Origin of the sequence: Faecalicatena faecalis (assembly GCF_012524165.2) — a bacterium.
GTDB classification, from domain to species: Bacteria; Bacillota; Clostridia; order Lachnospirales; family Lachnospiraceae; genus Faecalicatena_A; species Faecalicatena_A faecalis.
Map to the genome: position 1 here is coordinate 1 of NZ_JABACJ020000028.1, position 57,671 is coordinate 57,671.

The following is a 57,671-nucleotide window of genomic DNA, read 5'->3' on the forward strand; positions in this document are numbered from 1 at the left end:
CCAAGCAAGGTGATAGGAAATGGATGTTTAAAGATTCTTTGTGTGTAGTTTTGAAGGTACATCAGATAGATGGAATGAGAGGACGATACCGATTGGTATCGTTTTTTTGTGCGTAGAGCAGTGCATCAGCAGGGGATGAAAAAAGAAAAGCTGCAGAATATGACAAGAAGGCTGATGGGATTATAAGCTATCTTGAGAGTATTCTGAAAATGGTAATCATAAGAGGGCTGCCATCTTTGTTTCTTTAGGTAAAATGCACAAATTTTAAGGGGATATCTTGTGTATTTGTCTGAAAGTTACAAACGAAAGTTAAAAAGTGGTTGACGAAAGTTAAAGTGATGCTATAATAAAATCATAGTTTACTTAACACGTGTAAACTAATTTTTTATCCCGGGTGGTTAACACGTGTTAACTAGAGATACGTATCAGGCAGTAAAACAAAAAAATGGAGGAAAAGATTATGAAAAAAAGAGGTTTGTGGAAACGCATTTCTGCCTGCGGGCTTGTTATAGCAATGTGCGCTTCAATGTTAGCTGGATGCGGCGGTTCTTCTGATACTAAGAAGGAAGCGAAAAAAACGAAGGATGGAAAGACGGAATTAGTCATGTGGACATTTATGAGCAAGGAGAATTCCTATGGGAAGGCTTTCTATGATGCAGTAGACGCCTTCTCAGATGGCTCGAAGGAGTATACGGTGAAGATTGAGCAGATTCCGTTTTCACAGTTGGTTAGTAAGATTACAGTTGCGGCACAGAGCAAGAGTTTACCAGATATTATTCAGGTGGATGGATGTGATCATGCTTCCTTTTCTGCAATGGGAATATTCGCAGATTTGACAGAGAAAGTTGATTCTGAGATGAAGGACTTAGAATTTTATTCAGGTCCGTTGGAATCCTGCAAGTATGATGATAAGTTATATGGACTTCCATTGAATGCGAACAACCTGGTTCTTGTTTACAATGTAGACATGCTAAAGGCGGCTGGCTTTGAGAATCCTCCTGCTACATGGGATGAATTGAAAGAGTATGCCAAGGCTCTGACAAGTGACAGTACATATGGCTTCGCGATCAATGCAATTGATGATGAGGGTTCTACTTATTCCTTTATGCCATTCTTGTATGAGACTGGTGCTGATTGGAATACACTTGACAAGGGCGCTGCAAAGGCATTGGGGTTGTATCAGGATCTGGCGAATAACGGTTCTATGAGTAAGGAAGCTTTTGGATGGGGACAGAATGATGCTTATGGACAGTTCGTTGCAAAGCGTGCTGCAATGTACATTGATGGCAACTGGAGACTTCCTGAGTTAGAGAAGGATGCAGATTTCGAGTATGCGTTTGCACCAATCCCGGCTTATGAGGGCACAAGTGCGACCTGTATTGGCGGTGAGAATCTGGCAATTGTCAATAATGAGAACTTCGAGGGCTCCTGGGAATGTGTAAAGAGCCTGTTTACAGAAGAGACGATGAACGATTACTGCAAGAAATCTGGTATGATTCCGACTGTTAAGACATTTGCTATGGCAGATGAATACTTTACAGATGATCCGGTCATGAAGGTATTCGTTGAGAACATGGAAGTGGCTAAGACAAGAGGACCATCTCCAATTTGGCCGCAGATTTCACAGGTACTGCGTGACATGATTCAGCAGGTCGGCACGGGTGTGAGTGCAGATGATGCAGCAGCCGACGGAATCAAGGCAATGCAGGAGTATGTGGACAAGGAATAGAGAAGAAGATCCGTATTAGGCCTGGTCTTATATAAGGTCAGGAATAGATACAAATATTATAAGAACAGGTGCATCCTATGGACGCACCTGTTTTAAAAAGGCGGTGCTTTATGAAAGGAACAAAAAGAAAACACAGGAGATTATCGAATGAAACTGTCGGCTACCTATATGTTCTGCCGGCGGTAATATTCATCGTCGCATTTGTGGTATACCCAATCGCTTACAACATTCTGATCAGTATGCAGAAATACGACATTTCCACATTTCAGAGTGGAGTCAAAGAATTTATTGGACTCTCCAATTACCAGTCCATATTTGCAGATAAGCTGTTTATAAAGTCAGTCAGTAATACCTTTATTTTCACTATAGTATGCATTATCTTCCAGTTGGGAATTGGATTTTTACTGGCGCTTTTCTTCCATAAGGAATTCCCGGGAGCCAATGTCACAAGCGGTCTGACTCTGATTGCGTGGGTGATGCCGATGCTTGTCATTGGTATTATCTGGAAATGGCTGTGGGCAAGCGATTCTGGCGCAATTAATTACTTCCTTTCGGCATTGAACCTGATCAAGGAACCAATCCCCTGGCTGAGTGATCCGAAGTATGCAATGATTGCGGTGACAGCGACAAATATCTGGGTCGGTATTCCGTTCAATATGCTTCTTGTTATTACGGGAATGACGACCATTTCCGATGACGTGTACGAGGCAGCTACGATTGACGGGGCTTCTAAGATGCAGAGTCTTCGTTATATCACCCTTCCACTGCTCAAGCCGACCATGGTCAGTGCGGTCACAATCGGCTTCATCTATACCTTTAAGGCATATGATTTGATCGTCGGAATGACACAGGGTGGACCAAACCATGCAACAGAAATGATTTCGACGCTGATTTATCAGGAGAACTTTACGACCTTTGATTTTGGCAAGGGCAGTGCGATGGCGAACATTTATTTCCTGATTATCTTTGTGGTGGCAATTTTCTATTCGAAATTAGTCATGAAGGAGGAAGCATAATATGAGTAAATATCAGATCAAGCAGGTCAAGAAGTATGCCTGTACCGTGATTGCGGTCTTGTTTACAGTAGTTTATCTGTTTCCTCTTTACTGGATGGTCATCACCTCTTTTAAGACAAAGGAAGAGATATTCAGTGCTGTGCCGACATTTTGGCCGGCAAAATTTTCACTGGAGGCTTATATCACACAGTTCACAGTACATGATGGGATTTCCATGTTCTCCTATCTGAAAAACAGTCTGATCATTGCAGTAGGAGCCACTTTGATATCTACAGTCCTTGCGACATTTGCGGCTTATGGACTGGCACGTTATGCAATGAAGAAAAAACAACTTTTAATTTTAATTCTGACGGTGACCCAGATGCTGCCGATGGTTATGTTCTTAGCTCCGATGCTTCAGACATTTAACAAATTAGGCATTACTGGTACATACGCTTCCGTTATTTTGTTCGATGCCTTGTTCTCGATTCCGATGTCCATCATTATCCTGCGGCCATACTTTACGTCCGTGCCGAAGGAGCTGGAGGAGGCGGCTATCGTGGATGGGTGCAACCGCTTCAACTGTTTCTATAAAGTCATTCTGCCAAATGCATATCCGGGAATCTTCGCATGTGCATCCTTTGCATTCATGGCAGCATGGGGTGACTTGATGGCTTCCATGACATTTTTATCAGATGGAGACAAGCTGCCGATGACCGTTATGATGTACAAATCCATGGGACGCTATGGAGTGAATTGGAACAGCCTGATGGCTACAGCGACCATGGTCATCATACCAATCATTGTATTGTTCCTGATTATGAGAAAATCACTTGTATCAGGCCTGACAAGTGGTTCTGTGAAAGGCTAAACTGTAAAACTTGGGGGAAAGATCTATGACAAAAACAGCAGAAATGATTATTGAGGAGGACATCAGGAAGGTCTATCTTGGCAACCTCAATACCGTGGAGTTTGACCTAAGGCTGCCCTTGGTCGGGGAAAATGGTTCGAAGATCACATGGGTATCCGACAATGAACTTTTTTTAAGACCTGATGGAAGTGTGACGAGGCCGTGGAACGGGATTGGTGACAGGAAGGTCCATCTTCATGCGTGTTTCGAATATGGCGGATTGTCCAAAGAGAAGATATATGAGGTTCACATACTGGAGGAACCCAGGAAAGAGAAAATCGTGGAAGCGCTGCCTTTAAAGAGGACAGTAAGAAAAGATAAGCTTGCGCTGCTTCCAGGAGCAGTAGTACTGCGCGCAGATAACGGACATTTCTTTTCCAGACAGGTTACCTGGGAAGGGGGAAATGAGCAGGTGTTCGGCCAATGTGGGAACTTTTGTCTGACGGGAACCGTGAAGGATGAACCGATTTTGGCGAAGCTGGAAGTGGAAGTGAGAGAGGACTTTGAGACGGAGAAAATGGATACGGCACCTCTTGCTCATCCGATGGATTCCGGGGAGACTGCTCTTTTACCGAACAGTGTGTTTTACCGGGCCATGGAAAATGCAGTTGCCTACTTTCAGAATATCGATGATGACCAGATGTTGTATAATTTCCGAAAGGCAGCGGGGCTCGATACCTTGGGGGCGCCACAGATGGCGGGATGGGATTCGCCAGAGTGTCTGCTTCGGGGACATACTACAGGGCATTATCTGTCTGCACTTGCCTTATGTTATCGAGAGACAAAGAATGAGGAAATCTACAGAAAGCTCTGTTATCTGGTGATGGAACTTGCAAAGTGCCAGGAGATGTTCTCAAAAAAAGAAGGGTTTCAGGAAGGGTATATTGGAGGGTATTCGGAAGAACAGTTCGACCTTTTAGAACAGGGGGAGCGTTATCCTAATATCTGGGCGCCTTATTATACCCTGCATAAATTGCTGGCCGGACTTCTGGACGCATACTGTCAGGCAGAGGTAAAAGAGGCCCTGGAGGTGGCAAAGAAGGCGGGGATGTGGGTATATCGCAGGCTGAGCCGTCTGAATAAGGTCCAGTGCGAGAAGATGTGGGATACCTATATTGCCGGGGAGTATGGCGGTATGAATGAATCCTTTGCCAAGCTGTACGAGCTGACTGGAGAGAAAGCATTTCTTGTGACTGCAAAGATGTTCGACAATGACAGGCTGTTCGTGCCTATGCAGGAGAAATATGATGTTTTGGAAGGGATGCATGCGAACCAGCATATTCCACAGATTGTCGGATGTATGGAAATGTTCCGGGCGACTGGGGAAAAACAGTATTACGATACAGCAGCGTATTTCTGGGAAGCAGTGACAGACAGTCACATTTTTGCCAATGGAGGGACCGGAGATAATGAAATGTTCTTTGAGCCGGACAATGCGGCGGGCCACCTGACTACAGAGACAGCAGAATTCTGTGCGTCCTATAATATGCTGAAGCTGACCAAGGAGCTGTTCAAATATCATCCCGATGTCCGTTATATGGACTATTATGAGCGTGCGATGTTCAATCATATCGTGGCAGGCGGCGATAAGGAGCCGACTGGAGACATCACTTATTTCTACCCGCTTGCTCCGGGATCTAGGAAGGACCCGAAATTTGTGAATGCCTGCTGTCATGGGACCGGAATGGAGAGCCAGATGAAGTATTCGGAAAGCATCTATTTTCATACAGCAGATACACTTTATGTCAACCTGTTCTTGAATGCAGAGACCACGTGGGAGGAAAAAGGTGTGAAGGTGATCCAGCAGCTTGAGGAAAATCCTGGAGGTATCCATCTGCATTTTGCGGGAGAAGGAGAATTCTTGCTGAAGATACGGTGTCCATACTGGTGCGACGGGCAGTACAGTGTTGTGGAAAATGGAAGAAACGCACTTGCAAAATGCGGCGCGGACGGATATATTAATATTCAGAGGACAAGAGCGACAGAGGATATCCATATTCGGTTTCACTGCCGCCTTCGAATAGAAACGACAGCAGACAGCCCTGACACGGCAGTATTGGCCTATGGACCGTATATTTTGGCGGCATTATCTGATCAGGAGACATTTCTTAAATTTAAGATACAGGAGATGGAACCGGAAAAGGAGATGAAGGCAGCGCTTATTGACAGGGAGAGACTGGCCTTCCAGACAGAAGAAGGGGGCCGGCTTACTTGGGTACCACTCCCGGAAATCGGGAATGAGAAACATCATGTCTACTGGAAAATGAAATAATATAAAGCAGGTATGATAGATGGGAAATAATGAAAAAAGAAGAATGACACTGAATCAGCTGGCAAAGGAGCTTCATGTCTCAAGGACCACATTATATAATATACTTCATGAAAAAGGGGCCTATTCCGAAGAGACAAAAAAACGGGTCTATCAGGCGTTGGAAGAATATAACTTTCGTATGAATAATCATGCCCGCAATCTTGCGATGAACCAAGAATATAAGATTGCATTTGTGGGATTTTATTCCACACGTTTTGGATATTTCTTTGATGAGATCCAGGCTGGAGTGGAGCGGGCAATCGAAACTTATGAGGATGACGGCCTCCATCTGATTACCCGGTATTCCGACAGAGAGGAGCCAAAAAGGCAGGTTCAGGATTTAATTGAATTAGAAGAGCTGGGAATCGAGAATTTCATTATTTTCTGCTATCATTATGAGGAGGTCTCCTCACAGATCGAGCATTTGATCGAGACAGGCAGGAATGTGATCCTGTTCTCCAGGCGGATTCCAGGACTTCATCCTCTGTGCAGTGTGGGATGTAATGACTACCAGAGCGGCAGACTGATGCAGGAACTTTTAGAAAAGTTCTCCAAAGAGGGAAGCCGCGTGCAGATTCTGGTCAGTGAGCATAACCATCGGGATAAGCTGGTCGTGGGCGAGCGTCTGAAAGGATTTTATGATGCAATGGAGAAGAGCCGGAAGAAGTTCGAGCTTTTAGAGCCTGCCTGGACCTCACCTGTCCCGGATGTGGAGAGGAGTGAGATACGCAGTGTACTTAAGGATAGAAAACCGGATGTGATTCTGGATTTCGTGTGTAACCTGCAGGATGCGGCGGAATGTCTCAAGGAATACGGGAAGGGGGAGACGGTTCTGTTAGGGTACGATATTTACCCGGAGGTGGTCCCCTTTATCAAGGACTCTACGATTGATGCGGTGATTTATCAGGACCTGCCCTTACAGAGCTTTCGGGCTGTGGAGCTGATGTTCGAGTATGTCTGTTATGGAAAAAAAACAGAGAAGGAAGATTATTATATGCCGCTGAATGTGGTATTTGCAGCGAACTGTGAATATTTTGAGAGTTTATGAAGACTCATGGATGAAAGAGGTATCGGATGGAATATCGAATCGATCAGGACCGGATTGAATGGTCCCATTGTGGTGAATATGTGTGTGTAGAAGCCTGTGGCAGAGACAGTGTCCGGGTCAGGGCTTCTTTTAAGGCTCCTGTTGACAGGAGCCTTCATTATAATCTAAAGCCGGAGGATGGAGAAGGCACCAGAGCGTTCCTGGAAGGAAAGATGGCAGTACTAGAGTGTGGCGGGACACGGGCAGAAATCAATGAATTCGGTCAGATTACATTTTTTTATGAAGGAAAACAGATTCTAAAGGAAGCGTGGATCGATGAGACGTGCGGTATGCCGCCTTATCAGAAGGCGCGGGAGTATCAGGGGATCGGCGGGCTAAGCTGTCAGATCCGGGCGTATTTCTATGCCAATCAGACAGAGCATATTTATGGGATGGGACAGGAGAATCGGGACTGCCTGGATTTGAAGGGGTGTACAGTAGACCTCTGTCAGAAGAATACGAAGTGTACGATTCCCTTTTACATTTCTACGCTGGGTTATGGATTCCTATGGAATCATCCAGGGGTGGGCAGAGCAGAATTTGCGAAGAATCGTTTTTTATGGGAAGCTTCGATGTCACGTCAACTGGACTATGTGGTGATTGGAGGAGGAACTCCGGCACGGATCATGGAGCGCTATACATCGCTGACAGGGCGGTGTCCCCAGTACCCGGATTGGATTTTTGGGCTGTGGCAGAGCAAGCTTCGGTACAAGACCCAGGAGGAGGTGCTTGAGATTGCTCGGGAGCATCGAAAAAGAAAGATTCCACTTTCCGTACTTGTGGTGGATTACTTTCATTGGCCCTTCCAGGGAGACTTAAGGTTCGATGAGAAATATTTCCCGGAACCTTGGAAGATGAAGGAGGAGCTGGAAAAAGACGGAATTCATCTGATGGTGTCAGTCTGGCCTACGGTGGATATGCGGAGTGAGAATTATAGGATGCTCAGGGATAAGGGCTGTCTGATTACAGCGGAGCACGGACCAGATATATTCTTTCTCTGCAGGGGAGCCTTGACTTATTTGGATATGACTGAGCCGAAAGCGGGAAGAATGCTGTTCGAGAAACTCAAAGAGAATTATGTGCGGCATGGAATTACATCCTTTTGGCTGGATGAGGCGGAACCGGAAATTTATCCTTATGCCTATGAGAATATGCGCCTTGCAAAGGGGAATGGGCTGGAGGTTTCCTGCTATTATCCGTTTGCCTATAACCAGAGTGTAGAGGCTGGCCTGTTAAGGGAAGGAATTTGGGAGACGAAAGCGGGACAGGAATCCGATGGAATTATCTTAGTCAGGAGCGGGTGGATTGGTTCGCAGAGTCTTCGGTCTGTCATCTGGTCAGGAGATGTGCCGTCTACGTTTGACAGTTTTCGCAGACAATTGATGGCGGGACTTCACATGTCTATGTGCGGAATCGTACTCTGGACTACTGATATAGGCGGTTTTTATGGCGGAGACGCCGAGGATGAGGAATTCCGGGAGCTGATGATACGGTGGTTCCAATTCGGAGTATTCTGTCCGATCTTGAGAATGCATGGATATCGCAGGCCTTATGAGGAGGCAGGCAGTATGGAAGACATGTCAGGAGAATGCAACAGCGGAGGCGGGAACGAACTGTGGAGCTTTGGCGAAGAGGCTTATCAGATTATGCGCAAATACCTGTCTGTCAGGGAAAGGCTGATCCCTTATATCAAGGAACAAATTCAAATTGCCCGTGAGACAGGCACACCGCTGATGCGGCCGCTTGTATATGATTTCCCAGAGGATGACCGGGTATATGATATGGGAGATGAGTATCTGTTCGGCAGCCAGATCCTGGCAGCACCTGTGATGGAATATGGGGCACGCAGTCGTAAGGTATATCTGCCGGGAGATGGTATTGGCTGGGTGAATGGGAATACCGGAGAGAAAGCTGCAGGGGGGACAGAGATTACGGTAGATGCGCCGCTCGATCGTATGCCGGTGTTTTATCGGGAGTAATATCAAAGGGGGCAGACCCTTATGCAAGCCATTTACAGAATATTCTGGAAATGAAGAGCATAAGGGTCTGCCCCCTTTGTAAATGTATGTTTATATTTGACATTATCGAGTATCGATATTATAATAAAAATAGAAATATCGATACTCGATAATATGGATGGGAGGAGGGAGTCTCATGAAGAATAGAAAACGGATTTTAAAGCAGTTCCATTATTGGGAATGTGATACCTTTGCGGAATATTTACACAATATGTCAGCCAGAGGATGGCATTTTAAAGGGTGGAAGCTTGGTCTGATTTTTGAAAAAGGGGAGCCAGAAGACATTGAATATGCTGTGGAAGTATTTCCGAAGGGGAGCGAAATGGACACAAGACCGGAGCCGGAAGCACAAGAATATGCGGAATATTGTGGGGCAGCGGGCTGGAAGCTGGTAGATGGACGGCGTAAGTTCTGTGTATTCAGGAAAGAACGGAGGGATGCAGTCCCGATTGTCACTCCAGAGGAACGTCTATATAATATAAAAAGGGCCGGGCGAGTACAATGGTTTTGGGAATTTGCCGGAATCGGATTTGTTACGGGAATGATTTGGTTTCAATTTTTAACATTGAATTTCGAACGGTGGATTTTTTTCGATTTGATGCTGCTGTTACTTGTGGGAAGCTTGCTGGGCTGTCTTGAAAAATTAACGGAAGGGATTGCTATGCTTATCACAGCTCATTACAAGAGAAAGGAGCTGTTGGAGGGAAGGATACCATTTTATGGAGGAAAGGGGCAGGTCATCATACGATATCTAAAAAATTATATGTGGGTTGTGGAAATAGGTGCATATTCTCTGATTGCAGGTACGTATCTTCTAATAGCAGGGATGAGAGGTTCTGCCTATCTCCTTCTGGTGCCTGTATCGGCCGGATTGGTCATGCTGCTTTTTATGGCGGTGCTGGAAATATGGAGACCATCCAGAGCAAACAATTGGGCAGTACAGATGCTCGCAGCATTAGGGATTACAATCGTACTCATTCCCGTTATTATCGTAGTTGTGATGACCTCTGGAGGAGAGAAGCCTGTTTTGTCGAAGGCGGATATCCCTTTGACCCAGGCTGACTATAAAGAGGTTTCCGGGCAGATCGTCCATACAGATGAGGGACATTTGGAAGGAATCTTAGGTTCCATGAGGTATTTTCAGGTCGAGTATGGAGAAAGCGCAGATTCAAAGGAAGAAGAGGAGAACACTGACACCTTGTGGTACTATGTTTTTCAGACAGAGCATCCATGGATCTTGAACAAGGTCTGGCAGCGGTATGAAAAAAATGCTTATCAACCAAGGGACTGTACAGCTAAGTGGGAGGCCGTATCTGCTTTTGAAGGCGGTATGGCGGGTGGTCTATATACTGTACGTTTTCAAGATAAACTATTGTATATGTATTCGGATGAGTCATTGGATGTAGAGCAGATCCAGATTATAAAGAATAAGCTTCAACTATAATGGCAGGCAGAAGGTGATCATGTATGGCAAGAGAACAATTTCAAACATTAACAGAACCCATGTATTATATTCTGATGGCTTTGATGAAGGAATGCTGTGGTGTTGACATCATGGACCGGGTGGAAGAAATATCCGGGGGCAGGGTCAGAGTAGGACCAGGGACGCTCTACGCAATGCTCTCTAAATTCGAGAAGAATCAGATTATCCGTCTGACCCAGGAGGAGGGCCGCAGAAAATCCTATATCATTACTGATGAGGGGATAGAGATGTTAAAAAAAGAGTATGAACGGCTCAGGACTATGGTGGAGGATGGCAAGACCTTCCTGATGGAGGATGAATTATAAGCATATCCATAAAATTAGAAGATTCTGGAAATGAAGAGCAAAAGGGCCTGACCCCTTTGTTAAATCGACATATCTTTCCGATATTCATTCGGGGTCAGATGCACAATCCGCTTGAAGTTATAAATTAAATTTTTAGCATCTGTAAAACCGCTGTTGGCCGCAATATCATCCAGGCAGTCCTGAGTTGATATGAGCAGTTCTTTGGCTTTATTGATTCGTAGATTGATCAAATATTCATAAGGTGTTAATCCAGTCTGTTTCTTAAATGTCCGAAGAAAATGGTATTGGGACAGAAAGACGGAGTTGGAGATATCCGTAATACCTATCTTTTCGGTCAGGTGTTCTGACATATAATCTATCGCATTGTTGAGTTTTTCCGTAATTAACGGAGAATCCTGCAGTGCGTTTTTTCTTTTTTCCAGAATCAAATGAGTCATCAGACTGATGATCCATTCTGATATCATCAAATTTTTATCCAGATTATATTCACTGGAAGAGGAAGTGATTTTCCTGATCAGGTCTGCTTCCTGACTATCCGGGGCAATTTCATGGAAATACAGGTCGTTCCGATTATATAGGTTGTAATAAATGTGGGCAGCAGTTCCATTGTAATGGAACCATCGGAAATCCCATGGCTCGGCGGAATGGGTCTCATAATGATGGGAAGCGTTGCATTGTATGATGGCGATGGTGTTGGCTGACAAAAGGTAAGTCTTATTATTATAAGTCAGACTGCCACAGCCGCTCAGGGTGTGAAAAAGAAGAAAACGGTTGGAATTTTTACGTCCAGTGTAATAATCCTTATTTGCAATAAAATGCCCCCATTCCAACAGATAAAAGGGCAGGCTCATAGTATAAGATGTTGGGGTCGCAGTCTTCCATTGAGATTTGGGTCCAACGTCTATATTCATTTTTTCAAACATATAACCTCCTTATGAATAGCTAGACAGCAGTTAATTTGAGAGCAATATATCGGAATTTGTGGGCAATAAGTTGTCTTGTTTTTGTGCTTTCATAAGTATATCATAAAAGTAAGAAAAAGAGAATAATACAAGATTATTTTAAAAAAATAGTATTAAATCGCGCGAAAAATTAGTTAATAGTAAGGAGGAAAGAAATAATCGAAGTATTATGAAAAAGAAACGATGTGAACTGAAGTATTAAATGAACATGGAGGAAAAGGTAAAAAGCAGGAAAATCAGGGATATGTGTGACAAAAAAATAGGAGCAATAAATGTTAAGAAATAGTGAGATGAAATCGTAGGAGGAAAAGGAATGAAAAAGGTAATAGCAGTTATATTAGCATTTGTTATGAGTTTAGGTCTTTTTGCATGTACAACAAAGGCTCCGGTCAGTGATGACAGTAAGAAGGAAGAAACGAAAGATGAGAAGGAAGGGAAATTCCGCATAGCCGCTTCCTTTATGTCACTGAATAATCCATTTTGGATTGCAGAGAATGATGTTCTCAAGCAGGAAATCGAAAAGCGCGGAGGCGAACTGGTTACATATGATGCGCAGTTAAATTTGGAAAAACAGATTTCCCAGATTGAAGATGCAGTAGCATCGGGGGTAGATGCAGTGATTGTCAGTCCGAATGACTGGAAAGGAATCAAACCAGCGTTGGAAGCATGCCAGGCAAAAAAGGTTCCGGTTGTTGTAATTGATACCAAGGTCTTTGACGGAGATTTAGTTGCAACTCAGGTGGTATCCGATAATGTGTTGGGAGGCAAGCTGTGTGCAGAGGCACTGGTAGCGGCTCTGGGCGAAAAAGGAAATGTAGCGATTATTGATTTATCTACGAATATGGCAGTTCAGGACAGAATGGAAGGCTTTATGGGAGTCATTGAGCAGTATCCAGATATCAAGATCGTAGCACAGCAGGATGGAGATGGTTCTGTAGAGGCAGCGCTTCCGATCATGGAGAATATGATTCAGGCAAATGAAGAAATCAATGGTGTCTTCGGGACAAATGATCCTGCAGCGATTGGTGCTATCGCAGCATTAGACAGCGCAAATAAATTGGATGATGTATTTGTAGTGGGAATCGACGGTGCAAAAGATGCATGTGAATTAATCAAGGAAGGAAAACTCCTTGGAACATCAGCACAGTATCCGAGTCTTCTTGCCACAGAGGTTGTAAATCAGGTCTATAAAATCCTGGAAGGCAATGAGCCGGATGATGACATTATCTATGTAGAAGAAAAATGGATTGATAAAGAAAATGTGGAAGATTATCAGAAGACAAATGCGTATTAATCCGTAACCACGGGAGCAGTCGGTTCTACTGACTGCTCTCATGTTCGAAAAGAGGCATACGAGGGAGGTGCGTAGAATGTCTGAGAACTTACTGCTTGCAATGGAAGGGATTACAAAGACTTTTCCGGGTGTGAAAGCATTGAACAATGTAAAGCTTGAGGTAATGCCGGGCGAGGTGCATGCACTGCTGGGAGAAAACGGGGCAGGGAAGTCCACACTGATTAAGATTTTAGCAGGAATCTACACAAAAGATGCTGGGGAAATCAAAATTAATGGGGAAATAGTAGAAATTTCTTCCGTGAACGATGCAAAGGCGAAGGGAATCAGCGTAATCCACCAGGAGATTTCACTTGTTCCAAAGCTGAGTGTTGCCAATAATATACTCCTGGGAACAGAGGGAAAGGAAGTATTTATCAACAATAAAAAGCGCCGGGAAATTGCGCAGAAGACAATTAAGGAGCTGGGATTCGATATTGATGTGGATGCCATGGTAGATACTTTGAGCATTGCCCAGCAGCAGATCGTGGAGATTGTACGTGCATTGGCAACTGAGGAAGTGAAGCTGATCGTGATGGATGAGCCCACGGCCTCAATATCCGAAAAAGACGTGGATAAACTATTTGCTACCATCAGACGGCTCAAGAAAAAGGGAATTGGAATTATTTATATTTCACATAGGATGGAGGAAATTACACAGATTGCAGACAGGCTGACTGTTCTTCGGGACGGATGCTATATTGGAACACGCAATATCGATGAAATTAGTATGCAGGATATCGTGGAGATGATGGTGGGACGCCAGGTAGAAGAAATGTACCACTATAATATAAATGCGATTGGAGAGACCGTCCTGAAAATGAAGGATGTCTCAAGCCAGTATGTGCATCATGTAGACTTTGAGTTGAAAAAGGGAGAAGTTCACGGTCTGTATGGATTGATTGGTGCAGGAAGGACTGAGCTGGTACGAGTTCTTTTTGGATTGGACTCTTATCAGGGAGAAATCGAGATCCAGGGAAAAGAAGTAAAGATACGAAACGCCGGTGATGCAATGGAACACGGAATTGCTCTGGTGCCGGAGGACCGTAAAAAGGAAGGTCTTTTTTTAGAAAATACGATCTATTTCAATTCCGTTATCACCATTTTAAAGGAGTTCATGAGCCGATTTCGGATTAAAAATTCAAAAGCACGTGAGACCACTGAGCAGTACAAAAAGATGTTAAAGATTAAGTATACGGACAGCCAGCAGCTTGTAGGAACATTAAGCGGCGGAAACCAGCAGAAGGTCGTACTATCAAAATGGCTGGCAGCAAAACCGGATATTTTAATTTTGGATGAGCCTACCAGGGGAATCGACATTGGGGCAAAGTCAGAGATTTATGATCTGATCTTTCAACTTGTAAAAGAAAATGTGAGCATTATTTTAATATCTTCCGAACTGCCGGAAATCCTGAATCTCTGTACAAGAGTTTCCGTCATGAGGGAAGGCAGGATTGCCGGGCATGTGGAGCGGAAAGACTTCAACCAGAAAGAGATATTTAAATATGCGATGAAATAATAGAAAAAGCGGGGATAAAAGATGAATAAAGTAGTAAAACTGAAAGACAGTCTTTCAAAATTTGTTATGGTAATCGCATTCATTGCTATCATAATCATATTTTCGCTTCTTTCAGACAGATTCTTTACATTTGACAACTTCTTCAATGTTCTTAGACAGGTATCTACGAACGGTATCATTGCCCTGGGCATGACGCTTGTGATTATCTGCGGAGGAATAGATCTGTCTGTTGGTTCTGTGATGGCATTTGCTGGAACACTTTGCTGCGGCTTGATCGAAGATGGTATGCATTTTACGCTGGCAATTCTGATTACGCTTGCCTGTGCGGTTGTTTTTGGACTATTTAACGGATTTTTTGTGGCAAAGGTAAATATGCCGCCCTTCATTGTAACATTGGCGACCATGCAGATGATAAGAGGGTGTGCTTATATATACAGCCAGGGGTCTCCCATCCGTGCCATTGATGAAAATTTCAATATGTTAGGGAACGGATATATCGGGGTCGTACCGGTTCCGGTCATCCTATTTTTGGTAGTGACACTGATGATATATCTGATTCTACATAGGTCAAAAATGGGAGTTTATATTTATGCGGTGGGCGGTAATAAAAGCTGTGCTATATATTCAGGAATCAATGCGAAAAAGGTAGAAATCAGTGTTTTTGTCATCAGTGCAATGTGTGCGGCCCTAAGCGGAATCATTTTAGCATCCCGGATGTACTCTGGACAGCCTACATCCGGGCAGGGGGCGGAGATGGACGCAATTGCGGCAGCCGTTTTAGGCGGGACGAGTTTTTCCGGCGGCTCTGGAAAAGTATCAGGAACAGTGCTTGGTATTCTAATTATAGGCGTCATGAATAATGGACTAAATATCCTGAATGTGGCTTCCTACTATCAGTTGGTATTAAAGGGCATCATTATATTGCTTGCAATATATGTGGACATGATTAAGAAAAAATAACAGGAGGATTTACGATGGAACAGAATACAAAATTAAAACCGACTCATCAAGCGAAGGTGGGAATCTACACAGTTGGTTTAAAAGCATACTGGCCGCAGTTCGAAGGCCTCAGAGAGCGGATTATAGAATATGTGGGATTTATTGCTAAGAAACTTGAACCTTATGCTGAAATTTATAATTATGGTCTGGTAGACTGCTCGGATGAAGGGCATAAAGCTGGAGAATGGTTTAAAAAACAGGATGTGGATCTGGTGTTCTGTCATGCGGGGACCTATGTTTCCTCAGATGCAGTACTACCAGTCCATCAGATCTGCAAGGCACCTGTGATCGTACTGAATCTGCAGCCTACAACGCAGGTAAATTATGCTAAGACCTCTACCGGGGAATGGCTGGCACACTGTGGTGCATGTCCGGTTCCAGAGATGTCCAATGCATTTGAACGCGCAGGTATCCCATTCAGGGTGATCAGCGGGCTTTTGGGACTTGATTATACACCTGCCATATCTGTAACAAATGAGAATACAGCACATCGTCCAGAAGCAGTCAGAGCATATAAGGAAATGAAAGAATGGTGTCTGGCAGCAGGGGTGAAGCGAACCTTAAGAAACTCACGTTTCGGATTCCTCGGCAGTAATTTTCACGGTATGCTGGATATGTATAGTGATTACACAATGCTTCAGGCACAGACAGGAATCCATGTCGAAATCATCGAGATGTGTGATTTGAACGAGCGGGTACAGAAGGTGACAGAGGAGGAAATCGAAAAGAAACTGGTTGAAATTAAGGATATGTTCCAGATCAGTGGAGATTCCCAGGCTGATCCTATAGCGAAGAAGCCAACAGATGAGCAGCTCAGATGGTCCAGTCATATTGCGGTCGGTCAGGAAAAAATGGTCAAAGATTATAATCTGGATGCACTTGTCTACTATTATCATAGTGTTCCCGGCAATCCGTACCAGGATATTCAGGGAGGATTTATTGTCGGACATTCTCTTTTGACTGCCAACGGAATACCGTGTGCCGGAGAAGGGGACATTAAAACAGGAATTGCTATGAAGATCTGTGATACGTTAAATACAGGTGGAAGCTACTGTGAGATTGTAACCGCTGATTACGAAGACGGAACGATTCTGCTTGGGCATGATGGTCCTTTCCATATCAAGATTTCAAATGGTAAGCCGATCTTAAGAGGTATGGGGCTGTATCATGGGAAGCAGGGAACGGGTGTTTCAGTAGAAGCTAAGGTCATGTCAGGGCCGGTCACAATGCTCGGATTAACACAGACAGGTGCAGGAAAATTGAAAATGATTATAAGTGAGGGTATTTCCACAGATGCAGAGATTATGCAGGTCGGGAATACACAGACCCATGTTAAATTCCCGGTCGATATTGACACCTACTTTACAAATTGGTTCCAGCATGCGCCGACGCATCACTGTGCAATGAGTATCGGCCATAATGCAGAATTATTCGTGAAAGTAGCACAGATGATGGATTGTGATTATGTGGTATTGTAAGGGGACTCCAATGAAATAAAAATCAAGCAGTTTCGAAAGGAGATGGCAGTATGAACAAGGAAAAGCCGGTAGTAGGTTTTATGGCAGTCGGACTAGAGCCATATTGGGGGCAGTTTGCAGGAATGAGAGAGAAGTGCGAGCACCATCATGAGATCATGAAGGGGAAATTTGCTCCGGAGCTGGTCCAGATAGAGGACGCAGGTATCATTGATTCAGAGGAACTGGCAAGGAAGGCAGGAGAAAACTTTGCAGAAAAAAGAGTCGATATTGTATTCTGCCAAATGCTCACGTATGCCGCATCTGTTTACATTGCACCTGTCGTGCGTAATTTAGATGTTCCAGTAATCCTTTTGAATGTGCAGTATAAGAAGAGTCTGGATTATGAGAATGTAAAGGGAATCGGAGACTGGCTTGGAGAGGGAATTACCTGCGCAGGCATTCCAGAGGCAACGGCCGTTCTCAAAAAGCTTGGCAGGAAATATGCGATTATTACGGGACATATGGAGGGCGATCAGACGGTAGAGAAAGAGATGAATCTGTGGTGCAGCGCCGTTCGTATCAAAAAAATCTTATCCACAAAAAACCTGGGACTTTTTGGGCGCTCTTACGCAGGAATGATGGATCTGTGTGTCGATGAGACAGAGATTTTCAAAAAGTTCGGAACTTATATTCATCACCTAGATTGGCAGGAAATCATACAGACAGGAGAAGAAGTAGAGGAAGAACGAATTGTCCGGCGTATGGAACAGATGAAGGACTTATTTGAGGTGAATGATGATATATCCGATGAGGATCTGCATTATATTGCTCAGACAGCAGAAGGGTGTTTTGAATTGGTGGAACGTTATAGTCTTAGCTCCTGTGCGACCCATTATGAATTTGATGCACCTAAAGAACAAAGGGATCTTGTTGCTGCGCTGAATCCTGCGATGACGGTCCTGATGACAGAAGGAATCGCAGGTGCACCTGAGGGAGACATCAAAGCAGCCCTAGCCATGCTGATTTTAAAAGAGACTGCTGGAAATGCTATGACAGCAGAACTGTATTCTATGGATTTCAATGACGATACCTGCCTGATCGGTCACAGCGGCGCCTGTGATGCAAATATTTCAAAGGAAAAGGCGGTTCTTAAGATGAGTGGTGTGCTTCATGGAAAGAAGGGAAAGGGGTATGTCGCCCAGTTTTATCCAGACCCCGGACCCGTTACGATGCTTGCATTAACGGATGGACCAGATGGTAATTACAGGTTGGTCGCAGCGGAAGGGATGGGAGTAAAAGGCCCTATTTTGGAGCTTGGGGATACAAATCTGCGGGTAAAATTTCCGAAGCCTTTGAGAGCATTCGTGAACGAGTGGAGCATAGAAGGACCGACTCACCATGGTGTACTCGCGAAAGGTCTGCATATAAAGGCCTTAAGATGTATTGCGGCTGTACTGGATATAGAGTTGAAGATCATCACAGAAGAAACCGTAGAATGAGTCATTCGGAGGGAGAAAGAATGCAGAGAAATGAACAGATCGAAGCTGCATACCGAATCGCAAAAGAACGGTATGCAGCGCTAGGAGTAGATACGGAGGAAGCATTAAGAAGGCTTCAGGATATCCAGGTATCAGTGCACTGCTGGCAGGGCGATGATTTCCATGGATGTGAAGCCCAGGGAGGCGAACTGACAGGGGGAATTATGGCAACAGGGAACTATCGGGGCCGGGCCAGAAATGCAGAGGAGCTGCGGCAGGATTACGAAAAGGCGTTTGCGCTGCTCCCGGGAAAACAAAGGGCCAATCTGCATGCCATTTATCTGGAGACGGGTGGTGTGCCGATTGAACGCAATGCAATAGAAGCCCGACATTTTGAGGGATGGATGCAGTGGGCTGACGAATTAGGAATTGCGTTGGACTTTAACACTACCGCATTTTCCCATCCGAAAGCAGATGGATATACCCTTGCAAGCAGGGATCCAAATATCCGTGATTACTGGATTGAGCATGGACGAAGATGCCGCAGAATTGCCGCTGAAATGGGCAGACGCCAGGGAAATGCATGTATGCTGAATCACTGGCTGCCGGATGGAAGAAAAGAGTTTCCAGTAGATTCCTTTGAACGCCGGAAGGTTTTTATGGAGAGCATGGATGCGATGATTCAGGAGAAGTTCGATAAGCAGTGCATGATGGATGCCATTGAGAGCAAGCTTTTTGGGCTTGGCATGGAAAGTTTTACGGTTGGTTCGGCAGAGATGTGTTTTGGCTATGCATTATCCAGAAATATTGTGCTGACCTATGACCTCGGGCATTTTCATCCGACAGAAAGCGTGGCGGATAAGATTTCCTCCACCCTTCTGTACTTGGACCACATTATGCTGCATACAAGCCGAGGAGTACGCTGGGACAGTGATCATGTGGTCATTCAGAATGATGAGCTGTCTCTTCTGATGAAAGAGGTAGTCCGCTGCAATGCATTAGATCGGGTTTCTATAGGCTTAGACTTCTTCGATGCCAGCATAAATCGAATCGCAGCATGGGTAATCGGTACAAGATCGACACAGAAGGCATTGCTTACTGCTCTTTTGGAACCGATCGAGCTGCTGCGGGAAATGGAACGGGATGATGTGACAGCACGGCTTGCTTTGCTGGAAGAGTGTAAAAATATGCCGGGAAATGCCGTCTGGGATTATTTCTGTGAGAAAAACGAAGTGCCTGTGGGGATGGAGTGGTTCGAGGAGGTAAAAAAATACGAGGAAACAGTACTGGCAGAGCGTTCCTGATTAAGAGCCGACATATGGAAGGGAAGAAATGAAGACATATACATTGGGAATCTCTGACAAGGCAATGCCAAGGGTATTAAGTTGGAAGGAAAAACTGGAGACAGCACACAGTGCTGGTTATGATTCTGTGGAAATGGTCATAGACAATGTGAATAGTAGTCTGAAACAGTTAGATTTTCATGATGATCAGATAAAGATACTTCGGGAATATATGGAGAAAACCGGGGTTTTGGTTCAGACGATCTATCTTGCAGTCCATAAAAACTATCCTATGGGAAGCAGCAATGAGAAAATGTGTGCGAAAAGCATGGACATTTTGAAAAAGGCAGTCATTTTTGCATCGGAATTAGGGAATACGGCAGTTCAGTTACCAGGATATGATGTTTATTATGAACTGTCTACCCAGGAGACAGAAAAAAGGTTCATGGAGAATCTAAGGCAGGCGGCGAATACTGCGGCTTACTATGGAGTGAAGCTGGGACTTAAGCCTATGGATACTGAATTTCTCAATACGGTACAGAAAGCGGCTTACTATGTGGAGCAGATAAAGATGGACTGCCTGGAGATATATCCTGATGTTGGGAATATTACGAATGCTGCCAAACTATATGGAAATGATGTTCTAAAAGATATCAAAACGGGACAAGGATTTCTATCAGCTTTGCAGTTAAAAGAAACTCTTCCAGGGCGATATGAAGATATTCCGTTTGGAATGGGACATGTTAATTTTGGAAGGACGATACATATGACCTGGAAGATGGGAGTTCGGAAATTTGCTGTGGATATGAATTACCAGGGAAATACAAATTGGAGAGTTGATATGATGTCGGCACAGAACTTTTTGAGGTGTATTCTTGATAAATTGGATAAGACAGGGAACACAAACGAGTAAAATTATGATATTTTAAGAATATTCTGAAAATGGAGAGTAAATGGGGCAGGTCCTTTTACTCTCCATTTTGAGATTATTAATATATAATTGACTAAAATACAGAAAATATTAAGAAACTATTTAAAGAAAACTGCTTTCTTTCTGATGCAACTCTGTTATAATATAAGCAAAGAATACTCTTATGGCAGGATTCGTATTCATATGAAGTCTCAAGGAGGTGGGATTTATGAAACGGAAGAGTAGAAGAGGATTAGCTTTGATGTTAGCTTTTATTTTGACGGGGGCAGCGTGTATGATGCCGGACGTGAAGGTTTCTGCAGCGTCAGCGGCAGGAACGGAAAATAGGCAGACTAACAATCTGGAAGTAGTTGATAAGACAGCACAGAGTATTACACTACGTGCACAGGACAATTACGAATATGCCATAGAGACCACAGTGAATAACACAAAGTCCTGGAAATGGGCAGATGCTTCGCAATACGATAAGACCAATAAGACGGTCACATTCACAGGATTGAATGCTGAGCAGACATATCAGTTTGCCAGCAGACTGGCAGGTACGACGGATGTACTTGGACAGGTATCAGTAAAGACAAAGGCCCAGGAGAATACACCGGCTGTTCAGACAACACCGAATACGCCTGACGTATCCTCGGATACCCAGACACCGCAGCAGCCCCCGGAGGTAACGACAGACAACAACCAGATTACAGATGAAAATGACAAGAATGTATTGGACCAGACACTGACAGGAGACAATCCAGATCAGCAGGGCAATGTCAAGGATACAACAAAGGATACGTCAAAGGATGCAATAGTACAAGGTGGAACAGAGCAGGAGAATAAAACTACGACCGATCTGACAACCGAGAATAAAAACACTCAGACCGACCCGCCTAAGACAGAAAATTCACAGAATCAGATAAAGGCAGATTCGATTACAGCTCCACAGGCAGCAAAGCTTTCGAAGCCCGATGCACCAGTTGTTTCAGATGACGTGACGGATCAGAAGATTACCTTGGAATTACCGAAAAGCGCAGATACAAAGTATGTGTATGAGTATAGCATGGACGGTAAGGACTTCCAGTCCTCCCCGGTCTTTGATCATCTTAAGCCAGATACAGAATATCAATTCTGCATGAGGATCGCAGCAGGCACATATGAAGGAATTGTCTATTCAGATCCAAGTGACAACAGCGATTCCACGGCGAAAGTACGGACAAAGAAGGCGGCTCCCGAGCAGCCCAAATATGCACCGGAACTGGCGAAGAGAACAGACACAAGTATTACTTTGAAGGCAGCGGATGATGAAAAGAACCCTGATGCACTGGAATTTGGTATGGTTACATCCCAAGCTGCTGTTCAGTGGCAGAAAACAGGCGTTTTTGAGAACCTGACACCAGGTATGGCATATGAGTTCGTGGTACGTTATGGTGTAGATGAGAAGGTTCAGATGCCAGGAACGGCAAGTGAGGCATTCAAGACCTCGACCTTAGAAAAAGCAGCTCAAGCCCCAGCGGCTCCAGCATTGGAAAATCGAACAGATACATCCATTACATTAAAGGCAGCCAACGGACAGCAGTATGCTATGGTGAAGGCAGACGGCAGTGTGGACTGGCAGGATAATCCGCAATTTACAGGCCTGAAGCCAAATACGGTATATCAGTTTGTGGCACGCATGAAATATGATCCTGAGAAAGCAATGGAAAGTATTCGAAGTGAGGCAGCAGGATTTAAGACCGTGATTTCTTTTGAGGGTTCCAAGATCACAGGAATCAAGGCAGGCGGTTCTTACGAGGAAGGAAGCAAGCTGACGGCAGTTGCAGTTGGAACAGGCATGGAGAATGCTTCTCCGGCAGCAGGCGATACTAGATGGGTACCGAAGAGCTGGAGCTGGGATGGAGAAAACTGGAAAGACTGGGACAATGCGCCTTATTCCATCACAGCAACATATTCACAGCCAGGTAATTACAATTTAAGAGTCAACTTCCAATTACAGGAATATACCCAGAATGGATGGAAGGCATTAAATGATTCAAAATCAACAAATGTGAAGTTTAAGATTACCGAGAAAAAGGTATTCTATACAATCCAGGCAGAAGCAGGTGCGAATGGAAAAATCAATCCAAGTGGCAAGGTGGAGGTACAAAAAGGCAAAGACTATGAGTTTACATTTACTCCAAATAAAGGATACCGCACTGCAAAGGTAACTGTGGATGGGAAAGAAGTGACCTTTAAGAACAATAAGTATACATTTACGAATGTACAGGGTGCACATAAGATTTCCGTTACCTTTGAAAAGGACAAACGGACACCAAAGACGGGCGATATGAGTCAGCCTGCAATCTTCTTAGGACTCCTTCTGATTTCAGGAATGCTCATTCTTGGGCTTGCATATAAAAAGAGAAAATCCTAGGAGGAAGACCTAGAAATTAGGAATCCTTATTTCTAAGAAGTAAGATAAAATGTAATCATGTAAAATGGGTGCTGTAATTGTGTACAGCGTCCATCCACAGGAAAAATATTGATGTAGATGAAAGAGGTCTGTCAGAGCAATCTAACAGACCTCTTTTTCTAATTTTAATTTCGTATCTATTCAGATTCGATGTAGGAATACACCTCTTTGGTCTCCCTTTGATTTCTGCCCCGCCATATAAAGAAAAGGCTGAGCCCCATTGCAAATATCTGTGAGATAGGAACGGAAATCCATGTCCCATAAACGCCTTCCAGCTTTGGAAGAATAAGAAGCAGAAGAAACAAAAAAATAACCTCACCGTATATCAGGATATAGGCCCACGTATTTTTGCAGGTGGCGTAGAAGTAAGCGGTTGTGACCCTGGAAATGCTGACGAAGAGATAGCCAAAAAGGAAGATCGGCAGCATCTTGGATACATTTTCTGCAATGGTATTAGAGGCACCGAATAATACGGCAGCCTTCCCGCGGAGTGCGTAGAGCAGAAGAAAGCTGCCTACTGCTACGAGGAAACTAAAACGATAGGCCATATTTCGGTACTTTACTGCATTTTTCATGTTCCCCTCACCAAAAGACCTGCTTAAAAGCGGCTGACATCCGTCGCTGACACCTTGTAGCAGAAGCAGCACTACGCAGGAAATATAACTTACCGGAGCATAGCTGGTGACGGCCAGCGTTCCTCCGGTGAGAGCCGCACTTTTATTGACCAGAATTAATGTAATATTGGGCGAAAAAGTAAGCCCAAAGGGGGAAAGTCCGACCTGAAATATATTCTTTAACAGCCCTGCCCCATGTCCACCAAAAGTGAATATTGGTGCTTCTTTTTTGTATAACAGAAAAATCAGGCAGACGAGGAAGGTCACAGCCTGGCCGATCACCGTTGCCACCGCTGCACCCATCATTCCCATAGGAAGTTTCCAGACGAACAGGTAGTCCAGCAGGATGTTGGTAAAAAATCCGGCAACCATAGCAAACATGGCAGCAATGGAACCGCCCATATTACGGATGAACGGAACAATTCCTGTCCCTAAAATTTGGAAGACCGCACCGAAAGTGATATACAGGATGTATTCCTTGGCTAAAATCTGGATGTTTCCTTGTGCACCGAAAAAATGTAAAACAAAAGGGGCGGCAGGAAGATACAGGATGGTCAAAAAAATTCCAGACAGAAGCAGAAGAATCAAAGTCATGCCAAAATACTGCCGGCTTCGGTGATGATCTCCCGTGCCACTGCTGATTGCATATTCTACAGCACCTCCCATTCCTAATCCGGTTCCCACAGCCTGCAAAAAAGCGGTCAAGGGGTAGGCGATATTGATTGCGGCTAAAGCATTATCGCCCAGTGCGTTTCCTACAAAAAATCCATCCGCAATGGCATAGACGCCAGAAAGTGCAAAGGCCAGCATGGAAGGAATTACGAAGCGAAAAAAATCTTTATGCAGGTTCATTTTAGTCTGCCTCCTTAAAATGTTGATTATAGAGCTGGGTAATCTCGATGAGTTCTTTGACCCGTTCTGGCCCCAGTGAATTTAGAACGGTGCATTCATGTATCTGCATGGCGCGGGCAATACTCTCCACAAAATCTCGGCCGGAATCTGTTAGTATAATATCCTTGTTGCGGCGGTCTTCTTGAGAGGGAATCAGAGTCACCCAGGAACGTTTTGAAAAACTTTTCAGGATGGTGTTGACTGTCTGTTTAGGCAATACCCACTGTTTACAGATATCTTTTTGTTTACAGGGGCCATCCGTTTCCGAGAGGGAAAGAATGACCAGAAGTTCATAGTAGGAAAGACCATGTTGGCCCGCCCACTCTTCATACAAGCTGTTCGTCTCACGCCAAAGGGCAGTATATTGTTTTATTTGTTCTAATGTGCTCTGCATAGTTAATCTCCTGATTTTCTTTTTTGGAAAATAGTCTGTTACCGGACTAATATTAACATGTTAATTTCACATATGTCAAGTATTTTAAACTCAACACAAAAAAGGACCCGATTATAATTTCTTTCTGCGAGCATACTAACATAAGAAAAATGATTTGGTGTAAGGAAAAACTACATCAGCAGAGAAAGGGTTGGGAGAGAAGAATGAAATTTGATGCAGTATATTATGAAGAGGACAGCCTATCTTATCCATTGGGAATGCAGTTAAAGGAGCAGTTTCGCAACCTGCCCTGGATTCCGATTCAGAGTCATAATTCCATCCGGGAAATGCAGGAAAAACCGAATTCTGAGTTCGGACGTATGAAGCGGAATCTGATTGTGGGTATCCGAAAGACTCATAAATATGTTGAAAATCATAAGATATCAGACTACCTGGTGCCTTATACATCCTCTGGCTGTACGGCGATGTGTCTGTATTGCTATCTTGTGTGTAATTATAACAAATGCGCGTATCTGCGGCTGTTTGTCAACCGGGAGCAGATGTTGGGCCGTCTTATCAAGCAGGGGACAAAATGTGGGAAGGAGCTGACGTATGAAATCGGCAGCAACAGTGACCTGGTATTGGAAAATACGATTACTGAGAATCTGCTTTACACCATTCCAAGGTTTGCGCAGGAAGGGATAGGAAAGCTCACATTTCCAACAAAATTTCATATGGTAGACTCTCTTTTAGATCTTCCGCATCAAGGGAAGGTCATTTTCCGTATGAGTGTGAATCCCCAGCCGATCATCGAAAAAATTGAATTGGGGACTTCTAATCTGCGCCAGCGTATCGAGGCGGTCAATCAGATGTGTGAGGCAGGATATCCCTGCGGACTCTTGATTGCACCTGTGATTCTGATAGATGGGTGGAAGGAGATGTATACACAGCTTTTGGAGGAATTGGAGGCGGGGTTAAGTCAAAAAATGAAGAGCCAGATGTTCCTGGAAATCATTTTGATGACTTATTCATACGTACATCGGGCGATTAACAGTGAGGCATTCCCGCAATCCGTAGAACTTTACGATAAAGAACGAATGACTGGACGGGGCCGGGGAAAATACTGTTATCGGAATGAGGCAAGGGCAGAAGCGGAAATATATCTTAGGGGGGAGATTAAGAGGATATTGGGAAATGTGGAGATTGTTTATATAAGTTGATATACAAAATAATGTAAAATATGCATAAAAAATAAAATGTAAAACTGTGACAATTGACAAATTTGTTAATTAAGTACAACACTTATACTTAATTAGTTGACAAAATGGGATTGCAATTGTATGATGAACTTAGCTTCAAAAAGACATTAAAAAAATTTGTGGTGAAAGTGAGATGGTAAAGGTTTGAAAGTTTTATTAGTAGGAGAGAGCTGGGTATCGAGAGGTGAGAATGCCGTGGGACTGGACGTGATTGGCATGAGTTCTTATACAGAAGCCGCGGGTAGTTTCATGGAAAAGTCAGGCAGATATGGAATAGACTTCACATATATTCCAGGATATCGTGCATCTGTTGATTTCCCGATGACAGAGGAACAGATGAGCCAATATCAAGTAATCATCATCAGTGACATTGGCAGTAACTCCCTTTTGTTACATCCAAAGGTGCAGAACAATTGTGAACGAATTCCTAACAGATTAAGAGAATTATCAAGCTATGTAAAGCACGGCGGTGGATTACTCATGTGTGGTGGTTATATGGGATTTTCCGGTTTCATGGGAAAGGCTGGATTTGGAATCACACCGCTTGCGAAGGTCCTGCCGGTCAGCCTTCTCAACTATGACGACCGGATTGAGGAACCTTCTGGAGTTGTTCCGCAGATAAAAGTGAAGGAACATCCGATCTTGGAGGGCGTGAAGGCAGACTGGCCGTATTTCCTGGGTTATAACAGTCTGAAAGCAAAAGAGGGAGCCGTTGAAATCGCAAGTGTAAATGAGAATGATGCTTTTATTACGGTATGGGATTATGGAAAAGGACGTGCTGGGATATTTGCGAGTGATATCGCACCACATTGGGCGCCTCCTGCATTTTTAGATTGGGAATCTTACGGATTATTTTTTGCAAATTATCTGAAATGGCTTGGGCATGAGATATAGGAGGGGCATGAAATGGGATACGATAGTAGTTATGCAAAGTATATGGATCATACAGTTTTAAAAGCGGACACAACAAAGGAAACATTAAAAAGGTTCTGTGATGAGGCGAAAGAGTATGGGTTTGCCAGTGTCTGTGTAAATCCTGGAAATGTTCCTTATGTGGCAGAGCAGTTAAAAGGCAGCAAAGTCATCACATGCAGTGTGGTCGGATTTCCTCTTGGTGCCAATACTACATATATGAAAGCCATGGAAGCTATGGAGGCCGTGAAAAATGGGGCCGAAGAAGTGGATATGGTCATTCATGTGGGTGCATTAAAGGACAAAGATTATGATTATGTGAAAAAAGACATAGAGGCAGTCGTCCAGGCAGCACATCCACAGGCAGAGGTAAAGGTGATTATTGAGACCTGTCTGCTCACAGATGAAGAGAAGGTGACCGCATGTGAATTGGCGAAGGCGGCGGGTGCAGATTTCGTAAAGACATCAACCGGATTTGGCAGTGGAGGAGCGACCGTAGAAGATATCCGTTTAATGAAAAAAACGGTAGGCGATATGAAGGTCAAGGCATCTACAGGTATTAATAACCGGAAGATATGCGATGAGATGCTCGCTGCAGGAGCATGCAGGATGGGAACAAGTAAAGGAATCTATATCGTAAAAGATGAAGAGCCAGGATTATGATAGAACGAATCTGATATTACGGAGGAAGAAAGTATGAAAAAACAGATAAAAAAAGTAGTTGGGTTGATTTTGGCAGCAACGTTAGTTTTTGGTATGACAGGATGCAGCATGGATGGCGGCACGAAAAAGAGTGAAGATAAGAAAACCGAGAGTAAAAGTGATGACAAAGCAGGGAAAAAGATCGGACTATCACTGTGGGCATATGACAGCCAATATTGGACAGAGGTAAGAGACGGTGCACAGGAGAAATGTGATGAATTAGGCTATGAATTGGTGATTGCTGATCCGAACAATGTGCCATCCCAACAGGTATCTGATATCGAGAACTTTATTACAATGGGAGTAGATGCAATCATCGTAGCCGCAATCGATCCTCAGTCTGTTTCAGGAGTATTGAAGGAGGCAAGAGATGCAGGAATTAAAGTGGTTGCACAGTCCATAGAAGTCAATGAGGATGAATGTGATGTCTATTCTTCTGCTGATGAATACCAGATGGGTGAGATGACAGGAGAAGGGGCCGGAAAATGGATTGTGGAGAACTTTGGGGATGAAGAGGTCGAATGTGCCGTATTGAATTATGACTCTAATCCATCCTGCATTCCGCGTGGAGATGGTATGGAGGAAGGAATCACAAAGGCAGCTCCAAAAGCCAAGGTCGTAGCAAGGCAGGATGCCAGCACGATTTCTGACGGTCAGTCCGTAACCGATTCCCTGCTTCAGGCAAATCCGAACTTAAAGGTAATCGTATGTCAGAATGATGCGATTGCATTAGGTGCTTATTCTGCAGTACAGGCAGCAGGAAAAGATACCGATGATTTTTATATTGGAGGAATCGATAATACAGACGAAGGAAGACAGGCAATCGCGAAAGGCGGTGCATTCCGTGCAACTCTGGATATTATTGCAAGGGACAATGGCTACCAGGATGTGGAAATCTGTGAAAAGTTAATCAATGGAGAAAAAATGGATTGGAGATACGTGATCGAGCCTAAATTAGTGACCTACGATGATGTGAAAGAGGAAAGCAAATAGTAAGAGGTGGCAGGATGCAAGATAATTTACTGGTAATGAAAGATATCGTGAAAACTTACAGCGGGACTGTAGCACTGAATCATATGCAGCTTACTGTGAGGCGGGGAACGGTGCACGCTTTACTGGGAGAAAATGGTGCAGGAAAATCCACTTTGATTAAAACACTGGCCGGGGCGATACGCCCCGACAGTGGAACAATCGAATATGAGGGACAAACGTATCAGGGATTCGAGCCGAAACAGGCTCTGGAGCTTGGAATCGGGGTCGTGTACCAGGAATTTAATCTGGTTCCGTATCTGACGGTCGCCGATAATATGTTCCTGGGAAATGAACCAGTAAAAGGAATCCATTTAAATCGTAAACAGTATTACAAAAAGGCAAAGGAGATTTTTGAAATGCTGGGTGTTGACGTTGATGTCAAGGCACAGGTCAAAAATCTGCCTGTAGCATATCAGCAAATGGTAGAGATCGCAAAAACAGCGTCGAAACAGGTGAAGCTTTTGATTTTAGATGAGCCTACAGCGGCGCTGTCTGATTCAGAAGTAAATGCATTGTTCCAGCTTATTCGCAGATTAAAAAAACAGGGAGTATCTATCATTTACATTTCACACCGTATGGAAGAACTGGATGAGATCGCAGATGATGTGACGATCCTGCGGGATGGGGAATATGTAGAGACCCTCCCGATCGGTTCTTGCACAAGAGAACAGCTCATTGCCAAAATGGTGGGCAGGGAATTAGGAAAACAGTTCCCACAGGGACATTTTGGTACGGATAAAGTAGTGCTGAAGGTGGAGCACCTACAGAATTCTTATGTAAAAGACGTCAGTTTTGAGCTCCATGAAGGAGAAATCCTGGGATTCGGCGGCTTGGTAGGAGCAGGTCGAACAGAGGTTGCCAGAGCAATCTTTGGCGCAGATTATGCGACTGGGAAGATTGAAGTAATGGGAAAGGTGGTAACGATCCGAAGTCCGAGAGAGGCAATCCAAAACGGGATAGCATTTATTACAGAGAACAGAAAAACAGAAGGACTGATTTTAAAAAGAAGTATCCGGGAGAATATAACGATCAGTTCCCTGGATAAAGTAATCAGACATAAACCGACGATCCATAAAAAAGAGGAGATCAAGCTTGCACAGGAATATGCGGATAAGTTGAAAACGAAATGTGCAGGACTGGAATATCTTGTGTCGAGTCTCTCAGGAGGAAATCAGCAGAAGGTGGTACTTGCAAAATGGCTTCTTACAGATTCAAAGATTATCATTTTTGATGAACCTACCAGAGGAATCGATATCGGAGTCAAACAGGAAATCTATCAGATTATGAAGGATCTGGCAAAGCAGGGCATCTCAATTATTATGATTTCATCAGAAATGCCGGAATTGATAGGGATATCCGACCGAATCATTATCATGCGGCATGGTAAGATTGCCGGCGAAGTGAACAGCGAGGACTGCACACAGGAACAGATTTTGGATATTGCTTTACATGAGGACTAGGTTGAAAGGAGCATTTATGAAAAAGAGAAAAGGCGAGGTGTTCCAGAAATATGGAACTGCTGTAATCTTGGTATTATTATTTGTATTTTTTGCATTCAGGACAGAGACCTTCCTGTCTGTCAGTAACATCTGGAATATGCTTAGGCAGACAGCCGTTACAGGTATTATTTCACTTGGCATGACGATGGCAATGCTGACAAGTGGTATTGATCTTTCTGTCAGTGCGGTGGTCGCGATTTCCTCTGTCACATGCAGCATGTGTATGGTGAATTTAAAACTGAACATGTGGGCGGCGATTCTGATTGCACTGCTGGCTGGACTGGCAGCAGGCTTTGTGAATGGACTATTCATAACATACATAAAGATACCGCCGCTGATCGCCACACTCGGTACACAGACAGCAATCCGCGGACTTGCATATATCATGACGGGCGGTTATACCGTGTATGGCTTTCCAAAAGCCTTTGATTTTATTGGAAAAGGGTATATTGCCGGGATACCGGTACCTGTTATTCTGCTGATCGTGGTGCTGGTCATTGGATGGTATGTAATCAATAAGACAAAATTTGGTCGTTATCTATATGCCATCGGAGGAAATAATGAGGCGTCCAGACTTTCCGGAATCAATGTGAACAGACGGCTTGTGATGACTTATGCAATTTCAGGCGGGCTGGCAGCACTTGCAGGAATTATTGAGCTGTCAAGGCTCAGCTCAGGACAGCCGAATGCAGGAGAAGGATATGAGATGTCTGCCATTACAGCAGTCGTATTAGGCGGTATCAGTGTCTCTGGAGGCGAAGGCAAGTTCAGCGGAGTCGTGTTCGGTATCCTGATTATGGGGATTCTGTCCAGTGGTCTGATCATGATGAATGTTTCTACCTATTATCAGCAGTTGATTAAGGGATTAGTGCTTCTCTTTGCAGTCAGCATTGATCAGATTTTAAAGTTAAATCTGCTGTCAAGAAGCAGCCGTGTCCGTTCTTAGGGCAAGAAAGGAGTAGTCTATGCTTTCAGAGAGATTAAAGAAAATAAAAGCCAGAGTTTTTGATCTGGAATTTCATGATCCGAATACCTGGCATTTTGCAGATGTTAATATTTTGAATGATGAGAATAAAGAGGAACCCTTAGTAGTAAGAAAAGGGCTGTCCTCTAAGTTTTTAGGAGAAAAACTGCCGGTCGTAATCAAACCAGATGAACTGATCGTGGGGAATCCTAATATGAATAGTGTGGGATTTGGTTCCGTAGTACCCAAATATGCGACCCCCGAGGAGGAGGCGTACGGTGCAAAATATAAATTGAATGAAAAATCAATCTGGGGACATCATCCACCGTATTGGGAGAAAGTGTTGAATATAGGCTTTAAAGGAATTATGGAAGAGATTGAAGAAGCCATCTTAAGACAGTATGAATCAGAAGATACAGATATGAAAGCCATCGCAGAATATCGGGCAATGCTGGCAGGGATAGAGGGAGTCCTGATCTTTGCGCAGAGACATGCACAGGAAGCTTTGAAGAAGAGTGCAGCAGAAAAAGATCCGGTGAGAAGAAAAGAACTTTTTCAGATTTATAAGAACTGCAGCAGGGTACCGTATTTTCCAGCCGAAACGTTGTGGGAAGCGCTTCAGGCATACTGGTTCACCTACTGCCTGGTAAACAGCGGAGGAGAGTTCGTGCCGCTGGGGCGTGTGGACCAGAATGTTTATCCGTTCTATAAGGCAGACATCGAGTCAGGAAGAATGACAAAGGAAGAAGCCAGGGATTTATTAGGCTCATTTCTGGCTAAATGCAATGAAAGAGTCTGTACAGACACCAAGAAATGTGAGAATCACTATGACTTTGGTGTATTTTCACAGGGAGTTCCGCCAGAGTTCGCTAATGATATGGAGGAGACCGGGGGACATGAAAGTGGGAGCTATGACAGCAGAAGTCTGATGTGGAAAGAAGAGGATGATCCATACAGTGAGAATAACTTTAATTTTGGACAGTCTGCAAATGACTGGCTGATGAACATGGTCATCGGAGGATTGCGGCCGGATGGGGAGGATGGAACGAATGAGGTGTCCTATGAACTCTTAAATCTTAGATTCGAGATGGATTTTGTCATGCCTACGTTATCTGCGAGAGTATCACAAAAGACACCGGAAAGTTTCTGGAAGACATTATCCGAATGCTTAAAGCACAGTCAGGGCGAACCGGCGATTTATAATGATGACTTAATTATACCTGGTTTTGTTGAAATCGGAGTTCCGATTGAAGATGCGAGGAATTATACCAATGATGGCTGCTGGGAATGTCTGATTCCGGGAAAGAGTCATTTCAGCTATGCACATGTACAGAATCTACGCTGTCTGGAATGGGTACTGACCAGAGGGAAGACACTCTTGACTGGGGACCAGGAAGGCATTGACACCGGAGAATTATCTCAATATAAGGACTTTGAGAGCTTCTATAGGGCTTATTGTGAGCAGGTAAACTCACAGATTGATCTGCAGGTAGAGAAGAGACTTGAAAATCTGGGACTGTCCTGTGCAGTCGCACCGGACCCACTGATGTCCTCTATTTTTGAGAATTGCATTCAAGAGGGCAGAGATCTGACGGACCGGGCAATTGTTCCATATACCTTCCATCTCGTCTTAATTACAGGGCTTTCCGATACCGTAGATTCGCTGACCGCTATCAAAAAATTAGTGTTCGACGACCAGACGGCCACCCTAGAAGAATTCCGGGATGCAGTGATCCACAACTGGGAAGGGTATGAGGAACTGTTACATAAAGTCAGAACACAGTGTCCAAAATATGGAAATGATGATGATTATGCAGATGAGATACTTTTACGTGTAATCCGTGATTTCGAGGATCATATTACACAATGGAGAGAAAAACAGAACGAAATCATGGTTCCATGCGGGATTGGGACCTTTGAGAATTATGCTGCACTTGGTTGGAACTTAAGCGCAAGTCCAGATGGAAGAAAGGCTAGAGAGGCTTTGGCACCGAATTTCGCGCCGACACCAGGGATGGATATCAAGGGCCCGACGGCAGTCATCAAGAGTGCTACAAAACCAGAATTGTTGAAATATTACTGCGGTTGTCCCCTTGATATTTCCTTGAATGCGAATGACTTTTTAGGAGAAGTCGGAACCATGAGGATGACAGGCATCCTCAAATCCTTCTGCCAACTGGGCGGCTGTATTGCAACGATTACCACATGTGATATCGAGGAATTAAAAGATGCCAGGATTCACCCAGAAAAGCATCGGAATCTGATGGTCAGAATGGGAGGGCTGTCAGCATACTTTATTGCAATGTCACCGGCACAGCAGGAAAACATTATACAGAGATTCTCAAAAGGAGCCTTGATCAAGTGAGTAAAGTATATATTTCTAATATTCAGAAATTCTGCGTATATGACGGACCAGGGATTAGGACAGTGGTATTCTTCATGGGATGTCCTCTGCGGTGCAGATGGTGTCAGAATCCAGAGAACTTTTATAACGCTCCAAAGGTGATGTTCGATGAATCAAAATGTTCCCGGTGTGGTATCTGTATTGAAAAATGCAGGAATCATGCAATTAGCAGAGGAAAGGCAGGAGAAATCCTATTGGACCGTCGACTTTGTAATGCATGTGGAGAATGTACGTTGTTCTGTCAGCAGCAGGCCAGGGAGGTATGCGGAAAGGAACTATCTGTAGAGGAAGTATTTGAAGAAGTGATGAAGGATGAGGTATTCTTTCAAAATACAGGAGGCGGCATAACATTAAGTGGAGGGGAATGTACCATGTTCCCGGAATATGCCTTAGAGCTGCTTAAAAAGGCAAAGGCACGGGGAATCCATACAGCGGTTGAAACCTGTGGATTCTGCGAGCCGGAGGCGTTGTCAGCGATTGAAAAGGATGTGGATCTGTTTTTATACGATATAAAACTGATCACGCCCTCCCTGCACAAGAAATGGACAGGGCAGGAAAATGAAAAAATAAAGTTGAACCTGGAGCACTTGATTCATAACAAAAGGGCGGTTGTAATTAGGATTCCCCTAATTGCAGGAGTTAACGATGGAGAGGAATTCCAAAAGATTCTGGATTATCTTAAGAACTTTCCAACGATCAAGGATATCCATATCCTTCCATTTCATCAATTGGGTTCCTCGAAATACAGACTTTCGGGACATGAGTATGAGATGGCGGATTGGAAGGAGTGCTCCGAAGAGGTGGTAGAGAAATGCAGGCAGAAGGCAGAGGATGAAGGATTCAAAGTAAATGTGGGAGGCTGGAACTTGTAAATAAATCTTTGGAAGTATATAATTAAAACGTGGAATAAATTACCAGGAGCGTATGTGATGTTAAAGAATACGAACATAGTAAAGATGGCCAATCAGGCATTGGTACTAGATTCAATCAAAAAAAATAAGAAGATTACAACAGAAGAGATCATCAACCAGACACGGCTGAGCCGTACGACAGTTCTGACTATGATGAAAGAGCTTTCTCAGCAGAAGCTGATTGAGAAAAGAGGGAATGTCAGGCAGTCAGTGGGACGCCAGCCAATCTTATATTCTTTGAGCAGAGATGTATATTACGCAATTGGGATTGATATTGACGTTGCACCGATCTATATGGCAATCTCCAGACTGGATGGCACGATCGCATATTCCAGACAGTGGGATGTGTCAGAGAATGCTGATGGCAGAGAGATTAAGGATTCCATTATCGAGCATGTAAGTAAAGCATTTGTTGAGGCAAAGGTCAGTCGAGACAAGATTATCGGGATGGGAATCGGACTTCCGGGCGTCATGAACCTACAGCAGAATATTGCTGAAAAAATTAGCCGTATACGTGGGTGGGAGAATTATGACATTGCCAAAGAGCTGGGAGATGTGTTCGATTTTCCGATTTATGTGAGGAATGATACCCACCTGCTTGGGCATATGGAAATCGAGTCGGAAAACGAAAACATGCTGTATATCCTTCACCGTTCTGGAATTGGTATGGCTCCGATCATTAATGGAGAGGTCTACGAAGGAATCTTCGGAAATGCGGGCTATATCGGACATACCAGAATTGGTGCCCAGGGCAGAATCTGTAACTGTGGATTGAAGGACTGTCTGGAGGTCTATTGTTCCAAGAGAAGCATCGAAAAGTCTTATGAGGAGAAGACCGGCAGCCATCTGGGGTATGATGCATTGGTCCTGGCGGCTAAGAATGGCGATTTGGATGCCTGTGATATCTTTCGGAAGGCTGGGAATTATTTTGGAATAGGGATCACTAATGCAATCAAGACTTACGATATATTAAATGTTGTGATCGGAGACCTTAGGTGCAGTGAAGACCACATTTTCTTTCAGAGTATTCAAGAGAGCGTAGCGGAGAATTCCGTGAACTTTAGCGTGAAACAGCCAACTGTAAGGCTGAGCAGCCATAAGAAGGATGAATATGGCATGGGAGCCTGCCAGTTTGTACTGGAAAAATTCTTTGAACAACCTAAATTCCATACGAACATAAGTGAAAATGGCGGTGAATGGGTTGAAACAATGTAAATATAATGTGGGAATTGATATAGGAGGAACGAAGGTCAATATTGGGATTTTTCATAAAACGGGCGAGATTGTGGATAAAGTGAAGATTGCGTCCCAGCAAAGTGAAGATATTGAGACTTTTATAGATCGGGTCGGTTCGGAACTAAAACGGCTGGCCGAAAATTGTAATATTCATATTGACGAGATTGATTTTATCGGAATAGGAGTTCCGGGAACAGTTGATATGAGACATGGTATCGTAGAATACTGCCCGAATTTATTTTGGGACATGATACCGCTTAAAGAGTATTTTCAGACTATCTTTTTAAAACAGGAAATTATGGTGATTCAGGATTCCTGGGCAGGGGCTTTGGCAGAACATGAATTTGGAGCCGGGATAGGGTATGCAGATATGGCGTGTATTACTCTGGGGACAGGAATCGGCGGCGGAATTATCGTGAATAACAGGATTTTTGCAGGAGCTATGCACTGTGCTGGTGAGATTGGGCATATTATTATTGAGAAGGATGGACGAAGCTGCAATTGCGGGAATAGAGGATGTCTTGAAAAATATGCATCCGGGAATGGAATATATGACCAGGCGATGGAACTCTTTCCTGAGAGATTAGAAGGGATGAGAGATGGAGCGGAGTCAGTGTTCGAACTTGCATATCAGGGATACGAACCAGCGCTTGAGCTGATCGAGCAGAGCGTACAGATGTTAGCCATGGGATTGGCCAATCTGGTGGGGATTTTATCGACAGAGGCAATTATCATCAGCGGAGGCTTATGTGAGCATGAGGAATTGATTTTAAAGCCGCTGCAGAAATATATCCTGGAGTATGGTTATCATTCCTGGACACGTCAGAACAGACTTGCAGTCAAACAGGCAAAGCTTGGAAGCGACGCACCGATGATAGGGGCAGCTTTCCTATATAAAGGGACAGGAATCTAAGAGATACAAGAAGGATTAAATAAAAATCACCCAGTCAACAACAATTTATTTGTTGGCTGGGTAATTTTATATATAGGAAACTTTATTCAGCAGTCGGTTCTGCCCCGGTGAATCCGATTCCACGTGCAGCTTCTTTCGCAGCTTTACGCGCGGCTTTCCGGTCCTCTGCTTTTGAGATACAGATGGCGCAGTTCGCATCACCGGTGATGTTGACTACGGTACGTCCCATATCGAGGATTCGGTCGATTCCTGCGATGAGAGCGATTCCTTCCAGCGGAAGTCCTGCGCTCTGGAGCACCATGGAGAGCATGATGACACCGGAGCCCGGAACACCAGCGGTTCCTACGGATGCAAGTGTGGCAGTGAGGACTACCATGATCTGCTGTGTGAGGGATAAGTGGATTCCGAATACGTTGGCGATAAAGATGGCACATACGCCCTGGTAAATGGAGGTTCCGTTCATGTTGATCGTAGCGCCAAGAGGCAGTACGAAGCTGGTAATTTCTTTTTTAGCGCCGAGCTTTTGCGTACATTCAATGTTCAACGGCAATGCTCCCACTGAGCTGGATGAGGAGAAGGCCATGGTCATTGCAGGCATCATTTCTTTGAAAAATTTTACGGGCGACATCCTTGCAAGTCCTTTTGTTGTAGCAGAAAACACGACTGCCATGTGGAAAATGTAAGCAAGGTAAATCACAACGATCAGCTTTAATAAAGGCAGCAGCACGGATGGACCGTTTTCCGCAACAACGGGGAGCAGAAGGGCAAACACACCGATCGGGGAAAGTTTGATGATAATTCCCATGATCTGGAGGCATACTTCTGTCATGCTGTCAATGAGTCTTCCGAGAGGCTCTCCCTTTTCCCCGGCCAGGATGATTCCAAAACCAAAGAATAAAGCCAGCACGATGACTTGCAGCATGGTAGCAGAAACAAGAGGTTCCACCGCGTTTGACGGGAAAATGTTCAATAAGGTATCCATAAAGCTAGGTGTTTCTACGGTCTCAAAAGTCAGGCTTTCGCTAGCAAAGTGGAATCCTGTTCCGACCTTGCTCACATTTGCAAAAATCATCCCCAGTGTTACTGCAACAGCGGTCGTCACTAAATAAAAGGATACACTTTTCAGTCCGACGGACCCGACCTTTCGAATATCCTTCATGGAAATAACACCACTGATAATAGAGCAGAGTACTACAGGTACAACGATCATTTTAATCAGGTTCAAAAACAGGGTCCCGAATGGCTTGATGTATTCAATGGCAAATTCTGGATTCTTCTGGAATGGGATTCCTCCAAGAATTCCAAGCACCATACCAAGCATAATCAGGACCGGCAGTGATAATTTCAGCTTTTTCATATCATAGTCTCCCTTCAATTGTTCAAAAGTTTTACGTTCGTTCATCTCTCTGTCATCTATCTTAGTAATAACCTACAAAAAACTACAAAAATATTCTCGGAAAATATAAAAAGTTTACATTCTTATCTGGGGTGGCGTTGTAATCTGCCTCCTCGTTTTTTGACGAAATAAGTGTAGTACGTAAGAAAATCTTCTGGATATCTCATGAAGATTAGATGTTGTATGAGGAACGAGAAAAAAGAAAAATCACTTTAAAATCATATTTTGCGAGAAATTGATGTCTCAGGAAAATATTACGCTGTACCCCAGAAAATACGCATATTTTAAGTAAAAATGGAAAATATTTCATGCATTTTGCATTAAAAAATGCATTTTCAATCTCACGCTATAGACTATTTTTTACAAAAGTGATATACTCTACTATAGTATGAATTAGAAGAATTTTTAAGTGGAATTTAGAGGAAATGGGGAATGGATATGTTTATTGTGCCAATTACAAAGATGCCGGGAGTAGAATCTTTAGAGAAGATTTCCGGTGCGGGGGAGGAACAGGGCCGAGTATCCGGCAGGAACTTTGAGCGTGTCCTGGAAGATACGATGAAGCAGATGGAGGAGGCACAAGAGGCTTCCAATGAGGCGGATGAACTTCTTGCATCCGGGGGGATAGATGATCTTCACACCGCCATGATCAAGGCAGAGCAGAGTACGGCAGCGGTAGAATTTACGACACAGTTGACCAGCAGAGTCGTGAATGCATACAACCAGATCATGAATATGCAGGTTTAGCGAAAGCACTGCAGCATACATAGGCCGGTTTACGGCAGATACATCAGGAGTTATTTGGCATAATAGACAGAGATTCGGAATGAGATAGAGATAACGGTGAATTATGGGCGCAACGGATAAACTAAAAAAGAAGGCAGCAGACAACCAAAAGTTAGGTTCTGCCATAGATAAAGTACGAAAAGTAGTAAAAGAGAAAAAAGGTATCGTGATTTTATTGATAGCCGCAGTCATTATAGCCATAGCTGTGACTGTGGTTATTAATGTGAATAAAGGAAATTATGAAGTGTTGTTCCCCGGCATGAGCCAGGAGGAGAATTCAGAGATATATGCGGTCCTGCAGAGCAGGGATGTTGATGTCAAAAGGAATGCAGACGGAGAAGTCATGGTGAAGTCCAGTAAGGCGGGCGATATCATGCTTGATATGTCTGCTTTAGGGTATCCGAAAACGACCCTGCCTTTTGACATTTTTTCTGATAATACGGGATTTACGACCACAGAATTTGAGAAGAAGCAGTATTTGCTCCTGAACCTTCAGGATCGAATCGAACGGACATTAAAGGATATGTCCGGAGTGAAGAACGCAATTGTGACCTTGAATGTGCCGGACGACGGTACTTATGTATGGGAAGAGGAGGAGTCCAGCAGCACAGGATCCGTTTCCTTGACTCTGACGCCTGGATATGAGCTTTCATCGGAGAAGGTTTCCGCGATCAAGAATCTGATTGCGGACAGTGTACCGAATCTTCTGCCGGAGAATGTCACCGTTGTCAATGCAGATACAATGCAGGAATTTGAGGCGGATAGCTCTGTGTCTGACGAACTGGATGGGATCGAACGGCTGGATTTTGAATCCAAGGTAGAGTCCAGGCTGACAAAGAAAATCGAGAATGTATTATCTCTCGGCTATTCCCCGGATCAATACCGTGTTTCAGCAACGGTCGTGATTGATTATGACAAGATGATCACGGAGGATTATAAGTATGTGCCGGAGAAGGATGGAAAAGGGATTGTCGAGCACAGTGTAGAAAGCAATTCGGCGAATGGGACAGGCAATGCTGCAGGCGGTGTCGCAGGAGAAGAGAACAACACGGATGTGCCGGATTATACAGCAGAGAACGGTGACAATAATGCGAACAGTAAGAATAATGATTACTACCGTGAGATGGATTATGTGATCAGTTATATTAAGAAGCAGATCGAAAAGGATAATGTAAAGCTTGAGAAGGCAACAGTCGCAATTGCGGTCAATGACAGTGATTTGACCGAGGCAAAGCGCAACGCAATCATTAACTCAGCATCTAAAGCGGCGAATATCGCTCCAGAGGATATTGTTGTGACTGGATTTAACCAGTCGCAGAAGACGAGTGAACCGACCCAGGCGGTCAGCGGATTCTTGGATAGATTCAAGGGAATCAATCCATGGATACTGATTGGGGCAGGCGTTGGAATTCTGCTTGTTATCATTCTCATTGCTGTACTGGTACACCGTTCCCATAAAAAGAAGGACGCAGAGGAAGAGCAGATTTTTGCAGATGAGAGTCTGGATTCTACAGGAATCCTGGAACGTGCCCAAAGTGATGCGGTTGAGAACCTAATCAAGAGTGAGCAAAAGAGACCAAAGAGCCCGTCAGAGGAAGTAAAGGCATTTGCCAAGACCAACCCGGAGATTACTGCTGCGATGATCAGTTCCTGGTTAAAGGAGGATGAATAAGAGATGGCAGAGGTAAAGAGAAGGGCAGCGGAAAAAGCTGCAACTGTGATTACAATGCTTGGTTCTGAATATGCCTCCGAAGTTTTTAAATATTTAAAGGAAAGTGAAGTAGAACTGATTTCGGTGGAATTGTCCAGGATGCCGAAGATCAAGGACGATGAGCTGCAGGAGATCGCGAGGGAGTTCCATGACTGCTGTATGGCACAGAAGGTGATTACAGAGGGCGGACAGGATTATGCCAAGGAAGTATTGGAGAAGACATTCGGACAGCAGCAGGCGCGCAACCTCATGGAGCGGGTGAATAAAGCGCTTAAGACAAAGTCTTTTTCATTCTTGAGGAAAGTGGATTATAAGACGCTTATGACGGTGATTCAGAATGAGCATCCGCAGACGCTTGCATTGATTTTATCCTATGCAAGCCCGGATCAGGCATCCAGGATCATTGAGAACCTTCCGAGGGAGATTCGGACCGACGTAGTGGAACGTGTCGCGAAGATGGACCGGGCGGTCCCGGGAATCGTCAGAATCGTGGAGCAGGTCGTGGGAAGCAAGCTGGATACTTCGGCTTCCGAGGAGATGATGGAAGTCGGCGGTCTCAATTATGTGGCTGATATTATGAATAATGTGGATCGCAGCACTGAGAAAGATATCTTCGAGGAGCTCTCTTTGAAGGATGCACCGTTGGCGGACAGTGTCAGAAAGCTGATGTTCGTGTTCGAGGATATCGCATTCCTCGATCCGATGTCCATTCAGCGTTTTATCCGCGAGGTGGATTCCAAGGACTTAGCAGTAGCTTTAAAGGCGACCAACCAGGATGTCTCCAACGCGATTTTCTCCAATATGTCATCCAGAATGCGGGATTCAATCCGTACCGATATCGAATATCTGCATAATATCCGTATGAGTGACGTGCTGGAAGCACAGCAGAGGATCGTATCGACCATCCGCAGGCTGGAGGAGAGCGGAGAACTTGTTATCACCAAGGATGGAAAGGATGATTTCATTGTTTAGAGTGATCAAATCAGAAGAGACGATTTTCGAGCGGAATCGGATCGAATTATATAAAGACGGGACAGATGGTTTTGTGGAAGAGGCTGAACCGCAGGGAGTGAACCATCCCGATTATGTGGAAGCAGAGGTCAGGCAGATTTATGAGGAGGCGAGGCAGCGGGCGAATCAATCGGCTGCGCGTATCTTAGAGGGGGCCTATGCAAAGCGGGATAAAATCGTCAGTACTGCGGAGGAGGATGTCAAAAGAGTCCGGCAGAAGGCAGTTAGAGAAGGCTATGAAGCAGGACTTTTAGAGGCGGCAGCCAAAAGCGGCAGGCTGTTGGAAGAGATGCAGGGCGCAGTGGGAGAGATCCGGGAGACAGAAGAACGGAACATGGAGCTTTTAAGTGATGAAATCATCGGATTGTCCCTTTCCATGGCAGAGAAGATTCTACATAAACGTTTAGAAGAGAACGAGGATGAATTAAGGGAGCTCGCACATGCGGTGATTCAGTCTGAAAAGGATAAGAAGCATATTCATCTACAGGTATCTAATCGGATGATGAGACTTGTAGAGCAGATGGATCAGGAGCTCGAGCAGGTCCGGGAGCGTTACCAGAGCACCATTAAAGTGAAGGCGGTGCCGATGCCTCCGGGAACTTGCCGGGTAGAGACAGAAGATGGAATCACAGATGCATCGGTATATGTGCAGCTTGAGAATCTGCGGGAACAGTTGGAATTACTGATAGAAGAGGGATAGCCGGGGCGGTTTTATGGACATAAAGATGATCAGGAATACAATAGAAAATGCAAGCCTGTATACCCAGATGGGCAGGATCGACAAGATTGTCGGCATGACCATTGAGGCGACGGGCCCGTCCTGTAATATAGGGGATGTGTGCGAGATCGAGGCGCCCAAAGGTGAGGAACACTTCTACGCTGAGGTGGTAGGCTTCCGGGAAAATAAGGTCCTGCTGATGCCTTATGACGAGATGGAGGGCATCGGATACGGCAGCGCGGTAAAGAATACCGGGGATAAGCTTCGGATTCCAGTGACCAATGCTCTAATAGGGCGCACGGTAGATGCCTTGGGAAGTCCCATTGATGGGAAAGGTCCAATCCAGGGAGAACGCTATTATCCCATCACTGGTCATCCATCGAACCCGATGGAACGTCCCAGGATCGATACCCCGATTCAGCTTGGCGTGAAAGCGATCGATGGCCTATTGACCGTTGGAAAGGGGCAGAGAATCGGAATCTTCTCCGGTAGTGGAGTCGGGAAAAGTACCCTGATGGGGATGATCGCCAAGAATGTGAAGGCCGATGTCAATGTCATTGCACTGGTAGGTGAGAGAAGCCGTGAGGTGGTAGAGTTCATCCATAAGGATCTAGGCGAAGAAGGCATGAAACGAACCGTCCTGGTGGTCGCGACTTCCAATCAGTCCGCGATGATGCGTTCTAAATGCACCATGACTGCGACCACCATTGCAGAGTACTTTAAGGATCAGGGGATGGATGTTCTTCTGATGATGGATTCCCTTACCCGGTTTGCCATGGCACAGCGGGAGATCGGGTTAAGTATCGGGGAACCGCCTGTTGCACGAGGGTATACCCCTTCTATTTATTCGGATCTTCCGAAGCTTCTGGAGAGATCCGGGAATTTTAAGGAAGGATCGATCACAGGAATCTACACGGTGCTGGTAGAGGGCGATGATACGAATGAGCCGGTCTCCGATACCGTGAGGGGAATTATAGATGGACACATCATGCTGTCACGTAAAGTGGCGATGTCCAACCGATATCCGGCGATTGACGTGTTAGCCAGTATCAGCCGTCTGATGAATGATATTGTACTGCCGGAGCATAAAGAGGCGGCCTCTCGTTTTAGGAAGATGCTTTCCTTATATGAAGCGAATTTTGACCTGATTTCAATTGGAGCATATAAGAAGGGCTCTAATCAGGAATTGGATGAGGCGATTGCACGGATCGAGAGTCTGTACGATTTCCTGAGGCAGAAGGTGGATGAGAGTTACACATTGGACGAGACGGTGATTAAGCTGATCAGTCTGGTGGAATAGGAGGAGTTCTGTGAAAAAGTTTCAGTTTTCTCTGGGGAGGATGTTGAATTTTCAACAGCAGAACCTGCAGAAGGAAAAGAATCTGATGGGTCAGATGATGGAAGAAAAGCGCGGGTATGAACGGCAGAGGGAACGTATGACATCACAGCTAGAGGATATACATGCCGAGATGGATGAGGAGATCAGGAAGGGAACCACGATTTTCCAAATCCGGGCATTTACGATTATGATAGAGAATGGAAAGCTTCAGTTGGAAGGAATCAAGCGGAAGCTGCAGATTTTGGAAGCGGAGATTGAACGGCAGCGTGAGGTTGTCGTGGAGGCTTCCAGGGAAGTCACTAAGCTGGAGAAGCTCAGGGACAAAAAGTTAGAGGAATACCGCTATGCCGAAGCAAAGGAGCAGGAGAACACCGTGTCTGAACACGTCTCCGGCAAGTTTGTGAGGGAGAGCGTTTCCTAATAGAAGTTTTTAGCAGCAATGAGACAAAAACGTCATAAAAGAAAGGCAGGTGAGAAGAGAATGAAGATGCAGAATGTGAACAGCGTAGATGCGTTCACAGGAAGAAAAGGTACAGCAGGGACAAGAACACAGTGTCAGGAAAACGGTTTTATGGATATTCTGAACATGAGAATCCAGAAAGAAAACCAAAAAGGCAGCTTTGATGTACAGGCAGAAAGGCTGTCAGGGCAGAAACGCCGTATTGGGTCCGATCAGAGCCATGAGTCAAAGAAAGCCCTTGAAAAGCTTAATAGGCAGCAGGAGAAGGCGGCCTCAAAGGAGACACAAAAGGCTGAGAAGAATGCAGAAAAAGTTACAGAAAATGCCAGCATAGAAGGGGCCATACATGGAAAAGAAACCGAACCAGATCAGGTGAAAGAGGCTCAGAAGACAGGGGCTGTACAGCCAGAGCAAGAAGTCAGGGAGGCTGCAGTGGAAGCTGCTGCGACAGTAGCAGAAGCTGGAATCCAGAGGATTACCGGACAGGGAATAGGGACAGCAGATGTACTTACAGATGGATCGGCAGCAGTTCAGGCAGTGCTTCAAGGCACAGAGTCTGGGGTCCAGGGAACACAGGATGGAGGAGTTTTACAGACGGAACTTAAGCTCCAGAATCAGACAGAGGGCATCAATGTGACGGAAAGTCCGAAGGAGACCCAGATATCAGGTGGAGTCCTTTCCGAGGCAGAAGGCTTAGGTGCAAATCCGGCATCCGATTCGGGGACACTTAAGACAGCAGGTGTTCGGGATGGACAAGCAGGCTCTGAATTACAGAAGACAGGGCAGACAGACGTGCCAGGAGAGAAACTGACCACAGATCAGGCGGCAGGACAGTTATCTGGAAAGCAGGAAGGATGTAAAGCCGGGCAACAGGAAGGTACAGAAGGCGGTACAGGCAGAAACGGTGGGGAATCCTTAACAGACCAGGCGGCACTGCTGAAACAGATGTCAGCCAAAAACAGTGTGACCCAGGTACAGGAAAGCACTGAAAAGGCTGGCAAAAGCACCAGTGTGGAGGACCTTCAGAAGTATGTGGATGAGCAGATATTTGCCAATCCAGGAGAGCTTGCATCCAGAAGTCTGTCAGGAACTTATGAAGTCGGACAGATGAAGCAGACAGAGACAGCACAGCCTATTATGGAGCAGTTCAAATCGGGGATTGAGCAGGGAATCACCAAGAATCTGGATACTTTTACGATTCGCTTAAAGCCGGAGGGACTGGGAGAGATTCTGATCCATATGGAGCATGCGGGAGGCAGGATCGCCATGAGCATTGGTGTAACGAATGCAGAGACACAAAAGCTGCTGACCAGCGAGATGATAAACCTCAAGGAGATGTTAAAGCCTCTGAATGCGGAAGTAAAGGAAATCTACCAGAGTCAGACAGAGAATTTTGACATGATGACTTATCAGCAGAATCTGTTCCATCAGAACCGAAACCTGTTCTACGCAGGGAAGAGCGGTCGAATCCAGCACTATGGAGGTACAGAGGAAGAAGTAAGTGAGGCAGCCGCAGAGATAGGAATACAGGGTGTACCGGACCCAGCAGTATATGCGTCTGGAAGCTGGAATGCGTATGTGTAAGGAGGAAATATGCCATTAGATATGTCGGGAATTACTTCCCAGGATAGATTGAACCAGACAGGTAATGTGATCGATGCAGTCTATGCGGATCCATCGGAACAGGATGTGTCCATTGATGATTTTCTAAATTTGATGGTAGCACAGCTTCGAAATCAGGATTTTATGAATCCGGTGGATGATACGCAGTACATGGCTCAGCTTGCACAGTTCACCACACTTCAGCAGATGCAGGAGATGTCCTATAATTCTAAGACGACATTTCTGACATCCCTGATCGGGAAAAACGTGGTAGCGGCAAAGCTGAATGTGAACGGTGATTTGGACCGGACAGAGGGAGTTGTGGATAAGGTGTCGTTTGTAGACAACAAGTTCATGTTCTATATCGGCTCACAGGGATTTACCATGGATCAGATCATGCAGGTCACAGAAAGGGCCCAGTCAGGCGGCGATGGGCAGGACAACGCAGAGAAAGAGAATCATACAGACAATGATGAGAGAAAGGAGGAAAATGATGGATCCGCTTCTGTATAACAAACGGCTGCAGTCACCGATCTATACCGGAGCAGTACCGCAGGCACAGCAGAATCAGGGGACACAAAAGGGTGCAGAAGGAGAGGAGAGTATTTCTTTCCAGGAAGTCCTTAAGCAGAAGGTCAGACAGGAAAGCAGAATCGAGTTTTCCAGACATGCGATGGACCGTGTCGTACAGAGAAATGTAAATGTATCAACAGAACACATGGAGCGTCTGAATGAGGGTGTCAGGCTTGCGGAAGAGAAGGGGCTCAAAGAACCACTGATTCTTGTGGATTCCACAGCGTTTGTGGTCAGTGTGAAGAATAACAAGGTGATCACCGTAGTGAATGATGAGAACTTAAAAGGAACAGTTTTTACCAATATTGATGGGACCGTTATGATATAGCCGGACCTTTTGGAGGCTATCCCCATCCCGAATGACGGACGGATGGGGCGGTTAGAAAGGAAAAAATTATGTTAAGATCTTTATACTCAGCAGTGTCTGGAATGAAGTCACACCAGACCAGGCTGGATATCATAGGCAATAATATTGCCAACGTTAATACCTATGGATTTAAGTCAAGCCGTGCAAGATTCCAGGATGTCTTTTACCAGACTTTATCCAGTGCAACGGCAGGTACAGCGACACAGGGAGGTACCAATGCAAGTCAGGTCGGATATGGATCACAGATGGGCGGTATCGACCTGAACATGGGACGTTCCGCATTCCAGAGTACGGACAATGCACTGGACCTTGCAATCGCAGGGGATGGATTTTTCCAGGTCATGGATGCTGATGGAAACATCTTCTATACAAGGGCAGGAGTGCTCAATATCGACCCTAACGGCAACCTGATAGATGCCAATGGTAATATCGTACTCGGTGTTTCCGGGAACCCTCTTGGACGTGAAGGCTCCAGTGAACGAATTCAGCTTACAGTACCAGATGTGGAGCCGACAAGGGCTTCCTGCAATGAGACGATCAATGAGATTGGCTTTAAGATCACCGCTGAGAATACAACGGATGCAGGAAATATCATCATCAATTTCCTGAAAGATACATCTCTCCCAGATGGTTCTGATATTGTGGTGAATCCAAGTGAGATCACGAGCAGTTCAATCACGGTGAGAGTGAATGAGTCTGCTATATTTACGGATTTGGAGGATGTGGCAGATAAGATGAATAAGGCAATCACATCTGCGAATGGCGGACCACATCCGGCAGGCAATTTCACGATTCAGGCCATACCAGATGAGAACCTTTTCCCGGCAGGCGGACTGACCGGAGAAGAAATCTGCGGTACGAATTTTAACATCAAGGAAGGCAGTGTCACACTGCCGGATAAACTTAAGACAAAAGGAATCTTCGGAAGCATGATGCCGAAATCTGTCAGCATAGATCCTCCATTCACAGGAGAGGGGGATATGGTATACAATGCTTACTATAATAAGGCAACAGATACGGCCCCGGCGAACTGGACGATCACTGCAGAGGTCGGAGGCAAGCTTTACACTGGTATTGTGACATCCAACAGTACGACTGCGAAGTCTGTACTATTAAAGAATGAAGATGACGGAGACTATATCGAGATGAGCCATCCAGGATTTTCAGCCATTTCAAGTGCATGGAGAAAGGACACTGGCAATACAGGAGAGCCGGAAGACCAGACAACGACTCCGGCATTCCATGAGGTGACTGGTCTGAGGGCGAAGCCATCTACCCAGTCACAGGATATCGGTTTGAAGTCCTTTAAACTGGAGCTCGGCAATGCAGGTGGGCCGCAGACAATTGGAAGCTGTTCCATTTCCATTACTTCTACGGGCGTGATCGAGGCGACACATCCGAACCTTGGAAAATGGCAGATGGGAAGAATCGACCTGGTTACATTCGAGAACCCGGCCGGTCTGGAAGAGGTTGGAAACTCTTATTTTGCAGCGACAGCCAATTCCGGAAACGCCACCAGTACGTCGCCAGGAACAGGGGGCTCCGGGGCAATCAAGGGCTCTGCATTGGAGATGTCCAATGTAGATATATCCAGTGAGTTCTCAGATATGATCATCACAGAGAGAGGATTCCAGGCAAACTCCAGGATCATCACCGTTTCCGACGAAATCCTGAATGAACTTGTAAATCTGAAGCGTTAATCCTAGTTTGGATTCTAGGTTATAAGGTGTTGGAGGAAGCAGCATTAGAGAAAGCAGCATAGGAGGAAGACGATGATTACATTGACGAAGTTGAACGGGGAAGAGTTTATTCTGAACTGTGATCTGATAGAGACAGTCCTTGGGAATCCCGATACGGTCATCACACTGACGAATGGGAGGAAGATGATCGTAAAGGAGACGCCGGGAGAAGTGACAGATAAGGTGCTTGAATTTCGGCGGAAGATTTTTACAGGATTGTTCAATACACAGGGGTAAGGAACAATAAGAGAACGGCAGGAGGCAAATTATGGATATAATGTCTATTTTGGGGATAATCGTAGCAATCGGGTTTGTGACCTTTGGTATGGTCTTTGATACGGAGACGATGCACTTTATGTTTTCGAATCTAAAGGCATTCCTGGATCCGACCAGTTTTGCAATCACAGTAGGAGGTACCATCGGTGTGCTGATGATCTCCTTCCCGGCAAAGAATTTTAAGAAGATCGGGAAGCATTTAAAGATCGTGTTCAAGCCGGAGAAATACGATACAGCACAGTATATCGATCAGATTGTTGAGATTGCAAAGGAGGCCAGGATGAAGGGCCTGCTTTCCCTGGAGGATAAGCTGAATGATATCCAGGACCCATTTTTACATAACAGCCTGCTTCTTGTCGTGGACTCTGTAGATCTGGAGAAGGTTAAGAACCTGATGGAGACGGAGCTCACCCAGTTAGATGAGAGGCACGCACTGGACCGGGAATTCTACGAACGCGGCGCCTCGGCGGCACCGGCCTTTGGTATGATCGGTACTTTGATCGGTCTGATCCTGATGCTCGGCAATATGTCAGATGTGGACAAGCTGGCACAGGGCATGGCCGTGGCACTGATTACCACACTGTATGGTTCTTTGCTTGCCAATGTAATCTTTACGCCGATGGCAAATAAATTAAAAGCCAGGCACGATGAAGAGTTCCTGTGCAAGACGCTGATCATGGAGGGCGTCATTGCAATCCAGGAGGGGGAGAACCCCAAATTCATCGAGGAGAAGCTATATAAGCTGCTTCCGGCAACGCAGATGAAGCTGATGGAAGGCGAAGGAGAAGGAATCCCGGAAGACGGGAAACCAAAGAAAAAGAAGAGAAAAAGAAAAGAGAAACAGGAGCCAGTGAAGGAATAGCCAATCACAGGTCTTTAGAAAGATAGGTTTTAAGAATAACTAGGAAAGATAAGAAGGAGTTTTCTATCATGCCGAATGCACAGAATATCACAGAAGTAACAGGCGAGAATGTATTTTATGAGATGACGGGTGTCTATCAAGAGGCGGCCGCAAAGGCGATGTCCTCGATTATGAGGACGCAGATCACGGTCACACAGCCGGAGGCTTCCCATATAGAGCTAAAGAATGTGGAGTACATGCTTCTGGAGCCGGCGATCTTCGTGAAAAGCTGTCTGACATCCCAGGTGGCAGGCACGGAGCTGTTAATTTTCCGACAGAGGGACATCCAGATTTTCTTAAATAAGCTGATGGGAATTGATGAACTGGCGAGCCCGGATTTCGTATTCGATGAGATTTCTTTAAGTGCGGCCAATGAGATCATGAACCAGATGGTACACAGTGCAACTGAGGCGATGGCAGCCTATTTAGGGAATACGATGAAATCCTCGGATTGTGTATTGACGACATCGGAGGATATACAAGGTCTTCCGGAGGTGATGGGGGAAGATCCAGATTCGACAGTCATGGTCATCAGCCACAAGATGAATATCGACGGAATGATAGACAGCGAATTCCTGCAGGTGGTATCCGCAGAGGCACAGGAGAGCATCCAGGAAGAAATCAAGGCAAAGAAAGAACAGCTTATCAAGGATGCACAGGAAGAACAGAAGATGAAGGAAAAGGCAGAAAGTATTCGAAACGTTCCCATGGGGGATATCAATGTGGCAGGAACAGGAGGTTTTGCAGGAACGAAGGTGAACTTCCAAAAAGGTGCTGGTACACAGGACAGTGTGATTCAGGATATTCCTTACAAAAGTAACCTGGGACTGATCATGAATGTACCCTTGAATGTGACGGTAGAGATCGGACGTGCGAAAAGGAAGCTCAAAGAAGTCTTAAGCTTTGACAGCGGCACTGTAGTGGAGCTGGAGAAGCAGGCAGACGCACCTGTAGACATCATTGTCAACGGACAATTGATCGCCAGAGGCAACGTAGTTGTGATCGACGATAATTTTGGAGTCCGCGTGACAGAAATTGTAAACAAGACGAACATCTTTGGAAATGGTGAGTAAAGTTGAAAAGATTTAATTACGTGCTGACAGCCGGGGTGATTGGGATCATCTTCCTGATCATCCTACCGCTGCCTACATTTATCCTGGATTTTATGTTTATATTTAATATCTCATTGTCATTTCTGATTCTGTGTATGACATTGTATATCAAGGAGCCACTGGAATTTTCTATCTTCCCGTCCATCCTTTTGATCACGACACTCCTTCGACTGGGGCTGAATGTATCGTCCACAAGAAGGATTCTGTTCGATAATGGATACGCAGGTCAGGTCGTTAAGACATTCGGAGAATTCGTGATCCGGGGAAATGCTGTAATTGGATTCATCATCTTCCTCATTATCGTGCTGGTTCAGTTCATTGTTATTACTAAGGGCTCCGAGCGAGTCGCAGAGGTCGCAGCCAGATTCACGCTGGATGCCATGCCGGGAAAACAGATGGCCATTGATGCAGATCTGAATTCCGGACTGATCGATGAGCAGGAGGCACGGGAGAGACGTTCTAAAATACAAAGAGAAGCAGACTTCTTTGGTTCTATGGATGGTGCGACCAAGTTCGTTAAGGGAGATGCCATCATATCCATTATCATTACCGTAATTAACTTTATCGGTGGTCTGATCGTGGGATTCATGAACCAGCAGGGAAGTTTTAGTGAAATCATGCAGATCTACACTACAGCGACCATCGGAGACGGGCTGGTATCCCAGATACCGGCACTTCTGATCTCTGTGTCCACGGGTATGATCGTGACCCGTTCCGCATCTCAGAATAATCTGAGTGAGGAACTCAGCAGCCAGTTCCTGGCACAACCGAAGGTCATGATCATCGCCGGATGTGCGGCAGCGTGCCTGAGTTTTATCCCGGGATTCCCGGTGGTGCAGATTCTGGTCATAGCGGGAGCACTGATTGCCCTCGGAATCGTTGTACAGCGCAGACAGACCGCAGCTTTGGAGGCGGCGGCACCGTCACTTGTGGAGGCGGAGGTACAGAGTGAGGCTTCCTATTATAAAAATGTGGAAAATATATATGGCTTGTTAAATGTAGAGCAGATCGAGATGGAATTCGGTTACAGCCTGATACCTCTCGTGGATGAGAGCAGCGGCGGCAACTTTATCGACCGTGTTGTCATGTTCCGAAAACAGATGGCGATGGAGATGGGATTTGTCATTCCGTCTGTCCGGTTGAAAGACAGCGGACAGCTCAACCCGAACCAGTACAGCATTATGCTAAAGGGCGAGGAGGTAGCCCGAGGAGATATCCTGACCAATCACTATCTGGCGTTGTCTCCGGGAGATCATGCAGAAGAAATCACAGGAATCGATACCATTGATCCGGCATTCCACATTCCGGCAAAATGGATCAGCGAGGATAAGAAGCTGCAGGCGGAGATGGCAGGCTATACACTGATCGATCCGACCTCGGTCATCATCACGCATCTATCAGAGGTCATCAAGCAGCATCTTCATGAATTGCTGAACCGTCAGGAGGTCAATAACCTTCTGGAAAACTTAAAGAAGACGAATGAGATGATCGTCAATGAGACAATCCCGGACATCATCTCCGTGGGGAATCTCCAAAAAGTTCTGGCAAATCTCCTTCGTGAGGGCGTGCCGATCAAGGATATGGAGACTATTATTGAGACATTGGGCGATTATGGAATGCAGACCAAGGATACGGATATGTTGACAGAGTATGTGCGCCAGGCTTTGAGAAGAACCATTTCGCATCGTTTTTCAGAAGCCGGACAGATGAAGGTGGTCAGCCTCGACGAGAAGATCGAGAATCTGATCATGGCCTCTGTGAAAAAGGTAGACACCGGGTCTTATCTGACACTGGAGCCTATGACGATTCAGCAGATCATCAGCTCTGCGACAGAAGAAATCAATAAAATAAAGGAATTGGTGAGTGTTCCGATTATACTGACCTCACCGGTGGTACGGATTTATTTCAAGAAATTATTAGACCAGTTCTATCCAGATGTAGCGGTAGTATCGTTCAGTGAGATAGACAACAATATACAAATACAGGCACTGGGGAGCATCAGGCTTCCTTAAAGTGAGGTGAATAAGATGCCGGCTGTTATGGAAAAACAGACAGTATCGACAGGAAAAACAGAGGAACACCAGAAGTTAGAGGAGTACTTAAGGACGGATGATGTAGACCTGCGCAACGAGCTTCTGATGGATTATCTGTACATAGTACGGCGGGCGGCCGTGCAGCTTCGGGGAATTTTAAAAAGCTCTGTGGAGGAGGAAGACCTGATCAACCAGGGAGTCCTGGCACTGATGGAATGTCTGGAGCGCTATGACGGCACCAGGGGAGCAAAGTTCGAGACCTATGCCTTTATCCGGGTGCGGGGAGCGCTGATCGATTATATCCGTAAGCAGGACTGGATTCCGCACCGGACCAGGCGGCTTGGAAAACAGATCGACCAGGCTTACATGGAGGTCGCCAATGAAAAGCTGCGGGAGCCATCCATGGAGGAGGTCGCCAGGCACATGGAGATGCCCGTGGAAAAGTTAGATCAGAATATAGAAGTCATGAATCATTCCGTCATCCTGTCTTTTGAAAATGTACTACAGGATCTGGCAGCATTTTCAATGAAAAGTGAACCTGCCAGCATGGATCTTTCCATCCGTCCGGAGGCCAGCTTGTTCCAAAAGGAGATCAGGCGGGTATTGGCAGAGGCCATCGATACATTGACAGAGAAGGAACGCCTGGTCATTACTTTATATTATTATGAGGAATTAAAATATGCACAGATCGCGGAGGTCATGGGCGTTGGTGAATCCAGAGTGTGCCAGCTCCATACGAAAGCGATTTTGAAACTGAAGATAAAACTGGAAGAATACAGGAAAGGGTGATATGATGTTTTCAGGATTTTATACGGCTGCATCGGGAATGTTGATGAACCAGAGGCGGCTGAATGCGGTTTCCAATAATATGGCAAACCAGAATACACCCGGTTATCAGGCAAAAAAAGTGATAGGAACGACCTTCGATGAGGAACTCCTTAGGCAGCAGGGCGGCATAGAGACCAATATCGGCGGAGGTTCTCCTATTGCCATTGTGGCAGAGGAGGCCATTGACTTTACACAGGGGAATCTGAAAGAAACGAATCGTCCATATGATATGGCGATCAGTGGGAACGGATTCTTTGTGATCCAGGGAGAAGGGCAGGAATACCTGACCCGGAACGGCAATTTTGACAGGGATAATGAGGGATATCTGGTCCTTCGGGGCGTAGGACGCGTCCTGGGAGATGACGGCCCGATCAAAGTAGATAACGGATTTTTTAATGTGGGTTCTACAGGCGGCGTGTTTTCAGAGAATGGACAGCTTTTGGGCATGCTTCGGGTGGAAGAGCCTGCCGATTATGATGCACTGGTCCAGAATGACAACGGGACTTATACATCCGGCGGTCAGACAACGAGAGTCTATCCTACAGTCAGCCAGGGAAGGCTGGAGGCTTCGAATGTCAACCTGGGTAAAGAGATGACAGATGCCATGAGTGTGCAGAGGGCGTTTCAGTCCTGCGGTAAAGCGCTCACCATCATTGATCAGATGAACCAGAAGACGGCTTCAGAGATCGGGAAGCTTTAGAGGAGTTTGTTTCAGCAGAAGCAGAAAGGACAAAGATAGATGAATGTAGCATTTTATTCAGCCGCGGCCGGGATGCTGGCATGTCAGGAGAAGCTGGATGTCACGGCCAATAATATGGCGAATGTGAATACAACAGGCTATAAAAATATGGAAGTCTCCTTCCAGGATCTGATGTATACAGATATGAATACCAAGGCGGAAGGTGAGCACAAGACAGGTCATGGCAGCCACGTGGCTGGCGTGGATTCTGTGTTTTTGCAGGGGGTACTGGAGAAAACAGACAGGCCGCTTGATTTTGCAGTCGCAGGAAAGGCATATTTTGCAATTGATGATGGCAGCGGGACGACTTCTTATACAAGGGATGGGTCCTTTCGTATCGGTATGAGTCAGGGGGCGCCATATCTGATGAACGCCGTCGGCGGGTTCGTGCTGGACGGCAACGGGAATAAGATTCAGGTCCCGGTCCTAAAAGGAACGACAACGCCGGATGTGAATGCACTGAAAGGGCAGATTGGTCTCTATACGTTTGAAAATCCTTCCGGGCTTACGATGATGGGCAATAACCTTTGTCGTGTGAGTGAGAATTCAGGGACCGCAGTGTCTGTGAAGAGTTCGGAGGGGCACTGGCTCGTGAGCGGCGCATTGGAAGCCTCCATGGCAGATACGGCCACGGAGATGATTCATGTCATTGAGTCACAGCGTGCGCTTCAGATGAATGCCAGGATCGTGACTTCCGCGGATGAAGTAGAAGAGATGATTAATAATCTCAGGTAAAGCATAGAGTACGTCAGAAGAAAGACAACGGGCAGGAGGTGCATGGATGGACAACAGGTATGACAATGACAGTGATTATGATTCTATGATTGAGACAGTAGAAGACTGGAATGACGCGGATATGGAACGGAAAAAGGAGGCGGCCTCCTATATGGACGGTAGCGCTCAGCCAGAATTGACAGAAAAAGATATCCTAGGTGATATGTTCGATGACTGGGATGATGATCTGGAATTGGAGGAAGAGGAAGGCGAGGCAAAGGACGAAGCAGAGCCCGAACTGGAACCCGAGTCGAAGGATGCCTGCGTGGAATTGACCGTGCAGGATGACAAGATGGCCGCCATGATCTTTGTGTCCGAGCCTGAGGGAAACGGACAGGATGTTACAAGACAGATGATATTGGACGCCCTGAATAAAAAAGGCATCGTGTACGGCGTAGATTCCAAGAGAATTAACGAGATCGTAGAGAAGAAGGCCTACAGGCAGATGTTCCAAATTGCAGAGGGGAAACCTCCGATTGACGGAAAGAATGGACGGATCAAAGATTATTTTCCCAGGAAAAGAGAATTAAAGTTCGCCCAGACAGGAAACGGCGGGATTGATTTCAAGACCATGAATCTGATCCATAACGTGAAAAAGGGTGATGTTGTCTGTGAAATCAGCATGCCCGAGGAGCCATTGGATGGAATCGATGTATTCGGCAGACCAGCACCCGGAAAGCGGGGCAAGATGCCGCCCATCCCACAGGGAAGGAATATTGTATATTCGGAGAAAAAGGATAAGCTCCTTACGGGCTGTGAAGGCAATCTGACCTTCCGCAATGGCCGTTTCCATGTGGAAAATGTGTACGAAGTTGCAGGAAATGTGGATAACTCTGTCGGAAATATCAATTTTACAGGAAGTGTCTACATCCACGGGGATGTGTTCGAGGGATATTCCGTGAAGGCAAAAGGTGATATTACCGTAGTGGGAATGGTGGAAGGTGCGGAATTGATTGCAGGTGGTGATATCCTTCTCCACAAGGGAATGCGCGGTATGAAGACGGGCATCCTAAAGTCCGGTGGGAATGTGACCGGAAAGTTTTTGGAGGACTGCACAATCTATGCGAAGGGAAATGTGGAAGCGGAGTATATCATCAACTCCCAAGTCTCCTGTGAAAAGGACGTGATTCTTGCGGGAAAAAAGGGGGCCTTTATCGGGGGACGGTGCGCTGTGTGTAATACGATGCGCGTCAAAGTGGTGGGAGCAATGAGCCATGTCCCGACAGAAGTGATCCTGGGAGTCACGCCGGAACTTCTGGACCGTATGGAGCAGACCAAGCAGGAACTGGCAGAGGTGACGAAGAAGCTGATCGACTGCAAGAAGGATATGGATTATCTGACCGCGAAGCAGCAGGCCGGGACCATCACAGAAAAGCAGAAGCACAGCCTCAATGACTTAAAGATCAGGGAACCTGTGAACAAGATGATGCTAAAGCAGTTAAGGAAGCGTCTGGCGGAGATGAACCAGCGAATCCAGGAAGTGGGAAAAAGCCGTCTTGTGGCGGATATCGTCCATGAGGGGACGGTCATCCGTATTGGGAATGCAGCGTTGACGATTAAAAGGCAGGAGGAATGCTGCTCTTTCTATCTCGTGAATGGGGAGATACAGAAGGGAATGCGTTAAAAAATACAGGAAATCAAAAGGGGGAAAGGGAAGATGGCGGACATATTAAAAGTAACAGCGCCTATGGTCAGTAAAAATGTGATTCAGACCAATAAAGCGGCGCAGGACCCGTCGGTTCCCTTTGACCTTCAGGAAATCAGCCATATTGTGAGGAATAACCAGTCCAGTGAACTGTTAGGCCAGCATAATGTCTACCAGAATGAGACTGGCTCCGCGGTCCTGATGAATTTGTTAAAGGACCCTGACGTCACTGTGAATTATTTGAAAAATATTTACATGCTGGAGGAAATTATCAACCTGCTCCCAGTGAATAATAACACCGTGACTCAGGAGATACAGCAGCTTTTTCAGTCTCTTTTGATTCAGCCGGAACAGATCGTGGAGGAACTGATGCGGCAGGAATTTTCTTCCACTTTGTTTAAAGGTGAGCTGTTTGATTTTCTGCGTGGGATGCTGCATGAGACACCGGGCATCAGGCAGGAAGTGGCAGAGCTTTTAAAGGCCATGAATGGAATCTTATCCAGACAAGATGTCTTGGATTCTGCGGCCAATAATCTGGATTTTTTGTCCGATCAATTGACCGGGAGCAGTACCCTGTCAGCAAAGCTTGCGGAATTAGCAGCCAGGGCGAGATACCCCATGAGTGATGAAGAATTCCAGCCTCTCAAGCAGAATATCCTGCAGGTGTTAAAAGAAGTAGAGGGAAGTATTCTCTACAGCCCTCAGATGGAGAAGGTC

Annotated in this window: 49 protein-coding genes (1 of these 49 running past the window's edge); 45 read left to right on the forward strand and 4 right to left on the reverse strand. The window is 45.3% G+C overall.

Annotation, left to right across the window (positions count from 1 at the left end; all coding sequences use genetic code 11):
* Positions 1-460 precede the first annotated feature (460 nt).
* The 8 genes from HGO97_RS20150 to HGO97_RS20185 all read left to right on the forward strand — a co-directional run bounded on the left by HGO97_RS20150 (position 461) and on the right by HGO97_RS20185 (position 10,838).
* A complete protein-coding gene (locus tag HGO97_RS20150; RefSeq protein ID WP_216244680.1) occupies positions 461-1,729 on the forward strand; it encodes an ABC transporter substrate-binding protein in 1,269 nt (422 codons plus the stop codon).
* A gap of 110 nt (positions 1,730-1,839) precedes the next feature.
* A complete protein-coding gene (locus tag HGO97_RS20155; RefSeq protein WP_216244682.1) occupies positions 1,840-2,745 on the forward strand; it encodes a carbohydrate ABC transporter permease in 906 nt (301 codons plus the stop codon).
* Between the two features lies 1 nt (position 2,746).
* Positions 2,747-3,595: a carbohydrate ABC transporter permease gene (locus HGO97_RS20160; RefSeq protein WP_216244684.1), complete on the forward strand. Its 849-nt coding sequence runs from the start codon at positions 2,747-2,749 to the stop codon at positions 3,593-3,595.
* Positions 3,596-3,620: 25 nt separating this feature from the next.
* Entirely contained in the window at positions 3,621-5,906 is a 2,286-nt protein-coding gene (locus tag HGO97_RS20165) for a beta-L-arabinofuranosidase domain-containing protein (protein WP_216244686.1), read from the forward strand.
* A gap of 19 nt (positions 5,907-5,925) precedes the next feature.
* Positions 5,926-6,993, forward strand: a complete 1,068-nt coding sequence (locus HGO97_RS20170; RefSeq protein WP_216244689.1) for a substrate-binding domain-containing protein — start codon at positions 5,926-5,928, stop codon at positions 6,991-6,993.
* A gap of 26 nt (positions 6,994-7,019) precedes the next feature.
* Positions 7,020-9,011, forward strand: coding sequence for a glycoside hydrolase family 31 protein (locus tag HGO97_RS20175; RefSeq protein WP_216244691.1), 1,992 nt, complete (start codon positions 7,020-7,022; stop codon positions 9,009-9,011).
* Between the two features lie 175 nt (positions 9,012-9,186).
* Positions 9,187-10,494, forward strand: a complete 1,308-nt coding sequence (locus HGO97_RS20180; protein ID WP_216244693.1) for a DUF2812 domain-containing protein — start codon at positions 9,187-9,189, stop codon at positions 10,492-10,494.
* Between the two features lie 23 nt (positions 10,495-10,517).
* A complete protein-coding gene (locus HGO97_RS20185) occupies positions 10,518-10,838 on the forward strand; it encodes a PadR family transcriptional regulator (protein WP_216244694.1) in 321 nt (106 codons plus the stop codon).
* 59 nt (positions 10,839-10,897) lie between these two features.
* Here the strand turns inward: HGO97_RS20185 and HGO97_RS20190 are convergent, their stop codons facing one another.
* Positions 10,898-11,761: an AraC family transcriptional regulator gene (locus HGO97_RS20190; RefSeq protein WP_216244697.1), complete on the reverse strand. Its 864-nt coding sequence runs from the start codon at positions 11,759-11,761 to the stop codon at positions 10,898-10,900.
* A 352-nt stretch (positions 11,762-12,113) separates the two neighbouring features.
* Between HGO97_RS20190 and HGO97_RS20195 the strand changes: the two genes are divergently transcribed.
* The 8 genes from HGO97_RS20195 to HGO97_RS20230 all read left to right on the forward strand — a co-directional run bounded on the left by HGO97_RS20195 (position 12,114) and on the right by HGO97_RS20230 (position 23,195).
* Positions 12,114-13,094 carry a substrate-binding domain-containing protein gene (locus HGO97_RS20195; protein WP_216244699.1) on the forward strand — a complete coding sequence of 327 codons (981 nt, stop codon included), beginning with the start codon at positions 12,114-12,116 and terminating at the stop codon, positions 13,092-13,094.
* A 76-nt stretch (positions 13,095-13,170) separates the two neighbouring features.
* Positions 13,171-14,649: a sugar ABC transporter ATP-binding protein gene (locus tag HGO97_RS20200; RefSeq protein ID WP_216244700.1), complete on the forward strand. Its 1,479-nt coding sequence runs from the start codon at positions 13,171-13,173 to the stop codon at positions 14,647-14,649.
* Positions 14,650-14,670: 21 nt separating this feature from the next.
* Entirely contained in the window at positions 14,671-15,609 is a 939-nt protein-coding gene (locus tag HGO97_RS20205; RefSeq protein ID WP_216244702.1) for an ABC transporter permease, read from the forward strand.
* Positions 15,610-15,623: 14 nt separating this feature from the next.
* Positions 15,624-17,126, forward strand: coding sequence for an L-fucose/L-arabinose isomerase family protein (locus tag HGO97_RS20210; RefSeq protein WP_216244704.1), 1,503 nt, complete (start codon positions 15,624-15,626; stop codon positions 17,124-17,126).
* A gap of 50 nt (positions 17,127-17,176) precedes the next feature.
* Positions 17,177-18,604: a hypothetical protein gene (locus tag HGO97_RS20215; RefSeq protein ID WP_216244706.1), complete on the forward strand. Its 1,428-nt coding sequence runs from the start codon at positions 17,177-17,179 to the stop codon at positions 18,602-18,604.
* 20 nt (positions 18,605-18,624) lie between these two features.
* A complete protein-coding gene (locus HGO97_RS20220; protein WP_216244708.1) occupies positions 18,625-19,887 on the forward strand; it encodes an L-rhamnose isomerase in 1,263 nt (420 codons plus the stop codon).
* A gap of 28 nt (positions 19,888-19,915) precedes the next feature.
* Positions 19,916-20,779, forward strand: a complete 864-nt coding sequence (locus HGO97_RS20225; RefSeq protein ID WP_216244710.1) for an L-ribulose-5-phosphate 3-epimerase — start codon at positions 19,916-19,918, stop codon at positions 20,777-20,779.
* A gap of 226 nt (positions 20,780-21,005) precedes the next feature.
* Positions 21,006-23,195, forward strand: coding sequence for an InlB B-repeat-containing protein (locus tag HGO97_RS20230; protein ID WP_216244712.1), 2,190 nt, complete (start codon positions 21,006-21,008; stop codon positions 23,193-23,195).
* A gap of 176 nt (positions 23,196-23,371) precedes the next feature.
* Here the strand turns inward: HGO97_RS20230 and HGO97_RS20235 are convergent, their stop codons facing one another.
* Together HGO97_RS20235 and HGO97_RS20240 are read right to left on the reverse strand one after the other, a co-directional pair.
* Complete coding sequence (locus HGO97_RS20235) at positions 23,372-24,700, reverse strand: MATE family efflux transporter (protein ID WP_216244713.1); 1,329 nt, start codon at positions 24,698-24,700, stop codon at positions 23,372-23,374.
* Position 24,701: 1 nt separating this feature from the next.
* Positions 24,702-25,133, reverse strand: coding sequence for a MarR family winged helix-turn-helix transcriptional regulator (locus HGO97_RS20240; protein WP_216244714.1), 432 nt, complete (start codon positions 25,131-25,133; stop codon positions 24,702-24,704).
* A gap of 203 nt (positions 25,134-25,336) precedes the next feature.
* Here HGO97_RS20240 and HGO97_RS20245 point away from each other — a divergent pair, with 203 nt between their 5' ends.
* The 10 genes from HGO97_RS20245 to HGO97_RS20290 all read left to right on the forward strand — a co-directional run bounded on the left by HGO97_RS20245 (position 25,337) and on the right by HGO97_RS20290 (position 36,944).
* Positions 25,337-26,332, forward strand: a complete 996-nt coding sequence (locus HGO97_RS20245) for an SPL family radical SAM protein (RefSeq protein ID WP_216244715.1) — start codon at positions 25,337-25,339, stop codon at positions 26,330-26,332.
* A 183-nt stretch (positions 26,333-26,515) separates the two neighbouring features.
* Positions 26,516-27,265, forward strand: coding sequence for a glutamine amidotransferase (locus tag HGO97_RS20250; RefSeq protein ID WP_216244716.1), 750 nt, complete (start codon positions 26,516-26,518; stop codon positions 27,263-27,265).
* 12 nt (positions 27,266-27,277) lie between these two features.
* Entirely contained in the window at positions 27,278-27,946 is a 669-nt protein-coding gene (gene deoC, locus HGO97_RS20255; RefSeq protein ID WP_216244718.1) for a deoxyribose-phosphate aldolase, read from the forward strand.
* A 33-nt stretch (positions 27,947-27,979) separates the two neighbouring features.
* Complete coding sequence (locus HGO97_RS20260; RefSeq protein ID WP_216244720.1) at positions 27,980-28,978, forward strand: sugar ABC transporter substrate-binding protein; 999 nt, start codon at positions 27,980-27,982, stop codon at positions 28,976-28,978.
* A 14-nt stretch (positions 28,979-28,992) separates the two neighbouring features.
* The gene (locus HGO97_RS20265) at positions 28,993-30,477 is read left to right on the forward strand and encodes a sugar ABC transporter ATP-binding protein (RefSeq protein ID WP_216244721.1); all 1,485 of its coding nucleotides are present in this window, start codon (positions 28,993-28,995) and stop codon (positions 30,475-30,477) included.
* A gap of 16 nt (positions 30,478-30,493) precedes the next feature.
* On the forward strand, positions 30,494-31,462 hold the full coding sequence (locus tag HGO97_RS20270; RefSeq protein ID WP_216244722.1) for an ABC transporter permease: 969 nt from the start codon (positions 30,494-30,496) through the stop codon (positions 31,460-31,462).
* A 19-nt stretch (positions 31,463-31,481) separates the two neighbouring features.
* Complete coding sequence (locus tag HGO97_RS20275; RefSeq protein ID WP_216244724.1) at positions 31,482-33,845, forward strand: pyruvate formate lyase family protein; 2,364 nt, start codon at positions 31,482-31,484, stop codon at positions 33,843-33,845.
* A complete protein-coding gene (locus HGO97_RS20280; protein WP_216244726.1) occupies positions 33,842-34,756 on the forward strand; it encodes a glycyl-radical enzyme activating protein in 915 nt (304 codons plus the stop codon). Before HGO97_RS20275 ends, HGO97_RS20280 begins: the two co-directional genes overlap by 4 nt.
* 57 nt (positions 34,757-34,813) lie before the next feature.
* Positions 34,814-36,010, forward strand: a complete 1,197-nt coding sequence (locus HGO97_RS20285) for an ROK family protein (protein ID WP_216244728.1) — start codon at positions 34,814-34,816, stop codon at positions 36,008-36,010.
* Positions 35,997-36,944, forward strand: coding sequence for an ROK family protein (locus tag HGO97_RS20290; protein ID WP_216244730.1), 948 nt, complete (start codon positions 35,997-35,999; stop codon positions 36,942-36,944). Before HGO97_RS20285 ends, HGO97_RS20290 begins: the two co-directional genes overlap by 14 nt.
* 82 nt (positions 36,945-37,026) lie before the next feature.
* Here HGO97_RS20290 and HGO97_RS20295 read toward each other — a convergent pair whose 3' ends face one another.
* Entirely contained in the window at positions 37,027-38,301 is a 1,275-nt protein-coding gene (locus tag HGO97_RS20295) for a dicarboxylate/amino acid:cation symporter (RefSeq protein WP_216244731.1), read from the reverse strand.
* A gap of 471 nt (positions 38,302-38,772) precedes the next feature.
* Between HGO97_RS20295 and HGO97_RS20300 the strand changes: the two genes are divergently transcribed.
* The 19 genes from HGO97_RS20300 to HGO97_RS20390 all read left to right on the forward strand — a co-directional run.
* Entirely contained in the window at positions 38,773-39,087 is a 315-nt protein-coding gene (locus HGO97_RS20300) for a flagellar hook-basal body complex protein FliE (RefSeq protein ID WP_246597638.1), read from the forward strand.
* 103 nt (positions 39,088-39,190) lie between these two features.
* A complete protein-coding gene (gene fliF / locus HGO97_RS20305; RefSeq protein ID WP_216244732.1) occupies positions 39,191-40,798 on the forward strand; it encodes a flagellar basal-body MS-ring/collar protein FliF in 1,608 nt (535 codons plus the stop codon).
* Between the two features lie 3 nt (positions 40,799-40,801).
* Positions 40,802-41,809: a flagellar motor switch protein FliG gene (gene fliG, locus HGO97_RS20310; protein ID WP_216244736.1), complete on the forward strand. Its 1,008-nt coding sequence runs from the start codon at positions 40,802-40,804 to the stop codon at positions 41,807-41,809.
* Positions 41,793-42,548 (forward strand): FliH/SctL family protein, encoded by a 756-nt coding sequence (locus HGO97_RS20315; protein WP_216244738.1) that lies wholly within the window; start codon positions 41,793-41,795, stop codon positions 42,546-42,548. Before fliG ends, HGO97_RS20315 begins: the two co-directional genes overlap by 17 nt.
* A gap of 13 nt (positions 42,549-42,561) precedes the next feature.
* Positions 42,562-43,866 carry a flagellar protein export ATPase FliI gene (gene fliI / locus HGO97_RS20320; protein WP_216244740.1) on the forward strand — a complete coding sequence of 435 codons (1,305 nt, stop codon included), beginning with the start codon at positions 42,562-42,564 and terminating at the stop codon, positions 43,864-43,866.
* A gap of 10 nt (positions 43,867-43,876) precedes the next feature.
* Complete coding sequence (gene fliJ, locus HGO97_RS20325; protein ID WP_216244741.1) at positions 43,877-44,326, forward strand: flagellar export protein FliJ; 450 nt, start codon at positions 43,877-43,879, stop codon at positions 44,324-44,326.
* 18 nt (positions 44,327-44,344) lie between these two features.
* Complete coding sequence (locus HGO97_RS20330) at positions 44,345-45,949, forward strand: flagellar hook-length control protein FliK (protein ID WP_216244743.1); 1,605 nt, start codon at positions 44,345-44,347, stop codon at positions 45,947-45,949.
* Positions 45,950-45,958: 9 nt separating this feature from the next.
* Positions 45,959-46,480 (forward strand): flagellar hook capping FlgD N-terminal domain-containing protein, encoded by a 522-nt coding sequence (locus HGO97_RS20335; RefSeq protein ID WP_216244750.1) that lies wholly within the window; start codon positions 45,959-45,961, stop codon positions 46,478-46,480.
* Entirely contained in the window at positions 46,461-46,868 is a 408-nt protein-coding gene (locus tag HGO97_RS20340) for a TIGR02530 family flagellar biosynthesis protein (RefSeq protein ID WP_216244783.1), read from the forward strand. The genes HGO97_RS20335 and HGO97_RS20340 overlap by 20 nt, the downstream gene beginning before the upstream one ends.
* Positions 46,869-46,936: 68 nt before the next feature.
* Positions 46,937-48,607: a flagellar hook protein FlgE gene (locus HGO97_RS20345; protein WP_216244752.1), complete on the forward strand. Its 1,671-nt coding sequence runs from the start codon at positions 46,937-46,939 to the stop codon at positions 48,605-48,607.
* 72 nt (positions 48,608-48,679) lie between these two features.
* On the forward strand, positions 48,680-48,883 hold the full coding sequence (locus tag HGO97_RS20350; RefSeq protein WP_216244754.1) for a flagellar FlbD family protein: 204 nt from the start codon (positions 48,680-48,682) through the stop codon (positions 48,881-48,883).
* 31 nt (positions 48,884-48,914) lie between these two features.
* The gene (locus tag HGO97_RS20355) at positions 48,915-49,784 is read left to right on the forward strand and encodes a motility protein A (RefSeq protein ID WP_216244756.1); all 870 of its coding nucleotides are present in this window, start codon (positions 48,915-48,917) and stop codon (positions 49,782-49,784) included.
* A gap of 68 nt (positions 49,785-49,852) precedes the next feature.
* A complete protein-coding gene (fliN, locus tag HGO97_RS20360; protein WP_216244758.1) occupies positions 49,853-50,896 on the forward strand; it encodes a flagellar motor switch protein FliN in 1,044 nt (347 codons plus the stop codon).
* 2 nt (positions 50,897-50,898) lie between these two features.
* Positions 50,899-52,947 carry a flagellar biosynthesis protein FlhA gene (gene flhA / locus HGO97_RS20365; protein ID WP_216244760.1) on the forward strand — a complete coding sequence of 683 codons (2,049 nt, stop codon included), beginning with the start codon at positions 50,899-50,901 and terminating at the stop codon, positions 52,945-52,947.
* Positions 52,948-52,974: 27 nt separating this feature from the next.
* Entirely contained in the window at positions 52,975-53,757 is a 783-nt protein-coding gene (locus tag HGO97_RS20370; RefSeq protein WP_216244763.1) for a sigma-70 family RNA polymerase sigma factor, read from the forward strand.
* 1 nt (position 53,758) lies between these two features.
* Positions 53,759-54,496 carry a flagellar hook-basal body protein gene (locus tag HGO97_RS20375; protein WP_246597640.1) on the forward strand — a complete coding sequence of 246 codons (738 nt, stop codon included), beginning with the start codon at positions 53,759-53,761 and terminating at the stop codon, positions 54,494-54,496.
* 39 nt (positions 54,497-54,535) lie between these two features.
* A complete protein-coding gene (locus HGO97_RS20380) occupies positions 54,536-55,270 on the forward strand; it encodes a flagellar hook-basal body protein (RefSeq protein WP_216244765.1) in 735 nt (244 codons plus the stop codon).
* A 46-nt stretch (positions 55,271-55,316) separates the two neighbouring features.
* Positions 55,317-56,933, forward strand: a complete 1,617-nt coding sequence (locus HGO97_RS20385; RefSeq protein ID WP_216244767.1) for a DUF342 domain-containing protein — start codon at positions 55,317-55,319, stop codon at positions 56,931-56,933.
* Positions 56,934-56,966: 33 nt separating this feature from the next.
* Positions 56,967-57,671: the 5' portion of an antitoxin gene (locus HGO97_RS20390; protein ID WP_216244769.1), read on the forward strand. Its footprint extends 687 nt past the window's final position; the window shows 705 of its 1,392 coding nt (coding positions 1-705); the start codon lies at positions 56,967-56,969; the stop codon falls past the right edge of the window.

Excerpts from the sequence above, each read along its gene's own strand:
- HGO97_RS20150 (WP_216244680.1), top strand. The coding sequence starts at position 461 with ATGAAAAAAAGAGGTTTGTGGAAACGCATTTCTGCCTGCGGGCTTGTT.
- HGO97_RS20155 (WP_216244682.1), top strand. The coding sequence starts at position 1,840 with ATGAAAGGAACAAAAAGAAAACACAGGAGATTATCGAATGAAACTGTC.
- HGO97_RS20160 (WP_216244684.1), top strand. The coding sequence starts at position 2,747 with ATGAGTAAATATCAGATCAAGCAGGTCAAGAAGTATGCCTGTACCGTG.
- HGO97_RS20165 (WP_216244686.1), top strand. The coding sequence starts at position 3,621 with ATGACAAAAACAGCAGAAATGATTATTGAGGAGGACATCAGGAAGGTC.
- HGO97_RS20170 (WP_216244689.1), top strand. The coding sequence starts at position 5,926 with ATGGGAAATAATGAAAAAAGAAGAATGACACTGAATCAGCTGGCAAAG.
- HGO97_RS20175 (WP_216244691.1), top strand. The coding sequence starts at position 7,020 with ATGGAATATCGAATCGATCAGGACCGGATTGAATGGTCCCATTGTGGT.
- HGO97_RS20180 (WP_216244693.1), top strand. The coding sequence starts at position 9,187 with ATGAAGAATAGAAAACGGATTTTAAAGCAGTTCCATTATTGGGAATGT.
- HGO97_RS20185 (WP_216244694.1), top strand. The coding sequence starts at position 10,518 with ATGGCAAGAGAACAATTTCAAACATTAACAGAACCCATGTATTATATT.
- HGO97_RS20190 (WP_216244697.1), bottom strand. The coding sequence starts at position 11,761 with ATGTTTGAAAAAATGAATATAGACGTTGGACCCAAATCTCAATGGAAG.
- HGO97_RS20195 (WP_216244699.1), top strand. The coding sequence starts at position 12,114 with ATGAAAAAGGTAATAGCAGTTATATTAGCATTTGTTATGAGTTTAGGT.
- HGO97_RS20200 (WP_216244700.1), top strand. The coding sequence starts at position 13,171 with ATGTCTGAGAACTTACTGCTTGCAATGGAAGGGATTACAAAGACTTTT.
- HGO97_RS20205 (WP_216244702.1), top strand. The coding sequence starts at position 14,671 with ATGAATAAAGTAGTAAAACTGAAAGACAGTCTTTCAAAATTTGTTATG.
- HGO97_RS20210 (WP_216244704.1), top strand. The coding sequence starts at position 15,624 with ATGGAACAGAATACAAAATTAAAACCGACTCATCAAGCGAAGGTGGGA.
- HGO97_RS20215 (WP_216244706.1), top strand. The coding sequence starts at position 17,177 with ATGAACAAGGAAAAGCCGGTAGTAGGTTTTATGGCAGTCGGACTAGAG.
- HGO97_RS20220 (WP_216244708.1), top strand. The coding sequence starts at position 18,625 with ATGCAGAGAAATGAACAGATCGAAGCTGCATACCGAATCGCAAAAGAA.
- HGO97_RS20225 (WP_216244710.1), top strand. The coding sequence starts at position 19,916 with ATGAAGACATATACATTGGGAATCTCTGACAAGGCAATGCCAAGGGTA.
- HGO97_RS20230 (WP_216244712.1), top strand. The coding sequence starts at position 21,006 with ATGAAACGGAAGAGTAGAAGAGGATTAGCTTTGATGTTAGCTTTTATT.
- HGO97_RS20235 (WP_216244713.1), bottom strand. The coding sequence starts at position 24,700 with ATGAACCTGCATAAAGATTTTTTTCGCTTCGTAATTCCTTCCATGCTG.
- HGO97_RS20240 (WP_216244714.1), bottom strand. The coding sequence starts at position 25,133 with ATGCAGAGCACATTAGAACAAATAAAACAATATACTGCCCTTTGGCGT.
- HGO97_RS20245 (WP_216244715.1), top strand. The coding sequence starts at position 25,337 with ATGAAATTTGATGCAGTATATTATGAAGAGGACAGCCTATCTTATCCA.
- deoC (WP_216244718.1), top strand. The coding sequence starts at position 27,278 with ATGGGATACGATAGTAGTTATGCAAAGTATATGGATCATACAGTTTTA.
- HGO97_RS20260 (WP_216244720.1), top strand. The coding sequence starts at position 27,980 with ATGAAAAAACAGATAAAAAAAGTAGTTGGGTTGATTTTGGCAGCAACG.
- HGO97_RS20265 (WP_216244721.1), top strand. The coding sequence starts at position 28,993 with ATGCAAGATAATTTACTGGTAATGAAAGATATCGTGAAAACTTACAGC.
- HGO97_RS20270 (WP_216244722.1), top strand. The coding sequence starts at position 30,494 with ATGAAAAAGAGAAAAGGCGAGGTGTTCCAGAAATATGGAACTGCTGTA.
- HGO97_RS20275 (WP_216244724.1), top strand. The coding sequence starts at position 31,482 with ATGCTTTCAGAGAGATTAAAGAAAATAAAAGCCAGAGTTTTTGATCTG.
- HGO97_RS20285 (WP_216244728.1), top strand. The coding sequence starts at position 34,814 with ATGTTAAAGAATACGAACATAGTAAAGATGGCCAATCAGGCATTGGTA.
- HGO97_RS20295 (WP_216244731.1), bottom strand. The coding sequence starts at position 38,301 with ATGAAAAAGCTGAAATTATCACTGCCGGTCCTGATTATGCTTGGTATG.
- HGO97_RS20300 (WP_246597638.1), top strand. The coding sequence starts at position 38,773 with ATGGATATGTTTATTGTGCCAATTACAAAGATGCCGGGAGTAGAATCT.
- fliF (WP_216244732.1), top strand. The coding sequence starts at position 39,191 with ATGGGCGCAACGGATAAACTAAAAAAGAAGGCAGCAGACAACCAAAAG.
- fliG (WP_216244736.1), top strand. The coding sequence starts at position 40,802 with ATGGCAGAGGTAAAGAGAAGGGCAGCGGAAAAAGCTGCAACTGTGATT.
- HGO97_RS20315 (WP_216244738.1), top strand. The coding sequence starts at position 41,793 with ATGATTTCATTGTTTAGAGTGATCAAATCAGAAGAGACGATTTTCGAG.
- fliI (WP_216244740.1), top strand. The coding sequence starts at position 42,562 with ATGGACATAAAGATGATCAGGAATACAATAGAAAATGCAAGCCTGTAT.
- HGO97_RS20330 (WP_216244743.1), top strand. The coding sequence starts at position 44,345 with ATGAGACAAAAACGTCATAAAAGAAAGGCAGGTGAGAAGAGAATGAAG.
- HGO97_RS20335 (WP_216244750.1), top strand. The coding sequence starts at position 45,959 with ATGCCATTAGATATGTCGGGAATTACTTCCCAGGATAGATTGAACCAG.
- HGO97_RS20340 (WP_216244783.1), top strand. The coding sequence starts at position 46,461 with ATGGATCCGCTTCTGTATAACAAACGGCTGCAGTCACCGATCTATACC.
- HGO97_RS20345 (WP_216244752.1), top strand. The coding sequence starts at position 46,937 with ATGTTAAGATCTTTATACTCAGCAGTGTCTGGAATGAAGTCACACCAG.
- HGO97_RS20350 (WP_216244754.1), top strand. The coding sequence starts at position 48,680 with ATGATTACATTGACGAAGTTGAACGGGGAAGAGTTTATTCTGAACTGT.
- HGO97_RS20355 (WP_216244756.1), top strand. The coding sequence starts at position 48,915 with ATGGATATAATGTCTATTTTGGGGATAATCGTAGCAATCGGGTTTGTG.
- fliN (WP_216244758.1), top strand. The coding sequence starts at position 49,853 with ATGCCGAATGCACAGAATATCACAGAAGTAACAGGCGAGAATGTATTT.
- HGO97_RS20370 (WP_216244763.1), top strand. The coding sequence starts at position 52,975 with ATGGAAAAACAGACAGTATCGACAGGAAAAACAGAGGAACACCAGAAG.
- HGO97_RS20375 (WP_246597640.1), top strand. The coding sequence starts at position 53,759 with ATGATGTTTTCAGGATTTTATACGGCTGCATCGGGAATGTTGATGAAC.
- HGO97_RS20380 (WP_216244765.1), top strand. The coding sequence starts at position 54,536 with ATGAATGTAGCATTTTATTCAGCCGCGGCCGGGATGCTGGCATGTCAG.
- HGO97_RS20385 (WP_216244767.1), top strand. The coding sequence starts at position 55,317 with ATGGACAACAGGTATGACAATGACAGTGATTATGATTCTATGATTGAG.